General features: G+C 59.5%; 58 protein-coding genes and 4 tRNA genes (1 of these 62 running past the window's edge). 27 read left to right on the forward strand and 35 right to left on the reverse strand.

The window, feature by feature from the left end; all coding sequences use genetic code 11:
- Window positions 1–77: 77 nt before the first annotated feature.
- Both BZ163_RS15050 and yegS read right to left on the reverse strand, forming a co-directional pair.
- Window positions 78–1,001, reverse strand: a complete 924-nt coding sequence (locus BZ163_RS15050; RefSeq protein WP_128871561.1) for a chemotaxis protein CheV — start codon at window positions 999–1,001, stop codon at window positions 78–80.
- A gap of 94 nt (window positions 1,002–1,095) precedes the next feature.
- Window positions 1,096–2,016: a lipid kinase YegS gene (gene yegS / locus BZ163_RS15055; RefSeq protein WP_128871562.1), complete on the reverse strand. Its 921-nt coding sequence runs from the start codon at window positions 2,014–2,016 to the stop codon at window positions 1,096–1,098.
- Between the two features lie 226 nt (window positions 2,017–2,242).
- Here yegS and BZ163_RS15060 point away from each other — a divergent pair, with 226 nt between their 5' ends.
- Entirely contained in the window at window positions 2,243–2,554 is a 312-nt protein-coding gene (locus tag BZ163_RS15060) for a hypothetical protein (protein ID WP_128871616.1), read from the forward strand.
- A 93-nt stretch (window positions 2,555–2,647) separates the two neighbouring features.
- Here the strand turns inward: BZ163_RS15060 and glp are convergent, their stop codons facing one another.
- Window positions 2,648–3,874: a gephyrin-like molybdotransferase Glp gene (glp, locus tag BZ163_RS15065; RefSeq protein WP_128871563.1), complete on the reverse strand. Its 1,227-nt coding sequence runs from the start codon at window positions 3,872–3,874 to the stop codon at window positions 2,648–2,650.
- Window positions 3,858–4,397, reverse strand: a complete 540-nt coding sequence (gene moaB / locus BZ163_RS15070) for a molybdenum cofactor biosynthesis protein B (protein WP_128871564.1) — start codon at window positions 4,395–4,397, stop codon at window positions 3,858–3,860. Before moaB ends, glp begins: the two co-directional genes overlap by 17 nt.
- Window positions 4,398–4,478: 81 nt before the next feature.
- Here moaB and mobA point away from each other — a divergent pair, with 81 nt between their 5' ends.
- The gene (gene mobA, locus BZ163_RS15075; protein WP_128871565.1) at window positions 4,479–5,081 is read left to right on the forward strand and encodes a molybdenum cofactor guanylyltransferase MobA; all 603 of its coding nucleotides are present in this window, start codon (window positions 4,479–4,481) and stop codon (window positions 5,079–5,081) included.
- A gap of 77 nt (window positions 5,082–5,158) precedes the next feature.
- Window positions 5,159–5,380 carry a YgdI/YgdR family lipoprotein gene (locus tag BZ163_RS15080; protein WP_128871566.1) on the forward strand — a complete coding sequence of 74 codons (222 nt, stop codon included), beginning with the start codon at window positions 5,159–5,161 and terminating at the stop codon, window positions 5,378–5,380.
- An 82-nt stretch (window positions 5,381–5,462) separates the two neighbouring features.
- On the opposite strand, the gene BZ163_RS15085 is transcribed toward BZ163_RS15080, so the two are convergent.
- From BZ163_RS15085 to BZ163_RS15095, 3 genes are all read right to left on the reverse strand, one after another.
- Window positions 5,463–6,353, reverse strand: a complete 891-nt coding sequence (locus BZ163_RS15085; RefSeq protein ID WP_128871567.1) for a pseudouridine synthase — start codon at window positions 6,351–6,353, stop codon at window positions 5,463–5,465.
- Window positions 6,354–6,424: 71 nt separating this feature from the next.
- A complete protein-coding gene (locus BZ163_RS15090) occupies window positions 6,425–6,745 on the reverse strand; it encodes a transcriptional regulator (RefSeq protein WP_128871617.1) in 321 nt (106 codons plus the stop codon).
- 162 nt (window positions 6,746–6,907) lie between these two features.
- The gene (locus tag BZ163_RS15095; protein ID WP_128871568.1) at window positions 6,908–7,144 is read right to left on the reverse strand and encodes a glutaredoxin family protein; all 237 of its coding nucleotides are present in this window, start codon (window positions 7,142–7,144) and stop codon (window positions 6,908–6,910) included.
- A 208-nt stretch (window positions 7,145–7,352) separates the two neighbouring features.
- Here BZ163_RS15095 and BZ163_RS15100 point away from each other — a divergent pair, with 208 nt between their 5' ends.
- Window positions 7,353–9,065 (forward strand): monovalent cation:proton antiporter-2 (CPA2) family protein, encoded by a 1,713-nt coding sequence (locus BZ163_RS15100; RefSeq protein WP_128871569.1) that lies wholly within the window; start codon window positions 7,353–7,355, stop codon window positions 9,063–9,065.
- A 1-nt stretch (window position 9,066) separates the two neighbouring features.
- Here the strand turns inward: BZ163_RS15100 and BZ163_RS15105 are convergent, their stop codons facing one another.
- Complete coding sequence (locus tag BZ163_RS15105; protein WP_128871570.1) at window positions 9,067–10,275, reverse strand: ammonium transporter; 1,209 nt, start codon at window positions 10,273–10,275, stop codon at window positions 9,067–9,069.
- Between the two features lie 304 nt (window positions 10,276–10,579).
- On the opposite strand from BZ163_RS15105, the gene BZ163_RS15110 reads away from it, so the two are divergent.
- From BZ163_RS15110 to BZ163_RS15140, 7 genes are all read left to right on the forward strand, one after another.
- Window positions 10,580–10,894 (forward strand): YqjD family protein, encoded by a 315-nt coding sequence (locus BZ163_RS15110; protein ID WP_128871571.1) that lies wholly within the window; start codon window positions 10,580–10,582, stop codon window positions 10,892–10,894.
- A gap of 2 nt (window positions 10,895–10,896) precedes the next feature.
- Complete coding sequence (locus BZ163_RS15115) at window positions 10,897–11,286, forward strand: phage holin family protein (protein WP_064676499.1); 390 nt, start codon at window positions 10,897–10,899, stop codon at window positions 11,284–11,286.
- On the forward strand, window positions 11,283–11,624 hold the full coding sequence (locus BZ163_RS15120; RefSeq protein ID WP_128871572.1) for a hypothetical protein: 342 nt from the start codon (window positions 11,283–11,285) through the stop codon (window positions 11,622–11,624). Before BZ163_RS15115 ends, BZ163_RS15120 begins: the two co-directional genes overlap by 4 nt.
- 187 nt (window positions 11,625–11,811) lie before the next feature.
- Window positions 11,812–13,140 carry a deoxyguanosinetriphosphate triphosphohydrolase gene (locus BZ163_RS15125; protein WP_128871573.1) on the forward strand — a complete coding sequence of 443 codons (1,329 nt, stop codon included), beginning with the start codon at window positions 11,812–11,814 and terminating at the stop codon, window positions 13,138–13,140.
- Between the two features lie 182 nt (window positions 13,141–13,322).
- Complete coding sequence (locus BZ163_RS15130) at window positions 13,323–13,715, forward strand: response regulator (protein WP_128871574.1); 393 nt, start codon at window positions 13,323–13,325, stop codon at window positions 13,713–13,715.
- 254 nt (window positions 13,716–13,969) lie between these two features.
- On the forward strand, window positions 13,970–14,596 hold the full coding sequence (locus tag BZ163_RS15135) for a response regulator transcription factor (RefSeq protein WP_128871575.1): 627 nt from the start codon (window positions 13,970–13,972) through the stop codon (window positions 14,594–14,596).
- A gap of 8 nt (window positions 14,597–14,604) precedes the next feature.
- Window positions 14,605–18,252 (forward strand): transporter substrate-binding domain-containing protein, encoded by a 3,648-nt coding sequence (locus tag BZ163_RS15140; protein WP_128871576.1) that lies wholly within the window; start codon window positions 14,605–14,607, stop codon window positions 18,250–18,252.
- Window positions 18,253–18,262: 10 nt separating this feature from the next.
- Here BZ163_RS15140 and BZ163_RS15145 read toward each other — a convergent pair whose 3' ends face one another.
- Together BZ163_RS15145 and BZ163_RS15150 are read right to left on the reverse strand one after the other, a co-directional pair.
- Entirely contained in the window at window positions 18,263–18,745 is a 483-nt protein-coding gene (locus tag BZ163_RS15145; RefSeq protein WP_128871577.1) for a GAF domain-containing protein, read from the reverse strand.
- Window positions 18,742–19,632, reverse strand: a complete 891-nt coding sequence (locus tag BZ163_RS15150; RefSeq protein WP_128871578.1) for an ATP-binding protein — start codon at window positions 19,630–19,632, stop codon at window positions 18,742–18,744. Before BZ163_RS15150 ends, BZ163_RS15145 begins: the two co-directional genes overlap by 4 nt.
- Window positions 19,633–19,797: 165 nt before the next feature.
- Between BZ163_RS15150 and BZ163_RS15155 the strand changes: the two genes are divergently transcribed.
- Complete coding sequence (locus BZ163_RS15155) at window positions 19,798–22,119, forward strand: response regulator (RefSeq protein ID WP_128871579.1); 2,322 nt, start codon at window positions 19,798–19,800, stop codon at window positions 22,117–22,119.
- Here BZ163_RS15155 and BZ163_RS15160 read toward each other — a convergent pair.
- From BZ163_RS15160 to msrB, 3 genes are all read right to left on the reverse strand, one after another.
- A complete protein-coding gene (locus BZ163_RS15160) occupies window positions 22,103–22,564 on the reverse strand; it encodes a MarR family winged helix-turn-helix transcriptional regulator (protein ID WP_128871580.1) in 462 nt (153 codons plus the stop codon). The two genes, BZ163_RS15155 and BZ163_RS15160, sit on opposite strands and share 17 nt — an antisense overlap.
- On the reverse strand, window positions 22,561–23,046 hold the full coding sequence (locus BZ163_RS15165) for a glutathione peroxidase (protein WP_128871581.1): 486 nt from the start codon (window positions 23,044–23,046) through the stop codon (window positions 22,561–22,563). The genes BZ163_RS15160 and BZ163_RS15165 overlap by 4 nt, the downstream gene beginning before the upstream one ends.
- Before the next feature lie 226 nt (window positions 23,047–23,272).
- Window positions 23,273–23,668: a peptide-methionine (R)-S-oxide reductase MsrB gene (msrB, locus tag BZ163_RS15170; protein ID WP_128871582.1), complete on the reverse strand. Its 396-nt coding sequence runs from the start codon at window positions 23,666–23,668 to the stop codon at window positions 23,273–23,275.
- Between the two features lie 226 nt (window positions 23,669–23,894).
- On the opposite strand from msrB, the gene BZ163_RS15175 reads away from it, so the two are divergent.
- Both BZ163_RS15175 and htpX read left to right on the forward strand, forming a co-directional pair.
- Window positions 23,895–25,106: a pyridoxal phosphate-dependent aminotransferase gene (locus tag BZ163_RS15175; protein WP_128871583.1), complete on the forward strand. Its 1,212-nt coding sequence runs from the start codon at window positions 23,895–23,897 to the stop codon at window positions 25,104–25,106.
- Between the two features lie 316 nt (window positions 25,107–25,422).
- The gene (gene htpX, locus BZ163_RS15180; protein WP_128871584.1) at window positions 25,423–26,310 is read left to right on the forward strand and encodes a protease HtpX; all 888 of its coding nucleotides are present in this window, start codon (window positions 25,423–25,425) and stop codon (window positions 26,308–26,310) included.
- Between the two features lie 172 nt (window positions 26,311–26,482).
- Here the strand turns inward: htpX and BZ163_RS15185 are convergent, their stop codons facing one another.
- Complete coding sequence (locus BZ163_RS15185) at window positions 26,483–27,139, reverse strand: thiopurine S-methyltransferase (protein WP_128871618.1); 657 nt, start codon at window positions 27,137–27,139, stop codon at window positions 26,483–26,485.
- A gap of 103 nt (window positions 27,140–27,242) precedes the next feature.
- Here BZ163_RS15185 and BZ163_RS15190 point away from each other — a divergent pair, with 103 nt between their 5' ends.
- Window positions 27,243–28,010 (forward strand): class III extradiol ring-cleavage dioxygenase, encoded by a 768-nt coding sequence (locus BZ163_RS15190; protein WP_128871585.1) that lies wholly within the window; start codon window positions 27,243–27,245, stop codon window positions 28,008–28,010.
- Window positions 28,011–28,042: 32 nt separating this feature from the next.
- Here the strand turns inward: BZ163_RS15190 and BZ163_RS15195 are convergent, their stop codons facing one another.
- A complete protein-coding gene (locus BZ163_RS15195) occupies window positions 28,043–28,756 on the reverse strand; it encodes a UTRA domain-containing protein (protein WP_128871586.1) in 714 nt (237 codons plus the stop codon).
- Between the two features lie 361 nt (window positions 28,757–29,117).
- On the opposite strand from BZ163_RS15195, the gene BZ163_RS15200 reads away from it, so the two are divergent.
- The 6 genes from BZ163_RS15200 (at window position 29,118) to BZ163_RS15225 (ending at window position 34,496) form a co-directional block, all read left to right on the forward strand.
- Window positions 29,118–30,185 (forward strand): ABC transporter substrate-binding protein, encoded by a 1,068-nt coding sequence (locus BZ163_RS15200; protein WP_128871587.1) that lies wholly within the window; start codon window positions 29,118–29,120, stop codon window positions 30,183–30,185.
- Window positions 30,186–30,313: 128 nt separating this feature from the next.
- Window positions 30,314–31,120: an alkaline phosphatase family protein gene (locus BZ163_RS15205; protein WP_128871588.1), complete on the forward strand. Its 807-nt coding sequence runs from the start codon at window positions 30,314–30,316 to the stop codon at window positions 31,118–31,120.
- 5 nt (window positions 31,121–31,125) lie between these two features.
- Window positions 31,126–31,962 carry an ABC transporter permease subunit gene (locus BZ163_RS15210; RefSeq protein WP_168187370.1) on the forward strand — a complete coding sequence of 279 codons (837 nt, stop codon included), beginning with the start codon at window positions 31,126–31,128 and terminating at the stop codon, window positions 31,960–31,962.
- The gene (locus tag BZ163_RS15215) at window positions 31,949–32,749 is read left to right on the forward strand and encodes an ABC transporter permease (protein ID WP_128871590.1); all 801 of its coding nucleotides are present in this window, start codon (window positions 31,949–31,951) and stop codon (window positions 32,747–32,749) included. Before BZ163_RS15210 ends, BZ163_RS15215 begins: the two co-directional genes overlap by 14 nt.
- Window positions 32,746–33,735, forward strand: coding sequence for an ABC transporter ATP-binding protein (locus tag BZ163_RS15220; RefSeq protein ID WP_128871591.1), 990 nt, complete (start codon window positions 32,746–32,748; stop codon window positions 33,733–33,735). Before BZ163_RS15215 ends, BZ163_RS15220 begins: the two co-directional genes overlap by 4 nt.
- Window positions 33,736–33,842: 107 nt before the next feature.
- Complete coding sequence (locus BZ163_RS15225) at window positions 33,843–34,496, forward strand: HAD family phosphatase (RefSeq protein WP_128871592.1); 654 nt, start codon at window positions 33,843–33,845, stop codon at window positions 34,494–34,496.
- A 120-nt stretch (window positions 34,497–34,616) separates the two neighbouring features.
- On the opposite strand, the gene BZ163_RS15230 is transcribed toward BZ163_RS15225, so the two are convergent.
- Window positions 34,617–35,579 (reverse strand): zinc-binding dehydrogenase, encoded by a 963-nt coding sequence (locus BZ163_RS15230; RefSeq protein ID WP_128871593.1) that lies wholly within the window; start codon window positions 35,577–35,579, stop codon window positions 34,617–34,619.
- A gap of 138 nt (window positions 35,580–35,717) precedes the next feature.
- Between BZ163_RS15230 and BZ163_RS15235 the strand changes: the two genes are divergently transcribed.
- Complete coding sequence (locus tag BZ163_RS15235) at window positions 35,718–37,799, forward strand: carboxy terminal-processing peptidase (RefSeq protein ID WP_168187369.1); 2,082 nt, start codon at window positions 35,718–35,720, stop codon at window positions 37,797–37,799.
- Window positions 37,800–38,156: 357 nt separating this feature from the next.
- Here BZ163_RS15235 and BZ163_RS15240 read toward each other — a convergent pair whose 3' ends face one another.
- The 10 genes from BZ163_RS15240 to BZ163_RS15285 all read right to left on the reverse strand — a co-directional run bounded on the left by BZ163_RS15240 (window position 38,157) and on the right by BZ163_RS15285 (window position 42,554).
- A complete protein-coding gene (locus BZ163_RS15240) occupies window positions 38,157–38,483 on the reverse strand; it encodes a hypothetical protein (protein WP_128871595.1) in 327 nt (108 codons plus the stop codon).
- A 481-nt stretch (window positions 38,484–38,964) separates the two neighbouring features.
- The gene (locus BZ163_RS15245; RefSeq protein WP_128871596.1) at window positions 38,965–39,372 is read right to left on the reverse strand and encodes a sel1 repeat family protein; all 408 of its coding nucleotides are present in this window, start codon (window positions 39,370–39,372) and stop codon (window positions 38,965–38,967) included.
- The gene (locus BZ163_RS15250) at window positions 39,373–39,744 is read right to left on the reverse strand and encodes a hypothetical protein (RefSeq protein ID WP_003223109.1); all 372 of its coding nucleotides are present in this window, start codon (window positions 39,742–39,744) and stop codon (window positions 39,373–39,375) included. It lies immediately after the preceding gene.
- Window positions 39,741–40,082, reverse strand: coding sequence for a helix-turn-helix domain-containing protein (locus BZ163_RS15255; protein WP_128871597.1), 342 nt, complete (start codon window positions 40,080–40,082; stop codon window positions 39,741–39,743). Before BZ163_RS15255 ends, BZ163_RS15250 begins: the two co-directional genes overlap by 4 nt.
- 113 nt (window positions 40,083–40,195) lie before the next feature.
- The gene (locus BZ163_RS15260) at window positions 40,196–40,651 is read right to left on the reverse strand and encodes a YkvA family protein (RefSeq protein ID WP_128871598.1); all 456 of its coding nucleotides are present in this window, start codon (window positions 40,649–40,651) and stop codon (window positions 40,196–40,198) included.
- 293 nt (window positions 40,652–40,944) lie between these two features.
- Window positions 40,945–41,661 carry an FKBP-type peptidyl-prolyl cis-trans isomerase gene (locus BZ163_RS15265; RefSeq protein WP_128871599.1) on the reverse strand — a complete coding sequence of 239 codons (717 nt, stop codon included), beginning with the start codon at window positions 41,659–41,661 and terminating at the stop codon, window positions 40,945–40,947.
- 365 nt (window positions 41,662–42,026) lie between these two features.
- Window positions 42,027–42,103: transfer RNA gene (locus tag BZ163_RS15270), tRNA-Asp, on the reverse strand.
- 15 nt (window positions 42,104–42,118) lie between these two features.
- Window positions 42,119–42,194, reverse strand: a tRNA-Val gene (locus BZ163_RS15275).
- A 188-nt stretch (window positions 42,195–42,382) separates the two neighbouring features.
- Window positions 42,383–42,459: transfer RNA gene (locus BZ163_RS15280), tRNA-Asp, on the reverse strand.
- Between the two features lie 19 nt (window positions 42,460–42,478).
- Window positions 42,479–42,554: transfer RNA gene (locus BZ163_RS15285), tRNA-Val, on the reverse strand.
- 161 nt (window positions 42,555–42,715) lie between these two features.
- On the opposite strand from BZ163_RS15285, the gene rdgC reads away from it, so the two are divergent.
- The 3 genes from rdgC to sugE all read left to right on the forward strand — a co-directional run bounded on the left by rdgC (window position 42,716) and on the right by sugE (window position 45,171).
- A complete protein-coding gene (rdgC, locus tag BZ163_RS15290) occupies window positions 42,716–43,636 on the forward strand; it encodes a recombination-associated protein RdgC (protein WP_128871600.1) in 921 nt (306 codons plus the stop codon).
- 135 nt (window positions 43,637–43,771) lie between these two features.
- Complete coding sequence (locus tag BZ163_RS15295; RefSeq protein WP_128871601.1) at window positions 43,772–44,737, forward strand: bile acid:sodium symporter family protein; 966 nt, start codon at window positions 43,772–43,774, stop codon at window positions 44,735–44,737.
- A gap of 119 nt (window positions 44,738–44,856) precedes the next feature.
- Complete coding sequence (gene sugE, locus BZ163_RS15300; RefSeq protein WP_027922462.1) at window positions 44,857–45,171, forward strand: quaternary ammonium compound efflux SMR transporter SugE; 315 nt, start codon at window positions 44,857–44,859, stop codon at window positions 45,169–45,171.
- A gap of 84 nt (window positions 45,172–45,255) precedes the next feature.
- Here the strand turns inward: sugE and BZ163_RS15305 are convergent, their stop codons facing one another.
- The 8 genes from BZ163_RS15305 to BZ163_RS15340 form a co-directional block, all read right to left on the reverse strand.
- A complete protein-coding gene (locus BZ163_RS15305) occupies window positions 45,256–46,086 on the reverse strand; it encodes a TenA family transcriptional regulator (protein WP_371916807.1) in 831 nt (276 codons plus the stop codon).
- 9 nt (window positions 46,087–46,095) lie between these two features.
- Complete coding sequence (locus BZ163_RS15310; RefSeq protein ID WP_128871603.1) at window positions 46,096–48,555, reverse strand: EAL domain-containing protein; 2,460 nt, start codon at window positions 48,553–48,555, stop codon at window positions 46,096–46,098.
- 180 nt (window positions 48,556–48,735) lie between these two features.
- The gene (locus BZ163_RS15315) at window positions 48,736–50,553 is read right to left on the reverse strand and encodes an ABC transporter ATP-binding protein (protein ID WP_128871604.1); all 1,818 of its coding nucleotides are present in this window, start codon (window positions 50,551–50,553) and stop codon (window positions 48,736–48,738) included.
- Window positions 50,546–51,184 (reverse strand): DsbA family protein, encoded by a 639-nt coding sequence (locus BZ163_RS15320; protein ID WP_128871605.1) that lies wholly within the window; start codon window positions 51,182–51,184, stop codon window positions 50,546–50,548. Before BZ163_RS15320 ends, BZ163_RS15315 begins: the two co-directional genes overlap by 8 nt.
- Before the next feature lie 3 nt (window positions 51,185–51,187).
- The gene (locus tag BZ163_RS15325) at window positions 51,188–52,129 is read right to left on the reverse strand and encodes a rhodanese-related sulfurtransferase (RefSeq protein ID WP_128871606.1); all 942 of its coding nucleotides are present in this window, start codon (window positions 52,127–52,129) and stop codon (window positions 51,188–51,190) included.
- The gene (locus BZ163_RS15330) at window positions 52,126–52,311 is read right to left on the reverse strand and encodes a hypothetical protein (protein WP_128871607.1); all 186 of its coding nucleotides are present in this window, start codon (window positions 52,309–52,311) and stop codon (window positions 52,126–52,128) included. Before BZ163_RS15330 ends, BZ163_RS15325 begins: the two co-directional genes overlap by 4 nt.
- A 25-nt stretch (window positions 52,312–52,336) precedes the next feature.
- Window positions 52,337–52,636, reverse strand: a complete 300-nt coding sequence (locus BZ163_RS15335; protein ID WP_128871608.1) for a BolA family transcriptional regulator — start codon at window positions 52,634–52,636, stop codon at window positions 52,337–52,339.
- Between the two features lie 12 nt (window positions 52,637–52,648).
- Window positions 52,649–53,170, reverse strand: coding sequence for a DUF2059 domain-containing protein (locus BZ163_RS15340; protein WP_064676461.1), 522 nt, complete (start codon window positions 53,168–53,170; stop codon window positions 52,649–52,651).
- A gap of 191 nt (window positions 53,171–53,361) precedes the next feature.
- Between BZ163_RS15340 and BZ163_RS15345 the strand changes: the two genes are divergently transcribed.
- Window positions 53,362–54,756, forward strand: coding sequence for a class II fumarate hydratase (locus tag BZ163_RS15345; RefSeq protein ID WP_128871609.1), 1,395 nt, complete (start codon window positions 53,362–53,364; stop codon window positions 54,754–54,756).
- Between the two features lie 130 nt (window positions 54,757–54,886).
- Here the strand turns inward: BZ163_RS15345 and BZ163_RS15350 are convergent, their stop codons facing one another.
- Entirely contained in the window at window positions 54,887–55,846 is a 960-nt protein-coding gene (locus tag BZ163_RS15350; RefSeq protein ID WP_128871610.1) for a DMT family transporter, read from the reverse strand.
- 207 nt (window positions 55,847–56,053) lie between these two features.
- Between BZ163_RS15350 and BZ163_RS15355 the strand changes: the two genes are divergently transcribed.
- On the forward strand, window positions 56,054–56,192 hold the 5' portion of the coding sequence (locus BZ163_RS15355; protein ID WP_128871611.1) for a DUF6316 family protein. Its footprint extends 56 nt past the window's final position; 139 of the gene's 195 nt are visible here — the first part of the coding sequence; the start codon lies at window positions 56,054–56,056; the stop codon falls past the right edge of the window.

Consider the following 56,192-nt stretch of genomic DNA (forward strand, 5'->3'; position numbering starts at 1 on the left):
CGCGATGGACTTAAGAACAACACGTTCATCCCGGATGAATGCGTTATCGTTCACGTCCATCGCGAGCAAGCTCGCTCCTACACGAGCATCAGGCGCTGGCGCACTACATCGACCAGTTTGTCCGGCTGGAATTTGGAGAGGAAATTGTCGCAGCCGACTTTCTTGACCATCGAGTCGTTGAAACTGCCGGACAAGGAGGTGTGCAGCACCACATAAAGGCCACGCAGGCGCGGGTCGTTACGGATTTCAGTGGTCAGGCGGTAACCGTCCATTTCCGGCATTTCCGCATCGGTGAAGACCATCAGCAGTTTGTCGGTCATGTTCACGCCCGTATCGGCCCAGCCCTTGAGCAGGTTCAATGCCTTCAGGCCATCGCTGGCCACGTGCATCTTCACGCCCAGTTGCCCCAGGGTTTCGCGCAACTGCGCGATCGCCACGCTGGAGTCATCCACCAGCAGCACTTCACGCCCGCGGGCGTGTTCCAGTACTGGATCGTCGAGTTTTTCGCGGGACACCTTGGCGTTGTACGGCACGATTTCGGCGAGGACTTTTTCGACGTCGATGATTTCCACCAACTGATCGTCGACCTTGCTGATGGCGGTCAGGTAGTGCTGGCGACCGGCGCTGGTCGGCGGCGGCAGGATGGCTTCCCAGTTCATGTTGACGATGCGGTCCACGCCACCGACCAGGAACGCCTGCACCGAACGGTTGTACTCGGTGACGATGATAGTGCTGGCAGGGCCAGGCACCAGTGCACGCATGCCGATGGCCTGGGACAGGTCGATCACCGGCAGGGTCTTGCCACGCAGATTGACCACGCCGCAGACAAACGGATGGCGCTGGGGCATCAGGGTCAGTTTCGGCAGCTGCAGCACTTCCTGAACCTTGAACACGTTAATCGCGAACAGTTGCCGTCCGGCCAGTCGAAACATGAGAATTTCCAGGCGATTCTCACCCACCAGTTGCGTGCGTTGGTCTACCGTGTCGAGAATGCCGGCCATCAAGGACTCCTGGGCTTGCTCTGATGTATTTACTAAAGGGGGTATCGGCTGCTTTTATCGGACCTTGACCCCCAGGCATAGCGGCCTTTAACGATCAAGCCTGTTGACCCTCAATCGTTGGAGTGCTGCCCAGCAGCGGCGAGTTTTCCGGCAGGTGCACGCGCAGTGCCGCCGCCCGCGCAGAGAACCGCAGACTGTCGCCTTCCATAGGTTCGCCATCCAGGTTGATATAAAGACCTTCCGCGACCTTGATCTCGACCCATGGCAAACGGGCGCGCACAAACATGTTGTCGATGCCGAAACCGTCAGCCAACAGTGTTTTCAAGGTGCCCACCAGTTCCTGCGGCGCAGGCAAGATGCTGATATCCAGCAAGCCATCGTCCGCCAGTGCGTCCGGGCACAACACATGCCCGCCGCCGGCCTGTCGGCCATTGCCGATCCCCAGTGCCAGCAGCTCGCCACTCCATTGGAAATCGGGGCCCTGCAACTCGCCGTAGGCCGCATGCAACTCACTGAAGCGAGATAACCCGGTGAATAGATACGCCGCGCCGCCAAGGATTTTTTTCAGATCCTCCGAGGTGTTGGCCGTCACCTGGCTGCCAAAGCCGCCCGTGGCCATATTCAGGAATACCTGTCCGCCCACTTCGCCCAGATCGATGGCGCTCGGCGCGACGTCCAGTAGATCCAGTGCCTGATCCGGCTCCAGAGGCACACCGGCGGCGCGGGCAAAATCATTGGCCGTCCCCAGGGGCATCAATACCAGGCTGGCCTGCGTCGGTTGTGCGGCCATGGCCTCGGCAATATCGCGCAAGGTGCCATCACCGCCGCCAGCGATGATGTGCCCATAGCCCGCGGTCAATGCCTCCTCTACCAGCCGTTGTGCGTCCCCGGCTTCCCAGGTCAGTCGAACGGCCAGTTCCCAACCCTGTTGGCGCTTGCCCTCGACGGCGGCGCGCACCGACTCGTTGAGCGCCTGCTTGCCATGCAGAATCAATAGCGCCCTGCGTTCGCTCATTGTGCTCACTCCCATGAATTGAATTCCGTACCGGAAATATGGACCTCACCGGCCTTCAGAAAAGTCGATGGAAATTGAATTAATTCCAATCGAGCCGCCTGAGCCCTGCAAAAAGGAATTTTCTTACAAAACGTTAGGAATTGGCTCAATTGACCAGACTGCCGAGATTGGTCCAACGTGGCGACTGCATTTAACAGTCATCAGCAGAAACAAACAGGGAAGTGCCATGCAAAACCATGACATCAGGCTACCGCTCATTCCGGTCACACCACTGGCAGAAAAACGCTCCAGTCATCAGGCTGAATTGAAAAACAGCGCAGCACCCACCGGCGCAGTCGCCATGGATCCTCGGGTCACTGAACTGGAGACACACCTCAGATACATGCGCAGAGACATGGATGAAATGCGTGACCACGTCAAATCCATCAAGCACCGGCTGGTTTATTCAGCTGGCGGAACAGCCGTGGTCCTGGGGCTTCTGGTGTGGATCGGCAATAGCCGTTTCGACCAGCTCGTGACGCTTCTTGTGGGTCGATAAGGAGTCGCCATGAACGCAAAAGCCGCCGGGGTCGAGGTCAGCCCGCAAAAATGCGGCGGACGTGGCAGGGGGCTATCCCACATGGATGGCGGGTTAGCCCAGGACCTCACTCAACGGGATAAAGCTGACCCAGTCGCCCTCGACCAGCGTGCGATCTTCCAGCACTTCAACCAGACCATCCGCCCAGGCGGCGCTGCGCAGCACCCCGGAACTCTGATTCCTGTAGATGATGGCCCGCCCGTTCTCCAGCCGTCCGCGCAAATACTCGCGCCGATTGCCGGCTTTGGGCCAGGCAAATCCTGCCGGAACCTGAAACTTCAGGGGCTCGACCTCCTTCACCCCCAGGCGACGCATCAGATAGGGCCTTGCCAACAAGGCAAAGGTCACCAGGGTCGACGCCGGGTTGCCGGGCAAGCCGATCACCGGGACGCCGCGAAAATGCCCGAAGGTCAAGGGTTTGCCTGGCTTGATGGCCAGCTTCCACAAGGTCAGCTCGCCCTCTTCCCGCAACGCGATCCCGAGAAAATCGGCTTCACCTACCGAGACGCCGCCCGTCGAGAGGATCAGGTCGACATCCTTCAATTCACCCAGGCAGATGCGGGTAGTCGCCAGATCATCCGCAAGAATACCGGCGTCTATCACTTCACAGCCCAGGCGCCGCAACCAACTGCAGAGCAACACGCGATTGCTGTTGTAAATCTGCCCCGGTCCCAGCGCCTGACCCGGTTCAAGCAACTCATCCCCGGTCGACAGGACCGCAACGCGAACCTTGCGAATCACTTCCAGCTCTGCGCAACCCAGCGATGCCGCCAGCCCCTGCTCGATCGGTCCCAGGCGCGTGCCGGCAGGCAGGATCAGTTCACCGACGGTGGTTTCCTGGCCTTGGGGACGGATGTTTTGCCCCGGGACCATGGGTTCGATGAAACGCACTCGCTCATCCGCCTGGACTTCGGCGTTTTCCTGCATCTCGACGCAATCGGCACCCGCAGGAACCGGCGCACCGGTGAAGATTCGTGCACAAGTGCCTGGTTCCAAGGGATCCGGAGCCTTGCCTGCAAAAATCTTCTGACTGACCATCAACGGCTCGCCCGTCCAGTCAGCCACGCGCAAGGCATAACCGTCCATGGCACTGTTGGGCCATGGCGGCAGGTCAAGCGTCGACACCAGGTCATCGGCGAGTACGCGGCCCTCGACCTGCGCCAACGGCAAGCGTTCACGCTCGATAATCGGCGAGGCTTCAGCCATTTCGAGCAAGCGGGCCAGGGCCACTTCGACCGCCATCAGACTGCCGGTCTTGCCTGGCTTACCCACGGGATTCACAGGGTGCCGCCTGTTTCAAATGAGGCACGAAATTGCACGGACGGTGCCGCGAATCCAGCTGCTCGGCGAGAATGCCGTCCCAACCGGTGCGTACGGCATTGGTCGAACCGGGCAAGCAGCAGACCAGCGTGCCATTGGCCAGGCCGGCCAGGGCCCGGGACTGCACGGTCGAGGTGCCGATATCGGCCACCGATATCTGACGGAACAGTTCACCAAAGCCGTCGACCTGCTTGTCCAGCAGGCAGCTCACGGCTTCAGGAGTGCTGTCGCGGCCAGTAAAACCGGTGCCCCCGGTGATCAGCACGACCTGCACGACATCGTCGGCAATCCAGTTGGCGACTTGCGCGCGAATTTTGTAGAGATCATCTTTGAGCAACACCCGGTCCGCCAGGTTGTGACCGGCGGCACTCAAGCGGTCGACGAAGACCTGGCCTGACGTATCGGTTTCGAGGGTACGGGTATCGCTGACCGTCAGCACCGCGATGTTGAGCGGCGCAAAAGGTACATCAGCCTTGGCTTTCATAGGCTCATCCAGTTGTAGGAGAAACAGCCCGGTGTTATATCACAGCCCCTCATTTTTTCGCCGCCCCCATGGAGACCTGCCGTGACTTCGCCAATGGATTTGCCGCCCTGCTCCATTCTGCTCCTGGCGGGTGGGCGAGGCCAACGCATGGGCGGTCAGGATAAAGGGTTGCTGCAATGGCACGGCGAACCCCTGATTGCTCACCTGCACCGCAAGACCCGCGCCTTGAGCGATGACCTGATCATCTCCTGCAACAGGAACCCGGAGCAGTACGCGCCCTACGCCGACCGGCTGGTCCATGACGACGAAGGGGATTTTCCAGGGCCTTTGGCCGGTATCCGGGCAGGCCTGAAGGCCGCCAGGCATGCGCAACTGATGATATTGCCCTGTGATGTGCCCCGTATCGATGCCGCGTTGTTGCAGGGCATGCGCGAAACCGCCAGCCAGCATCCGGACAAACCCTTGATGCTGCGCCAGGGCGAACATTGGGAGCCCTTGCTGTGCATCATCCCCGTGGCACTTTCCAACGCTTTTGAACGTGCCTGGCACGAGGGTGAACGCAGCCCGGGCCGCCTCATGCGCAAGCTGGGGGCCCATGCCCTGCAATGCCCCGACCATGACCCTCGCCTGGCCAACCTCAATACCCCGGAACTGTTAAGTACCCATAACACTGTGCCAGACTGACATGACCCACGGAACTTGCACTCGTTGTATACGTCTCAAGCTCAGTAACCAAAAGAATTCAAATCGGAGACACACTCATGACTCAACGGACCCTCGCCACTTTCATGCTCGCACTGGGCCTCGCGACCCTTGCCGGTTGCGCCTCGCCGACAGTGATCACCTTGAATGACGGTCGCGAAATACAGGCCGTCGACGCTCCTAAATACGATGACGAATCGGGTTTCTACGAATTCGAACAACTGGATGGCAAGCATAACCGCGTCAACAAGGACCAGGTGCGTACCGTCAAGGAGTTGTAATCCTTGCGCTGACGACCGGATACAAAAAGCCCGCTATATGCGGGCTTTTTCGTGGCCATTTTTCGTCCCCGGGAAACGGTGCTCACCACTGCAGCGTGATCGCGCTTTCGAAGTTTCTGTCCTGGCCATTCACCGGATCGACAAACCGCAGCCCCTGGGCAAGCAGCTTCAAAGGATTGGCATAGTCATCCACGACGTCCTTGAGCACCTGAGGATAGAACGGGTCGTTGCAGATACTCGCGCCCAGGGCGGTCATGTGCACGCGCAATTGATGCTTCTTGCCCGTCACCGGGTAAAGGGCATACCGCCACAGATCACCGTTCTTCTCCCGGACCTCGACGGCCGTCTCGGTATTGCTGACGCCCGGACCTTCCTGCATGCGGAAGAACGGCTCGCCATCGATAAGCCGACTCTTGTGCACCAGGGGAAAAGAGAGATCAGGCCGTGCCCTGGCAATCGCCTCGTAGCGCTTTTCGATCTGCCGCGCAGGAAACAACGACTGATATGCCGAGCGGCTGCGAGGGTTGGCGGAAAACAGCACCAGCCCCGCCGTGTGCCGGTCAATGCGGTGCAATGGCACCAGGTGCGGGTTATCCAGGCGGCGGATCAATCGTCGCAGCAGGGTCTGCTCCACGTATTCCCCGGCCGGCGTCACTGGCAGGAAATGCGGTTTGTCCGCCACCACCAGGTGTTCGTCCGCGTACAGGATCGACTCGACCACCGGGATCGGCTTTTCGTCCGGCACTTCTCGAAAGTAGTGAATCCGCAGACCTTCCTTGTAAGGCAGATCAAGGGCAATCGGTGCGCCATGCCCGTCGAGGACGCGCCCACGGGCGATCCTGTCCAGCCATTGTTCACGGCCTATGGCGCTGAAGTGCTCACACAGGCAATCGAGCACGGTCTGCCACGGACCCGGCGGCAAGTAGAGCGTACTGGCCTGGGCGTGTGCTGCAGAAAAAGATGAAGTGGACATACGAACGTTTCGACCCTCGATACAGGGCGGCATTATCCAACAGCAGCCGGATCGAACCTAGAAGAGAATCCTCAAGCCGGTAGGGATCGGGTCTGCGCCGCCGCGTCGGTGAACTCCTTGAGCCAGCGCAGCACGTCGACCGCCTCCCAGCGCCCTGGATCATAAAGGGCATACAACAAGCCCTGATAACCCACGACATCCAGCTGCCTGTGATAACCCGCGCGCTGGAACAAGGCTTCGATTTCGGCGAAACAGGTGTTGAAATGCAGCTTGTTGAAGGGGGTTTTTCCTTCGGTGACCAGGCCATCCAGACGCAATTCGAGGACGGCCTCGCGCACCACGTCCGCCGACATCCGGTTCACGCTGTTCTTCAATTGTTCGACTTTGACCAAGTTCATCCCTCTCACTTCTGGGATCGCCTGCCCAATCTCGCAGAAGGGCGCGTGGCAGGCAACCGGAATAGCTGTATGAACATACAGTATCCGATTAACCTGCTTTTCGCCAATGGAAGAAACGAGAACGGCGACGGGTGGGTCGGCACCGATAGCGTCCGGTCAACGCAAGAACGCCACCACCTGATCGGCACTGAACGGCCAGCCCAGCTCCGCGCCGGTATCGACCCGCCGCAATACCGGAATACGCAAACTGTAGGCTTCGAACCAGGTTTCGTCCGCAGCGATATCCACCAGCTCCACCAGCAGGCCACGCTCGACAAATTCCATCAGCATGGCTTCGGCCACTTCACACAGATGGCACCCAACGGTGCCGAACAGCTGACATTCAGGAGGCATGACGACAAGACCCGACTAAGTAGGCGTTCATTCTAGGCCGGCGATCAAAAGCCGTCGAGCCAATGAACCGCGCGCCTGAGCAACGGTGAATTACAGAAAATGTCGGCAAACGCTGACTCAAATCATTCGTGCAGAATGACACTTGCGCGATGCTCGCGGCTTTTTTGCTTCTACGCTTGAGTAGCCAGACCTATTGCCGGAGAGTTTTGTGTTCGCCAACCTGTTGATCATATTCACCGCCTCCCTGGTGGTGATTGCACTGTTCCAGCGCCTGCGCTTGCCGCCGGTGCTCGGCTACCTGTGCGTGGGGCTGATGATCGGGCCGTCCGCATTCAATTGGGTCAATGAAGGCGAAGATTTGCCGGACCTCGCCGAACTGGGGGTGGTTTTCCTGCTGTTCTCCCTGGGGCTGGAGTTTTCCCTGACGAAAATGCTCGCGTTGCGCCGAGTGGTGTTTGGCCTCGGCAGCCTGCAGGTACTGGGCACCGCAATGCTACTGGGTGGTTTGCTGATGGTGCTCGGCATCTCGACCCTGCCTGCGCTGTTGCTCGGTGCCGGCTTGTCGTTGTCCTCCACCGCCATCGTCAGCAAGGAGCTGGGCAGTCTCGGCGAGATTTTCAGCAGCCACGGCCAGAATGCCATCGCCGTGCTGCTGTTCCAGGATGTGGTGGCGGTGTTGCTGCTGACGATGGTGCCCGTGTTCGCCGGCAACAGCGATCAGGCCTGGTACTGGGCGCTGCCACTGACGCTGGGCAAGACCGTGGTGCTGTTCGTCGGTCTGCTGCTGGCCAGTCGCTGGGTACTGCCGCGGCTGTTCCATGAAGTGGCGGCAGCCCGCTCCGCTGAGCTGTTCGTGCTGCTGGCGCTGGTCATCGTGCTGCTGACGGCATGGTTGACTCACCTGCTCGGCCTCTCCCCGGCCCTGGGTGCATTCCTGGCCGGCATGCTGTTGGGAGAAAGCCACTACCGGCACCAGATCGAAGCCGACATCCGCCCCTTCCGCGACATTCTGCTCGGCCTGTTCTTTGTCAGTATCGGCATGCTGATCGATTTGCAGTTGTTCGCCAGCCACGGCCTGCTGATCCTCGGCCTGACCCTGGGGTTGTTGCTGATCAAAGGCAGCGTCGTTGCGCTCCTGGTCAAATGGCGCGGCAGCGATGGCGAAACGGCCTGGCGCAGCGGCCTGGCATTGGCCCAGGGCGGCGAGTTCTGCTTTGCGCTGATGGCGCAGATGCAGCAGAACACCCTGATGCCCGCCGATTTTGGCGGCCTGCTGCTGGCGGCAACTTTCTGTTCGATGCTCGTCACGCCGCTGTTATTGCGCGCCGCGCCTCACCTGGCGACACGCCTGCACCGCAAACCCAATGAAGAAGCGAAACTCGAGGAAATCAGCGCGCTCACCGCCGACTTGCATGGCCATGCAGTGATCTGTGGCTATGGTCGTGTCGGCCAGTCGATCGGACGCGCACTGCGCAATGTGCAGCAACCCTATATCGCACTGGATATAGATCCGGTGCGTGTCCAGGAAGCCGCCGTGGGTGAATCCTGTGTGCATTATGGCGACTCACGCCGCGGTGAACTGCTGATCGCGACAGGGCTGGAGCGCGCCAGGCTGTTGGTGATCGCCGTGGATCAGACCGACATCGCTTTACTGATCCTCAAGGAAGCGCGGCGACTCAACGCGACCGTGCCGATCCTGGTACGCACGCGCGACGACAGCCAACTGGCCGAGTTGAAAGCATCCGGCGCCAGCGAAGTGGTGCCGGAACTGCTGGAATCGAGCCTGATGCTCGCCTCCCACGCGCTGATCATGCTGGGGTTGCCCGCGCATCAGGTGCAGGAGCGGGCCGACCAGATCCGGCACGACCGCTATCGCCTGTTGCACGGTATTTATCCCGGCGCAGACGATGACGTGCATTGATTCAGTCCTGGCTGACAGCGCCGATCTTGTGCACCGACAGGTCCGCGCCGTAATACTCTTCTTCCTGACTCAGGCGCAGACCATGGAAGGCCTTGATCACGCCATACACGGTAAAACCACCGACCAGCGCCACCATCACACCCAGCGCAGTCCCGATCAATTGGCTGATCAGGCTGACCCCGCCCAGACCGCCCAACGTGACCTGGCCGAAAATGCCGCAGGCGATTCCGCCCCAGACGCCGCACAGGCCATGCAACGGCCACACCCCCAGGACATCGTCGATCTTCCATTTGCCCTGGGCGGCGGTAAAGCACCCGACAAACAGCGCACCGGCAACGGCACCGGTCACCAGCGCACCCACCGGGTGCATCAGATCGGAGCCGGCGCAGATCGCCACCAGCCCGGCCAGCGGGCCGTTATGCAGAAAGCCCGGGTCATTGCGCCCGACGATCAACGCCGCCACGGTGCCGCCGACCATGGCCATCAGCGAATTCACCGCCACCAGGCCGCTGAGACCTAGCAGGGTTTGCGCACTCATCACGTTGAAACCGAACCAGCCGACGATCAGGATCCACGAACCCAATGCCAGGAAAGGAATGCTGGAGGGGGCGAACGCGACCAGTTTTCCATCGCGGTAACGACCGTTGCGTGGCCCGAGCAACAACACCGCCGCCAGTGCCAGCCAGCCGCCCATGGCGTGGACCACCACCGAGCCTGCGAAATCATGGAAGCTGGCGCCGAAGCGTGCCAGCAACCAGGCTTGCAAGCCGAAGTTGCCGTTCCAGATCATGCCTTCGAAAAACGGATAAATGAACGCCACGATCCAGGCCGTCGCGCACAACTGCGGGACAAACCGGGCTCGCTCGGCGATCCCGCCGGAAATGATCGCCGGGATCGCCGCGGCAAACGTCAGCAGAAAGAAAAACTTCACCAATCCGTAGCCATGATCGGCATTGATCACCGCCGCCGGTTGCATGAAGCTGACCCCATAGGAAATCCAATAGCCTATAAAGAAATAGGCCAGGGTCGAAATCGCGAAGTCGCTGAGGATTTTCGCCAGGGCGTTGACCTGATTCTTCTGTCGGACCGTGCCGACTTCCAGGAAGGCAAAACCGGCGTGCATGGCCAGCACCATGACCGCGCCGCCGAGAATGAACAACGTGTTGGAGCTATGGATCAGACTGTCCACAGCGCTTTGCAGATTTTCCATGGATTGGCAGACCTGAAGGCTAAAAAAGCACCAAAGCAGTTCGCACAGACAATTCATGCACCAAGTTGCAACGCTCCCGGACCGGTACAGGGATCCGCTGAGCCACTTTGGCGCACAAGGTTGGAGCCTTTGCGCGAGTTTTCTTTATTTGAGATAAGGTTTCGCTCGAATCATGCCCGGCAACAGCGCAACAACGCAGGCGGACGCACCACGACATAGCAAAAGTTGTACCAGTCATTTGTACTGAACCTTCACGCAAGGCTCATACTCGAACGCAACAGACGCCACTTACGGAGATCCACCCATGGCCAGCATCAAGGCAAAGACTGCTCAAGAAATTCTGATGAATGACTTTCAAACACTGGTCAGCGACACCGAGCGGTTGCTGGAACACACGGCGACGCTGGCCGGCGATCAGGCCGATGAATTGCGCTCGCAAATCCACGACAGCCTGCTGCGTGCCCGGGAAACCTTGAAACTGACCGAAGATTCCCTGCGCGAACGCGGCAAGGCCGCCGTCACCGCGACTGAAGACTATGTTCAGGCCAACCCATGGCAATCGGTCGGGATAGCGGCGGGCGTAGGCTTCCTGATTGGCCTGCTGGCCACTCGGCGCTGATTATGGCGATCGGCGAATCCGGCTCGTCCGCGACGGGCCCAAGCTCCTCACCGCGGCGCCTGGGTGCCGCTTTTCTTGGGCTGCTGCACAGCCATGTCGAACTGTTCGGCATCGAACTGCAGGAACAGAAGGCCCGCACCGTCAGCCTGTTGCTGTTCGCCGGCCTCGCGCTGGTGTTTGCCTTGCTGTTGCTGGTGGGCTTGTCGACGCTGGTGTTGATCCTGTTCTGGGACACCTATCGCCTGCCGGCCATCATCGGGCTATGCGTGTTCTATACCCTCGCGGCCATATTCTGCGGGATGCGGTTGAGAGCGGCGATTTTCGATGAGTCCTCGCCCTTTCACGGCACGCTGGAAGAATTGGCCAATGATCGGGAGCGCCTGCTGCCATGAGTCTGCCTGCATTGCCTAATAACAACTCGCGCACGGAAATGCGCAAGGCATTGATCCGCCTGCGCATGGAAATGCATCGCCAGGAAATCCGCCACGAATCCGCGCAACTGCTGCAACCCCTGCAGCGTGTGCGCGGGATGACGCAAAACCTGCAGGGGAGCTTCGGCATCAAACACGCCCCGCTCTGGGGCATGGCCGCCGTGACCTTGCTGGGTTTTCTCACCGGCAAAGGCGCCAGGAGTGGCGGCACCAGCAGCCTGACCCGCCTGGTTCGATTGGGGACCACATTGGGTCCGTTGATCAAGCTGGTCATGCAAGGCAACTCGCGCAACCAATAGGCCACGCTCTGGCTGCATGCTGGTAACGTCACCGGGACGAACCTCTTTATCGAGGGGTCCATCCCGGCTTGCCTACCCGGTCGCCGGCACGCCGTGCGTCTACAGGCGCGTGCGTGTTTTGCCCCTTGCAGGCCATGGCGCGAACCCGGAAGCTAGGGACTCAGTCACCAGACGGAGAGCACCAGCCTTGGATTGGCAAACTTTGCTTACTCGCGAACGCCTCGGAAAGCCATTGCACAGCCCGGAAGAACTCGGCCGCAGCCCTTTCCACAAAGACCACGACCGCATCATTTTTTCGGGAGCGTTTCGCCGCCTCGGGCGCAAGACGCAGGTTCATCCAGTCTCCAGTAACGATCACATCCACACGCGCCTGACCCACTCGCTGGAAGTCAGTTGCGTCGGCCGCTCGCTGGGCATGCGCGTCGGTGAAACCATCCGCAATGCCCTGCCCGACTGGTGCGACCCGAGTGACCTGGGGATGGTCGTGCAATCGGCCTGCCTGGCCCACGACATCGGCAACCCGCCCTTCGGCCACTCCGGCGAAGACGCCATCAGGCACTGGTTCCAGCAAGCCGCTGGCCGTGGCTGGCTGGATGCCATGAGCGAAGTCGAACGCGATGACTTCCTCAATTTCGAAGGCAATGCCCAAGGCTTCCGGGTACTCACGCAGCTGGAATATCACCAGTTCGACGGCGGCACCCGGCTGACCTACGCCACCCTGGGGACTTATCTGAAGTATCCATGGACGGCAAAACACGCGGACTCACTGGGCTACAAGAAGCACAAGTTCGGCTGCTACCAGAGTGAGTTGCCGCTGCTGGAGCAGATCGCCCAAAAACTCGGCCTGCCGCAACTCGAGGAACAGCGCTGGGCGCGTCACCCGCTGGTGTACCTGATGGAAGCCGCCGACGACATCTGCTACGCGCTCATCGACCTGGAAGATGGCCTGGAGATGGAGCTGCTGGAATATGCCGAAGTCGAATCGCTGCTGCTGGATCTGGTGGGTGACGATTTGCCGGAGACCTATCGCCAGCTCGGTCCGCAGGACTCGCGCCGGCGTAAACTGGCGATCCTGCGCGGCAAAGCCATCGAACATCTGACCAACGCCGCGGCCCGCGCCTTTGTCGAGCAACAGGACGCATTGCTGGCGGGCCTGCTGCCCGGCGATCTGGTGGAGCACATGCATGGCCCCGCCAAGCGATGCGTGTTGAATGCGAAGGACATGGCGCGCAAAAAGATCTTCCAGGACAAGCGCAAGACCCTGCACGAGATCGGCGCCTATACCACCCTGGAAATCCTGCTCAATGCCTTCTGCGGCGCGGCACTGGAGCAGCATGACGGTCGTACGCCCTCCTTCAAGAGCCGGCGCATCCTCGATTTGTTGGGCAACAATGCGCCCGATCCCTACGGTCCCTTGCACACTTCGTTTCTGCGCATGATCGATTTCATCGCGGGCATGACCGACAGCTATGCCAGTGACATGGCATTGGAAATGACCGGTCGCTCCCACCATTGACAGGAACCGGTCGATCGGCCATTTCGACCCCCGAATGGCCGATCGACGCTGGAAAATCCAAGTACGTTCAACGCTCGCTGAATCCCCCTACAGCTTGAGGTAAATGTACTGATCGTCTGTCCGGCATTTTCGCTCAATAATCACACTCCGTTGTACTCGACAGATGAAGCGTGAGTAATCCTATGTCCGAAGACAATCTGCGCATCCTGCTGGTAGAAGATCACCCCTTTCAGCTCAGGGCGACCCAGTGCCTGCTCGAGAGTTACGGCTTCACTCAATTGACCCCCGCCGACAGTGCCGAAGGCGCGATGCAACATATGATCAGGGCGGCGCACCCCTTCGATATTCTTTTGTGCGACCAATGCCTGCCCGATCTTCCCGGCCTCGAGTTGATCGAGTACGCCAGTCATCGGGGGATGATCAGGCAAGCCATATTGCTAAGCAGCCTGACATCCGCTGAACTGGACGAATTAAAGCAAGTGGCCAAGGCGTATCGGCTGCCATTATTGGGTTGTCTGGCCAAGCCATTGAAACAATCCGAATTTCTAAACTTGTTGACCTTGACCTCACTATAAACAACGTTGAAATTCAGACACTAAAACCCCGAGCAAAATACAATTCAATACTTGCGAAATAGCAGTTCAAACACCTCATCTAAACGCCCGACGCCGACACTGTCTTCACAAAAAATCCAGTTAACACGTAGTCCTAATCTTTTTCCGCTGTAGGAATATTCCTATATTGCTGCAGCAGGTCCGTCAGTTCATGCGTCACCTCAACTATCTGAGCTAAGGTGCGTGCTTTATTCGCGCTCGTATGGGATTTGATTATGAACTCCGTTTTTATCGTCGACGATCACCCCGTCATCCGCCTTGCCCTCCGAATGTTGCTCGAACATGCAGATTTCAATGTCGTCGGCGAATCGGATAATGGGGTCGATGCCATGCAGATGATTCGCGAATGCATGCCTGACCTGGTCATTCTCGATATCAGCATTCCCAAACTGGACGGACTGGAAGTTCTCGCCCGCATCAACCAAATGTGTACGCCGATAAAAACACTGGTACTAACAGCGCAATGCCCGAAACTTTTCGGTACTCGCTGCATGAAATCCGGCGCCTGCGGATATGTGTGCAAACAGGAAGAGCTCAGTGAACTGGTCAGTGCCATCAAAGCGGTATTTTCAGGTTACAACTATTATCCGAGCGAGGCCCTGAGTCCTGTTCGTGGCGATGACGCACGTTGTGCCGATCTGGAGTTGTTCAAGGCAGTCAACGATCGCGAACTGATGGTATTGCAACTTTTCGCCCAAGGCCGCAGCAACAAGGAAATTGCCAAAGGCATGTTTCTGAGCAACAAGACGGTCAGCACCTATAAAAAACGACTCATGCAAAAACTCAAGGCCGAATCCCTGGTTGAACTCATCGAGATGGCAAAACGTAACGCGTTAGTGTGAGAAGCAGAATGCTCAGCCGCATAAAGGACTATCTGATACTCATGGCCGCCGGTTTGAGCCTGAGCACCGCGGTGCCCGCTGCACAGACCTCCAGCAACAGTCTCACCCTGCTCAGTCGTTCATCGGCCGGACACCTGGAAGTGCAACTGGATCAATCCCAACGCCAATGGATCAAAAACAAGGGTGAACTGATTCTCGGCACTTCAGCCCCGGATTATCCGCCCTTCGATCTGACCGTCAGCGGTCACGAGTATGAAGGTTACACCGCCGACTATGCCGGGCTCCTGGGCACGTCCACCGGTTTGCCCATCAAGGTCCGGCGCTTCGAGTCCCGAGGGGCGGCGATCGAGGCACTCGAAAACGGCGAGGTCGACCTGCTCGGCACCGCCAACGGGTTCGAAGCTCACAATGCCCTGGACATCGTGCTGTCCGAACCCTACGCCGTGGATCAACCGGTGCTGGTGACCCGGGAAGACGAAAGCAGGTCCCTGAGCGACGGTCTCGTCGGCCTGCGGTTGAGCATGGTGTATCACTATTTGCCACTGGAGGAAGTCAGGGCCGTCTATCCCAAGGCGATCATCACGTCCTACCCTTCCTACCAGAATGCGATCAATGCTGTGGCTTTCGACCAGGCTGACGTCTTCCTCGGCGATACTATTTCAACCCACTACATGATCAACAAGGGCTACCTGAACAACGTCCGCATGGCCAATTTCGGCAGACACGAAGCCCAGGGTTTCAGCTTTGCCGTGAACAGGAACAACCCCGAACTGCTCGGGATTATCAATGCGATGCTGATGGCGGTCCCCACCGGCGAGCGAGACAGCATTGCCAAGCGCTGGAGCGCTGGCAGCGACATTCTGCTCACCGATCAAAAACTGCAGCTCAGTGACCACGAAGAACGCTGGCTGGCGCAACACCCGGTCGTGCGGGTGGTGGTCAATGAAGCGTTTGCGCCGCTGACGTTTTTCGACAACGACGGCAACTTTCGAGGCATTACCGCAGACCTGCTCGAACTGATCAGGCTGCGTACCGGTTTGCGCTTCGATATTCGGCGCAGCCGCAGCGATGGCGAGATGGTCGAGCAGGTCAACACCGGGCAAGCCGACCTGATCGCCGCCCTGCTCCCCAGCGCCCAACGTGAAGCGAGCCTGAGCTTCACCCGGCCATACCTGCAGAACTCCTTCATTCTGCTGACCCGCAAATCCGCCGGCAGCCCGACAAGCCTTGCCCAATTGCAGAACCAACGCCTGGCCATCGCTCAGGGCAATCCAATGGCGGATGACTTGCGCCGCGAGTTCCCGCAGATCAAGCTGATTGAAACCCCGGACACCTTCAGCGCCGCGGAAATGCTGGCCGAAGGCAAGGCACAGGGTGCGGTGAGCTCACTGGTGGTTGCCAACTACTTCCTGTCATCGCAGGTTTTCGAACACACCCTGCGCATCAGCAGCACCCTCGGAACCCGGCAGGCCGCATTTTCCCTGGCGACCGGCCGGGACGCCCGCGAGCTGAACGCCATTCTCGACAAGGCGCTGCAAAGCATCACACCGGAAGAACTGGGCATCATCAACAGTCGCTGGCGTGGTTATTCGGCGACCTCGCAACATCCCTGGCGCAACTATCACCGCCTGTTTTTTCAGATCGTCATCGGCGCCGGCGTGCTGTTGCTGATTTCCGTTGCCTGGAACGCTTATATGCGTCGCCAGATAAAACAGCGTCAGGCGGCCGAGCGTGCGTTGAACGATCAATTCGAATTCATGCGCTCGCTGGTCAACGGCACACCGCATCCCATCTATGTGCGCGATCGGCAAGGGCTGTTGCAAAGCTGCAACGACAGTTACCTGGAAACCTTCTGCGTGAAACGTGAAGAGGTCATCGGCAAAAGCGTCCTGCAGGGCACCCTGAGCAATGCCTTCGAAGCGCGCGAATTTCAAGCCGATTACCAGCGCGTCGTGGCCGAGGGCATACCGCTGATTCTCGACCGGCCGCTGCACATTGGAGGCCGCAGACTGACGATCTACCACTGGATTATCCCCTACCGCGATTCCAGCGGTGAAGTGCGGGGCATCATTGGCGGCTGGATCGACATCAGCGAGCGGCGGCAACTGTTCGATGAGTTGCGCTGCGCGAAAGAACGGGCCGATGAAGCCAACCGGGCCAAAAGCACGTTCCTGGCGACCATGAGCCATGAGATCCGCACGCCGATGAACGCGGTCATCGGCATGCTCGAACTGACGCTCAAGCGTATCGATGACCAGCATCCGGACCGTCCGGCCATCGATGTGGCGTACAACTCGGCAAAAGACTTGCTCGAGCTGATCGGAGACATTCTCGATATCGCGCGGATCGAGTCCGGCCGCCTGAGCCTGAGCCCGGAACGCGTCAACCCGCGTGAGATCGTGACCTCGGTGATACGGATTTTCGAAGGGCTGGCGCGTCAGAAAAATCTTGAACTGCTGTTGGAATTTCACCCCGACAATCCGCGGCTCGATATCGTATTGGACCCGTTGCGCTTCAAGCAGGTGTTGTCCAACCTGATCAGCAACGCCATCAAGTTCACAGAGCTTGGCCAGGTCAGGATCAGCGTTGTCCTGCAACCCACCGACGAGCCGGAACGCATCCGGATGTTGTTACACGTTCAGGACAGTGGCATCGGCATCAGCGAACAGGATCGGCAACGGTTATTCGAACCTTTCGCTCAAGCCGATCATTGTGAACAGTCAAGCAGGGGGGGCGCAGGGCTGGGCCTGGTGATCAGTCGCAGTCTGTGCGAAATGATGGGCGGCAGCCTGCAATTGAGCAGCCAGCCGGGTATCGGCACTCAGGTCCAGGTTTCGCTGTGCCTGGCAACGCTGCCATACGAGCAGCTTCCCGAGGCTGTTGAAGCGCCCATCCATGCCACAAGGTCACCCCTGAACGTTCTGGTGGTGGACGATCACCCGGCCAATCGCTTGCTCATGTGCCAGCAGCTTGAGTTTCTGGGGCATCGATTCAGCGTCGCAGCGGATGGCGAGGCAGGATTCGAGGCGTGGCAAGCGCTGACGTTCGATCTGGTGATTGTCGATTGCAACATGCCGATCATGAATGGCTACGAATTGGCCCGCGCCATTCGCCGACAGGAACCACAAACGCCACGCCCTCCCTGCACCATTCTGGGGTTCACTGCCAACGCACAGCCGGAAGAAATACAGCGCTGCAAACAAGCCGGCATGGACGACTGCCTGTTCAAACCCCTGACGCTGTCAGCGTTGAGCCAATGGGTTGAAGGTATCGAGCCCATCGTGCGCGATCCGGCCTTCAGCCTGAAAGGGCTGCACCAGTTGACGGGGGGTAACCCGGTTCTGGAACAGCGACTGTTGGTCGAACTGTTCAACAGCAACCGGTCGGACCGACAAGCGCTGCTGGCATTGACCCCATCCGGGGAGCGGCAGTCATTCCTCGATATGGCCCACAAAATCAAGGGCGCGGCCCGCATTGTCCAGGCCGCCCGCTTGATCGACAGCTGTGAGGCGCTGGAGAGCGCCTGCCATGAAGTGTTCCATCGCGCCAACGTCACCGAATGCAGCAAAGCCGTAGGGAGCGCCATGCTCGAATTGGAGCAGGCGCTGCAACAGCAACTTCGACAAAACGACGACAGCAAAATGAAAGAGGCTTAACCCTGCATGATCAGCAGTCAGTCAGGCGCAGGAAAATCGCCGCCAGGTGTTCGATACCGGCTTGATCTTCAGCGGTAAACCGCGCGAGCTTCGGGCTGTCGAGGTCCAATACGCCGATCAATCGGCCGTTTTTGACCAGCGGCACGACCAGCTCGCTGTTGGACGCGCTGTCGCAGACGATATGCCCCGGGAACGCGTGTACGTCTTCGACCAATTGGGTGTGCAAGGTCGCCGCCGCAGTCCCGCACACACCGCGACCGAACGGAATTCGCACGCAGGCGATCTGGCCTTGAAACGGACCCAGTACCAGCTCTTCATTGCGATTGAGGTAAAAACCGGCCCAGTTCAAATCATCGAGCTGGTTGTACAGGAATGCCGAAAACTGCGCGGCGTTGGCAATGAAATCCCGCTCATCCGCCAGCAACGACTCCAGCTGTGCCCACAGCATGCCGTAGCCTTCGAGGCCCTGGCCGCTCTTTTGCAAATCGATCATGCCTTGCGCTCCAACAGCTTGAGCCCGACCCAATAGCGGGCAAATTGATAGGCGCATCGTCCGTTGCGATTGCCCCGCCCCGTCGCCCAGCGCACGGCGAGGATGTCCAGTTCTGCATCACGCTGCCACTTGAGGCCGGCCTTGTCGGCCAGTTGACCGATCCAGTGCTCGACGACGTTGAGGAAGTGTTCCTGGGTAAACGGATAGAACGACAGCCACAGGCCAAAACGGTCCGACAGGGCAATCTTGTCTTCCACCGCCTCGCTGGGATGGAGTTCGCCGTCGACCCTTTTCCAGTTTTCGTTATCGCTTTCCTTTTCCGGAACCAGGTGCCGACGATTGGAGGTCGCGTAGAGTAAAACGTTATCCGGCGCCTGTTCGAGAGAACCGTCGAGCACGCTCTTGAGCACGCGATAGTCGCCTTCGCCCGACTCGAACGACAGGTCATCGCAGAACAGCACGAAGCGCTGGGGCAATTTGCCAATCTGTTCGACTACGCGTGGCAAGTCCGCCAGGTGATCGCGTTCGATCTCGATCAGCCGCAACCCCGCCTGGGCGTGTTCGGCCAGCAAGGCGCGCACCAGGGACGATTTGCCTGTACCGCGCGAGCCCCAGAGCAAGGCGTGGTTGGCCGGCATGCCGTCGAGGAACTGTTGGGTATTGCGCCCCAACTGTTCCACTTGCCGATCGACGCCGATCAAGTCGGACAAACGCATGTCGAGACTGACTTGCAGCGGCAACAGAAAACCGCTGCGCCCTTCGCGATGCCAGCGTGCGGCCAGGCAGTGCGTCCAGTCGATGGCTTGCCGGGGGGTGGGCAGCAGCGGTTCGATACGGGCCAGCACGGCATCGGCGCGTTCAAGAAAAGCATTCAATCGGGAATCCACGTCTTCTCCTCGGGCACGTTCACGGTAATGATGCGTTACAGCAATCCAACACAGCGTACGATGACCTTTTCAGCCCTTGAACAAGGGGCGTGCGGGGACATCGGGATCCATGCATGATCGACTATGCTTGAGCAGCGAAGGGAAACGGAAGTGGTTCAACACCCCATGGATATCAAGTTCACTAACCGCCTGTCCTATAAACAAGCCCGGCTGACCGTACTGGTCGGCTTCATTCTGGGTACGCTGCTCAGCTTGCTGCAAATAAGCATCGATTATGCCAGCGAAGATGCCTCCATCAACCGCGAAATCCTGTCATTGCTGGAAATCAGTCATAACCCCGCTTCGCGCATCGCCTACAACATCGACGCCGAACTCGCCCAGGAACTGACCCTGGGCCTGTTGCGCTCGCCCGCCATCATCGGCGCGCAATTGACCGACAACAACGGTACGGTGTTGGCCAAAGTCAAGCGCCCTGGCTCGCAAAGCGGTTATCGGGTGATCAGCGACTTCCTGTTTGGCGCCAACCGGCACTTCGAAGACCGCCTGTACCTGGACCATTTACCGTCCGAATCCCTTGGCACCCTGCGCCTGGACGTCGACACCTATGCCTTCGGCAGCCGGTTCCTGAGTCGGGCCGAAGTGACCCTGCTCAACGGCTTCACCCGGAGCCTGCTGCTGACCGGCATCCTGCTTGCCCTGTTCTATGTGATGCTGACCAAACCCTTGGCACGGGTCATTCGTGAACTCAGCGGCCGCGATCCGCGCAGTGTCGAACCGACGTGGCTGGAATGCCCTGCCGGTCATGAAAACGATGAGATCGGCGTGCTGGTCAAAGTTGCGAATCAGCAATTCGAAAACATCGCCACCGAAATCCAGCAGCGACGCAATGCCGAAAACCGTCTGACCGACTACCTCGCACAACTGGAAAACATCGTTTCGGCCCGGACCGCGGAACTCAAAGCCATCAACGCCCGGCTCAGCCAGTCCAACCAGGAACTGGACGTCGCCCGCCGCACCGCCCTGGACATGGCCGAAGCGCGCTCGGCGTTCCTGGCCAACATGAGCCACGAAATCCGTACCCCACTCAACGGACTGCTGGGGATGATCGCGCTCTCACTGGATGGCCCGCTCAATGCCGAGCAACAGCAACAGCTATCCATCGCCCATGACTCGGGAAAAGTGCTGGTGGAATTGCTCAACGACATTCTCGACCTGTCGAAATTCGACGCGGGTCAGCTTGAACTCGAGCACATCCCGTTCGATCTCGGTTCGCTGATCGAAGACACTGCCAGCCTGCTGTCGCAGAACGCAGCACCGAGCGTCGAACTGACCTGTCTGATCGATCCGCACTTTCCGGCGCTGGTGCTCGGCGACCCGACCCGGGTCCGGCAGATCGTCAGCAACCTGTTGTCCAACGCCCTCAAGTTCACCCGCTTCGGCCGGGTCGATGTGCGCCTGTCCACGTTCGGGGACGGCGTCAGGATCGAGGTCTGCGATACCGGTATCGGCATCGCCCAGGACGCCCAGCTCAGGATCTTTCAGCCCTTCACCCAGGCGGGTGCCGGTATTACCCGGCAATTCGGCGGTACCGGCCTGGGCCTGGCACTGACCTACAACCTCTGCGAAGCCATGCAAGGACGTCTCGCCATCAGCTCCGAACCCGGCTTCGGCAGCCAGTTCTGCGCGGACCTGCCGTTGCCGGGCCACACCCGCGCCCTGGTGCCGGCAAAATTGCCGGGCAAGGTCATCGCGATCACCGCCGCCAGCAGCGGTCTGGCGGAACTGCTCAAGAGCCTGTTGCCGGGTTGGGGCCTGGAATATCAGCAACGTTCGATCGACGACTTGTTGATCGGGCTGGACCCCGATGTGGTGATCACCGACTGCCCCGAATGCCTGTTCGGCCTGCGCCCCACCTACACGGCGCCGATTTTGCTGGTGACCGCCTACGGCAGTTTCATGCCCAGCGAAGAAGCCGCCGCCCTGGCGCCCTTGCAGCAACAGGCGCGGCCTCTGGCGCGGAATGCGCTGTACCAGACTCTGCGGCGGGTGCTGCAGCCGGATCTCAACACGATCAACGATGCCCGGCTCGATAATCGCTCACCCATGCGACGCGGACGGGTGTTGTTGGTGGAGGACAATCCGGTCAATCAGCTGGTGGCCAAGGGCATGCTTGGCAAACTCGGCTGCGAGGTGATCGTCGCCGCTCACGGCGGCGAGGCCCTGGATCAACTTGAGCACAGCGAGTTCGATCTGGTGCTGATGGACTGCAACATGCCGGTGATGGACGGTTACGAAGCCAGCCGGCAAATCCGTCGCAGCGGGCGCTGGCCACAGTTGCCCATTGTCGCCCTGACCGCCAATGCGATGTCCGAAGAACGCGAACGCTGCCGTGCAGCGGGCATGAGCGACTACCTGGCCAAACCGTTCCGCCGCGAAGAGCTGGCCGCCTTGCTGGATTTGTGGATGCCGACTACGACAACGCCTTGATCTGGCCCAGGAGATGATCGAGCCCCTCGCGCAGATCATGCAGCCGATCCAGATCGACACCGCTGTCGCACAACAGGCGCGCCTTGAGCGGCCCCACCCGGGCGCGCAACGCCTTGCCGCTGGGTGACAGGCTCAGGTGCACTTCACGCTCATCCCGCGCCGAACGCTGACGCTGCACCAGCTGCAACTGCTCAAGCCGCTTGAGCAGCGGCGTCAACGTGCCGGAATCCAGCGCCAGGCGTTCGCCCAACGCCTTCACCGTCGGCTGCTCCGGGGTCGCTTCCTGCCACTCCCACAACACCAGCATCGCCAGGTATTGCGGGTAGGTCAGGCCGAGCTGATCAAGCATCGGCTTATAGGCGCGGATGACCGCCCGGGAAGCGGCATACAGCTTGAAGCAGAGTTGGCTGTCGAGCTTCAGGGAATCGACGGACAAGGTATTCATTTGAGCAGGGCTTCGATCTCGCGGCTCAGGTCCTGCGGCTTGGTCGCCGGCGCGAAGCGCTTGACCAACTGCCCGTCCTTGCCGATCAGGAACTTGGTGAAGTTCCACTTGATACCCTGGGAACCCAGTACGCCCGGTGCACGCTTTTTCAATTGCACGAACAGCGGATGGGCATCAGCGCCGTTGACTTCGATCTTTTTGAACAGCGGGAAGCTGACGCCGTAGTTCAACTCGCAAAACTCGGTAATTGCCCCTTCGTTACCTGGCTCCTGATGGCCGAACTGGTTGCAGGGAAAGCCGAGTACCACCAGGCCTTGGTCCTTGTAGGTCTGCCACAGTTCTTCCAGCCCTTTGTACTGCGGAGTGAAGCCGCATTTGCTCGCGGTGTTGACCACCAAAACGGCTTTGCCGGCGTAATCCGCCAGGGTCTTTTGCTCGCCCTTGATGGTGGTGCAGGGAATGCTCAGCAGGTTGTCGCTCATGATTTCGGACTCTGAGGTAAGGCTGGTGGGATAAACATAGCGAGCAATTGAATTGTGTGCAATTTAATAAATCGATCTTACGTCGTGCAACACGAACTGTAGGAGCTGGCTTGTCGGATCGCCGCACCGCAGCGAAGGCGGCCTCGAGCCTTGCATCGACAACGCAGACGCCTTCGCCGGCAAGCCGGCTCCTACAGGGGCTCGCTGAACCGATCAAAAATCCAAGTTAGGAGCGTGGCACCAGGTCCAGGCACACCGAGTTGATGCAATACCGCAACCCGGTCGGCGGCGGACCATCCGGGAACACATGCCCCAGGTGCGCATCGCATTTGGCGCAAACTACCTCGGTGCGAATCATCCCATGGCTGACATCACGGATCTCGACCATGGCGCTGTCGCCGATCGGCGCGTAGAAACTCGGCCAGCCGCAGCCGGAGTCGAATTTGGTCTTGGAGTCGAACAGCGGCTCATTGCAGCAGATGCAGTGGTAGACACCGTCGACCTTGCTGTCGTTGTATTTGCCGGAAAACGGACGTTCGGTGCCCTTCAGGCGGCAAACGTTGTACTGCTCCGGATCGAGCATCGCCTTCCATTCTTCCAGGGTTTTATCCAACTTTTCCATTGTCACACCTCAGCAGCTGAAAAAGCCCGATCTGTACCTTTTCCACGGATCGGGCGGCACGTATGATTGCGCCTCGTCAAACGCCAGTCTGGCAGCCAGACCACGCGCATTCAAACGGATTTATGGGTGGCGCATCATAAGGCGTCAGGCCTGTGTGATTACGCAGGATTCCCAGTACGGTCGTGCAAACGCCGCCTGGATCGTTCATTTTCGGGAACACATCGCCATGCAGGTCAGCAAATCGAACAAGCTCGCCAACGTCTGCTACGACATTCGCGGCCCAGTGCTCAAGCACGCCAAACGCCTGGAAGAGGAAGGCCATCGCATCCTCAAGCTGAACATCGGCAACCCGGCACCCTTTGGTTTCGAAGCGCCGGATGAAATCCTCCAGGACGTGATCCGCAACCTGCCGACCGCCCAGGGTTATAGCGACTCCAAAGGCCTGTTCAGTGCGCGCAAGGCCGTCATGCAGTACTACCAGCAAAAGCAGGTGGAAGGCGTCGGCATCGAAGACATCTACCTGGGCAACGGCGTGTCCGAGCTGATCGTGATGTCGATGCAGGCCCTGCTCAACAATGGCGACGAAGTACTGGTGCCGGCCCCTGACTACCCGCTGTGGACCGCCGCGGTGAGCCTGTCGGGGGGCAACCCGGTGCATTACCTGTGCGACGAGCAGGCCAACTGGTGGCCGGACCTGGCCGACATCAAGGCCAAGATCACCCCGAATACCAAGGCGCTGGTGATCATCAACCCGAACAATCCGACGGGTGCGGTGTATTCGAAAGAAGTCCTGCTGGGCATGCTGGAACTGGCCCGCCAGCACAACCTGGTGGTGTTCTCCGACGAAATCTACGACAAGATCCTGTACGACGATGCCGTGCACATCTGCACCGCTTCGCTCGCGCCGGACCTGCTGTGCCTGACCTTCAACGGCCTGTCCAAGTCCTACCGCGTAGCCGGGTTCCGTTCCGGCTGGGTCGCCATTTCCGGCCCGAAACACCACGCCCATAGCTACATTGAAGGCATCGACATGCTGGCCAACATGCGCCTGTGCGCCAACGTGCCGAGCCAGCATGCGATCCAGACCGCCCTCGGCGGTTATCAGAGCATCAATGACCTGGTGTTGCCGCAAGGTCGCCTGCTGGAGCAGCGCAACCGTACCTGGGAATTGCTCAACGACATTCCGGGCGTGAGCTGCGTCAAGCCGATGGGCGCCCTGTATGCCTTCCCGCGCATCGATCCGAAAGTCTGCCCGATCCACAACGACGAAAAGTTCGTGCTCGACCTGCTGCTCTCCGAAAAGCTGCTGGTGGTGCAAGGCACGGCCTTCAACTGGCCATGGCCGGACCATTTCCGAGTCGTGACCCTGCCGCGGCTGGATGACCTGGACATGGCCATCGGACGTATCGGCAATTTCCTCAAGTCTTACCGCCAGTAAGCACAGGTCACCGTGCGACGCGTACTGAAGTCGCAGGGTGATTGATTCAGCAACATATCTTTGCGCCCTGTCTTGCATCACGCCTTCCACGGCTGACGGAGGACAGGTTACTGGCTCGCGTCTAACAACTACAGGGCCTGCGAGGTCAATTGGCTGACGAACACTTCCCGCCATCAGCGTCGGAAATGTCCTTCAACCAGCTAGACTCTTGCTGTAGGACACAGTTTGAAATAGTCACCCGGTTGAATAGCCCGGTGCAGCACCTTATATACCCCGCAGTACGCTACATATTTAGCATGAGGAGATTTCTACAACCATGATGCGCATCCTGCTGTTTTTGGCCACTAACCTGGCGGTCGTGCTGATTGCCAGCATCACCCTGAGCCTTTTCGGCTTCAACGGGTTCATGGCGGCCAACGGGGTTGATCTCAACCTCAATCAGCTGCTGATCTTCTGTGCGGTCTTTGGTTTCGCCGGTTCCCTGTTCTCGCTGTTCATCTCCAAGTGGATGGCGAAGATGAGCACCAGCACCCAGATCATCACCCAGCCGCGCACACGTCACGAGCAATGGCTGCTGCAAACCGTTGAGCAACTGTCCCGGGAAGCCGGGATCAAGATGCCGGAAGTCGGGATTTTCCCGGCCTACGAGGCGAACGCCTTCGCCACCGGCTGGAACAAGAACGACGCGCTGGTCGCGGTCAGCCAGGGCTTGCTCGAGCGATTTTCGCCGGATGAAGTCAAAGCCGTGCTGGCCCACGAAATCGGCCACGTGGCCAATGGCGACATGGTCACCCTGGCGCTGATCCAAGGCGTGGTGAACACCTTCGTGATGTTCTTTGCACGGATCATCGGCAACTTCGTCGACAAGGTGATCTTCAAGAACGAAGAAGGCCAAGGCATTGCCTACTACGTGGCGACCATCTTTGCCGAACTGGTCCTGGGCATCCTGGCCAGCTCCATCGTCATGTGGTTTTCGCGCAAACGGGAATTTCGTGCCGACGAAGCCGGTGCACGCCTGGCCGGCACCAATGCCATGATCGGGGCCCTGCAACGCCTGCGGGCGGAACAGGGGCTGCCGGTACACATGCCGGACACCCTGAATGCCTTCGGCATCAACGGTGGCATCAAGCAAGGGTTTGCCCGCATGTTCATGAGCCACCCGCCGCTGGAAGACCGCATCGACGCACTGCGTCGTCGGGGCTGATAGCTTCCGCAGTAAAAGAAAAGGCCCGCAGTGAATGCGGGCCTTTTTTTGTCTGGGGATTATTGCGGTGTTCTTCAGGCCCCCTTCGCGAGCAAGCCCGCTCCCACAGGGGAATGCATTTCAAATGTGGGAGCGAGCTTGCTCGCGAAGAGGCCAGCACAAACAACAGCAATTACCGAGTAGAAACCCGGTAAACCCGCTCTTCAAGCCGCGTCACACCGCTCTCGATAAACTTCCAGCTCTCACCCAGAACGTCTTGATCCTCGAGAATCTTCAATTCCCACGACGTCCCGAACAGTTTTTGCACTTCATCATCCAGCACGGCAAATGGCGGCCCGTCCATTTGCGCCTGGTCGTAATCCAGGGTAATCAGCAGCCCCAGCGAATCCTTCGGCAGAATCCGCTTCAGATGCTCGGCGTATTGCTCGCGCATTGTCGGCGGCAAGGCAATCAATGCAGCGCGGTCGTACAACGCACTGCAATCAGCGACATCGCCGGCCGTCAACGCGAAGAAATCACCACACCAGATCTCGATCGAGCCCGCCCGATAGACAGTGAAAGGGCCTTGGTCGCTGACGTCCGGATCAAATTGATGCTCGTGGAAAAAGTCTTCCACCGCTTTTTCCGACAATTCGACGCCCAACACCTCGTGACCGCATTTTGCCAGCCACAGCAGATCCAGGCTTTTCCCGCATAACGGCACCAGTACGCGCGAGCCCTCTTCCAGGCCCAGTTGCGGCCAGTACCGTTGCAGATATGGATTCACTTCCGGCAGATGAAAGCCGATCTGATTCGACGTCCACCGCTTGTGCCAAAACTCCGGCTGCATAATTAATCCCGAAAATTCGATCAATAGACGCTAAAACTTATATTAGATTTAGATCAATGATCTGACTGAAGATGATGCCATCTTACCCCTCAGGAGCTCATTCATGTTCCCCAGCCTGTACATATCCCATGGCTCGCCCATGTTGGCACTCGAACCGGGTGCCAGCGGGCCCGCCCTGGCACGCCTGGCCGCCGAATTGCCGAAACCCGGGGCCATCATCATTGTATCCGCGCATTGGGAAAGCAATGAGCTGCTGGTCAGCGGCAACGCACAACCCGACACCTGGCATGACTTCGGCGGATTTCCACAGGCCTTGTTCGAGGTGCAGTATCCGGCACCCGGTGACCCACAGCTGGCGACAGAGGTGGTCGAATTGCTGAAGAGCGATGGCCTGCCTGCACGCATCGACCCCAAGCGGCCGTTCGACCACGGGGTTTGGGTGCCGCTGTCATTGATGTATCCACAAGCCGATATCCCTGTGGTGCAAGTCTCGCTACCGACCCGCGGCGGCCCGGCCCTGCAGACCCGCGTCGGCCATGCCCTGGCCAGCCTGCGCGAACACGGCGTGCTGCTGATCGGGTCCGGCAGCATCACCCACAACCTGCGCGAACTGGACTGGCACGCTGGCCCGGAAAGCGTCGAACCCTGGGCCAGGGAATTTCGCGACTGGATGGTAGAGAAACTTGAGGCGCAGGATGAAGTCGCGTTGCATGATTATCGTCGGCAAGCGCCGAACGCCGCGCGCAACCATCCAAGTGATGAACATTTGTTGCCGTTGTTCTTTGCCCGCGGCGCCGGCGGCACATTCAGCGTGAGCCACGAGGGATTCACCCTGGGTGCCCTGGGCATGGACATTTATCGCTTTGGATGACGCCAGGCACGTGCAGCTTGCGGCGGCCAGGCTCAGACCACATCAACCCCGACATGAATTGCATCATGCCGCCAGAACTCCAGGTCACAATCGATCAGCCGTTGATGCTGATCGTAGTTGACCCGGGCAATCCGCAGCCCCGGACTGCCCACCGACACCCGTAGAGCCGCCGCTGCATCCACCGACAGCGCCGTCGGCACAATCTCGAAACGCACCCGCCCATAATGCAAATCGTAATGCCGGGCATACAGCTCGGTCATCGACTGATTCAAATCAAATTGCAGAATCCCCGGGAAAAACTGCGGATTCAAATAGTGCTCGACATACAAAACCAGCCGCTCATCAATGCGCCGCGCCCGGCAAATCTGGATCACGCTCGACAATGCCGGCAATTGCAACCAGGCACAGACCGCCGCCGATGCAGGTTGCAATCGTGCCGAAATCACCTCGGTGGACGGTACTCGCCCCTGGGCGCTGACCATCGCATGGAAATGACTGCGCTGCATCAGGTTGTACGCCAGGCGCGGTGGCGATACGAACCAGCCACGGCGCTCTTCCCGATAAATCTGGCCCTGGGCCTCCAGCTGTAACAACGCCTCACGCACGGTGATCCGTGTGGTACCGAACAACTCACTGAGCTTGCGCTCGGCCGGCAACTTGCTCCCGGCCGCCAACAGGCCATGGTCCAACTGTTCCTGCAGGACCTGCCCGATCGCTGTCACCGCCTTGGTTGTCTCGATGCGCATCAACGTTACCTATCTGGACTAGACCAGCACTGTTTCGAGGCCGAACCGCGCTTGAAATCGGTGCCATCAACTCTCTGCAAGCCTAGGCACTGCACATGACTGGCAGATGACAATTTTACCCAACGGTTGCTCCAGGCATTTGCACCTGCACCTGCAATTACATAGCCAAGTCCTTTCATATCAGGTCTTTAGCCATGGTCTACGCTTATCTCCAATCCTGAGATATCCAGAGCACGACACTCAGGCTGGCCAGCGCTCGACATCAAAATGTCATCCAGGCCGCCTAGATTGGCTCAGGTATTGCTGACCTAGACCAACACAACCGCAATCGCAGCGTTGAAAACGCCCAAAGGAGCTTCGGATGAACAAGCTTTTCCTGGCATCACTGTTAGGCTCGACCATTGCCATCTGCACTGCCGCCATGGCCGCTGATACCGACCTGAAAACCCTGGAAGCCGCGGCGAAAGCGGAAGGTGAAGTCAACAGTGTCGGCATGCCCGATAACTGGGCGAACTGGAAAGGCACCTGGGACGACCTGGCCAAGAACTATGGCCTCAAACATATCGACACCGACATGAGTTCGGCCCAGGAACTCGCCAAGTTCAAAGCCGAAAAAGACAACGCCACTGCCGACATCGGCGACGTCGGTGCCGCATTCGGTCCGATCGCGGTCAAGCAGGAAGTGTCGCAACCCTACAAGCCAAGCACCTGGGAGCAGATCCCGGCCTGGGCGAAGGATAAGGATGGCCACTGGGCCCTGGCCTACACCGGCACCATTGCCTTCATCATCAACAACAAGCTGCTGCACGGTTCCGAAGCACCGACCAAATGGGCTGACCTCAAGACCGGCAAATACAAGGTGACCATCGGTGACGTGAGCACTGCCGCCCAGGCCGCCAACGGCGTACTGGCCGCTGCCATTGCCAACGGCGGCGACGAGAAAAACCTGCAGCCGGCCCTGTTGATGTTTGCCGAGATCGCCAGGCAAGGTCGCTTGTCGATGACCGACCCGGTCATCGCCACCATGGAGAAGGGTGAAGTCGAAGTCGGCGTGGTCTGGGATTTCAACGGCCTGAGCTACAAGGCCAAGATGGCCAATCCTGATGACTACACGGTGCTGATTCCATCCGACGGCTCGGTGATCTCGGGTTACACCACCATCATCAACAAGTACGCCAAGCACCCGAACGCCGCCAAGCTGGCGCGCGAATACATCTTCAGCGATGCCGGCCAGATCAACCTGGCGCGCGGCAATGCCCGTCCGATCCGCGCCGAACATATAACACTGCCGGATGAGGTCAAGGCCAAGCTGTTGCCGAACGAGCAGTACAAGGGCGTGACGCCGATCAAGGATGCGGATGCGTGGGAGAAGACTTCCAAGGCCTTGCCGCAGATGTGGAACGAAGAAGTCATCGTCGAAATGAAGTGATACTGGATCTGTAGGAGCCGGCTTGCTGGCGATTCAGACACCTCGGTTTCTCTCTGGGCACCGTGGTGATCCAATCGCCAGCAAGCCGGCTCCTACAGGTTTGAGAGAACCCACGGAGTTCCGCCCCTATGAAGCACAACGTCATCCTTGTCGTGCTCGACGGCCTCAACTACGAGGTCGCCCGTCACGCCATGGGGCACCTGCAGGCTTACGTTGGCGCAGGACGCGCGGCGCTCTACAAACTGGAGTGCGAACTGCCGGCCCTGTCCCGACCGCTTTATGAATGCATCCTGACCGGCGTGACGCCGATCGACAGCGGCATCGTCCATAACAACGTCTCGCGCCTGTCCAATCAACGCAGCATCTATCACTACGCCACCGACGCCGGCCTTGTCACTGCCGCTGCGGCCTATCACTGGGTCAGCGAGCTGTATAACCGCTCGCCATTCGTCGCGGCCCGGGATCGCCATACCGACGATCCGGACCTGCCGATCCAGCACGGCCATTTCTACTGGAGCGATCATTACCCGGACTCGCACCTGTTCGCCGACGCAGAAAACCTGCGCCTGCGCCATGCGCCGAATTTTCTCCTGGTTCACCCCATGAACATCGACGACGCCGGGCACAAGCACGGCCTCGACACCCCGCAATACCGCAACAGCGCCCGCTCGGCGGACATCATCCTCGCCGACTACCTGCAAGGTTGGCTCGATGCCGGGTATCAGGTCATGGTGACCGCCGACCACGGCATGAACAATGACCGTTCCCACAACGGCCTGCTGCCCGAGGAACGCGAAGTACCGCTGTTCGTGCTCGGCGATGCCTTCAGTTGCGATGCCAACGCCGCCCCGCAACAGACTGAAATCTGCGGCACCGTCTGCGAACTGCTCGGCGTGGCTCACGACAAACCTGTCTGCCGGGAGCTGCTCAAGTGAACGCAATGACGCGTGGCAAATGGCTGGCGGTCCTGTGCCTGGTGCCTTTCATGCTGTTCTTCATCGTGTTCCAGATCGCCCCGCTGGCGTGGGTCATGATCAATAGCCTGGAATCGGAAGAGTTCGGCTGGGGCCTGGCCAACTTCAGCAAAATCCTCAACTCGAAGTTCTATCTGCAGGCGATCCAGTACAGCCTGGAGATCAGTTTCTGGTCCAGCGTGTTCGGGATCATCATCGCCATACTCGGTGCCTACTCCCTGCGCCGCGTCGACTCGAAACTGCGTAATTTCGTCAACGCCTTCGCCAACATGACCAGCAACTTTTCCGGCGTCCCCCTGGCTTTCGCGTTCATCATCCTGCTGGGTTTCAACGGCAGCTTCACCCTCATGCTCAAGCAGGCCGGGATCATTCAGGATTTCAACCTGTACTCGAAAACCGGGCTGATCATTCTCTACACCTACTTCCAGATTCCGCTCGGCGTCTTGCTGCTCTACCCGGCTTTCGACGCCTTGCGCGAAGACTGGCGTGAGTCCGCCGAATTGCTCGGCGCCAACGGCTGGCAGTACTGGCGGCACATCGGCTTGCCCGTGCTGACACCGGCGCTGCTGGGCACTTTCGTGATCCTGCTGGCCAACGCCCTTGGCGCCTACGCCACGGTCTACGCGCTGACCACCGGCAACTTCAACGTGCTGACGATCCGCATCGCAGCCATGGTTTCCGGTGATATTTCCCTGGATCCGAACCTGGCCAGCGCCCTGGCCGTAGTGCTGGTGGCGTTGATGACCCTGGTGACCATCGTGCATCAGCTGCTGTTGAAGAGGAGCTACCATGTCTCGCGCTGAACCGGGCGCTGCCGGTATCTACCACCGGGTGGTGGTGTACCTGCTGTTCGCCGTTCTGTTGCTGCCACTGCTCGGGACGCTGATCTACTCGATCTCCAGCAGCTGGTCGGCCACCATTTTGCCCAGCGGCTTTACCTTCAAGTGGTACGTGCAACTGTGGAGCGACCCACGCTTTCTTCATGCCTTCGGACAATCGTTGCTGGTGTGTGTGGGTGCATTGATTCTGTCGGTGGTGCTGATTCTGCCCTTGCTGTTTGTGGTGCATTACCACTTCCCGAAACTCGATGCGCTGATGAACATCCTGATCCTGTTGCCTTTTGCGGTGCCGCCGGTGGTGTCATCGGTGGGCCTGTTGCAGCTCTACGGTTCGGGACCGTTGGCGATGGTCGGGACGCCGTGGATCCTGATCGGTTGCTATTTCACCGTGGCGCTGCCGTTCATGTACCGGGCAATCACCAACAACCTGCAGGCGATCAACCTGCGTGACCTGATGGACGCCGCCCAACTGCTCGGGGCCAGTACCTTTCAAGCGGCGTTCCTGGTGGTGCTGCCAAACCTGCGCAAGGGCTTGATGGTGGCGTTGCTGCTGTCGTTCTCGTTCCTGTTCGGCGAGTTCGTGTTTGCCAACATCCTCGTCGGCACCCGCTACGAAACCCTGCAGGTCTACCTCAACAACATGCGCAACAGCAGCGGCCACTTCACCAGTGCGCTGGTAATTTCCTACTTCTTCTTTGTGCTGGTTCTGACCTGGGCGGCCAATATCTTGAACAAGGACAAAAGTGAATGAGCTACGTCAGCGTCCAACACCTTCAAAAGAGCTATTTGGGCACCACGGTATTCAGCGACATCAACTGTGAAATCAGCAAGGGTGAATTCGTCACCCTCCTCGGTCCGTCCGGTTGCGGCAAGTCCACGCTGCTGCGCTGCATCGCCGGGCTGACCCCGGTGGACGGCGGCAAGATCCTGCTCGATGATCACGACCTCGTTCCGCTGAGCCCGCAGAAACGCGGGATAGGCATGGTGTTCCAGAGCTACGCACTGTTCCCCAACATGACGGTGCAACAGAACGTCGCCTTCGGTCTGCGCATGCAGAAGGTCAACGCCGACGACAGCCAGAAGCGCGTCGCCGAAGTGCTGAAACTGGTGGAGCTGAACGAATTTGCCGCCCGCTATCCGCATCAGCTGTCCGGTGGCCAATGCCAGCGAGTCGCCCTGGCCCGCTCTCTGGTGACCCGTCCACGCTTGTTGCTGCTCGACGAACCGCTGTCGGCCCTCGATGCGCGAATTCGCAAGCACCTGCGCGAACAGATCCGTCAGATCCAGCGCGAACTCGGCCTGACCACCATCTTCGTCACACACGATCAGGAGGAAGCGCTGACCATGTCCGACCGCATTTTCCTGATGAATCAGGGAAAGATCGTACAGAGCGGCGATGCCGAGACGCTTTACACGGCGCCCGTCGATGTCTTTGCCGCCGGCTTCATCGGCAACTACAACCTGCTGGACGCCGACAGCGCCACAAAATTGTTGCAGCGACCCATTACCCACCGCATCGCGATTCGACCAGAAGCCATCGAGCTGAGCCTCAATGGCGAACTCGACGCGCAGGTCCGCAGCCACAGCCTGTTGGGCAATGTGATTCGCTACCGTATCGAAGCCCGGGGCGTGGAGTTGGTGGTGGATGTGCTGAATCGCTCGGCGGCCGACCTGCATCCCGATGGTCAGCGCCTGGCGCTATCCATCGATCCGACGGCCCTGTGTGAGGTGGCTTGAAAGCAGCTGCAAGCTTCAAGCTTCAAGTTGTAGACTGCTGACCCTAAATCCACTTCTTGCAGCTTGAAGCTTATCGCTTGAAGCTGTTCCCGGAGAGAACCGCACTAATGGCCCTGGCAATTTTTGATCTGGACGAAACCCTGATCCATGGCGACTGCGCCACCCTCTGGAGCGAGCAAATGGGCCGCCTGGGCTGGGTCGATCCCGAATCGTTCATGCGTCGCAATAATGAACTGATGGACGCCTACAGCCACGGCAAGCTGCACATGGAGGAATACATGACCTTCAGCCTGGAGCCGATGATCGGGCGCGCGCCGCAAGAGGTCGAACACCTGGTGGGGCCCTGGGTGGAAGACTTCATCGAGCCGATCATCTTCAGCGACGCCACCAAGGCCATTGCCGCCCACCGCAAGGCCGGCGACCGGATTCTGGTGATCTCCGCTTCAGGTACGCACCTGGTCGGGCCCATTGCCGAACGACTGGGTATCGACGAAATACTCGCCATCGAGCTGGAAGTGACGCACGGGGTATATAGCGGCAAGACCCTCGGCACCCTGACCTACCGCGAAGGCAAGATCACGCGTTTGCTGGAATGGCTGGATGCCGAGGAGGAAAACCTGGAAGGCGCGAGTTTCTACTCGGACTCACGCAACGATCTGCCGCTGCTGTTAAAGGTGGACTTCCCACACGTGGTGAATCCGGATCCGGTGTTGCTCGAACACGCCGAAAAAGCCGGCTGGCCGATCCATACATGGAAGTGACCGCGCCCCCCTGTGGGAGCGGGCTTGCTCGCGAAAACGGACTAACATTCAACGAATATGTTGACTGAGACGCCGCTCGTCGCGAGACAAGCCCGCTCCCACAGGTTCAAATGCAGCGCCTCAGGTGAGGCTTTCGTCGATCACCAACACCAACTTCCCCGCCACCTTATTGGTAGCCAGCTCCGCGAACGCCGCTTCGGCATCCTTGATCGCAAATGTCCTGGCCAACTGCGCACTCAAACGCCCTTCGGCAAACAACGGCCAGACCTGCTGGCTCAGATCAATGAACAAGTCCGCTTTGAACTGATCGTCGCGACTGCGCAGGGTCGAACCCAATAATTGCACGCGCTTGCCCAATACCTGCGCCAGATCCAGCTTGGCCTCCCGCCCCCCCATCAGCCCAATCAATACCCAACGGCCATCCAGGGCCGATACCTTCAGATTCAGCTCGGCGTAGTTGCCCCCGACCGGATCCAGGATCACGTCGAACGGCCCCAGATCCCTCAAGCTGTCCAGATCGCCGTTACGCACCACGCCGCCCTGCGCGCCCAGCGCTTCGCAGTAAGCCAGGCGCTCGGCGGAACCGACGCTGACCCAGCACGGGTTGCCAAACGCCTTGCACAGCTGGATGGCCGCTGAACCGATCCCACTCGCCCCGGCGTGCAGAAGAACTTTCTCACCGGGTTTGAGCGCAGCCAATTGAAACAAATTCAGCCAAACGGTCGCGTACACTTCGGGTAGCGCTGCCGCCTCGGCCAGTGACATTCCGTCGGGAACCGGCAATACATGCCGTCCGTCGACAACCACCTCTTCGGCCATCCCGCCCCCGGCCAGCAAGGCGCAGACCCGATCACCGACCTGCCAGGAGGAGCCCGGACCGACCTCGCCGATGACCCCCGAACACTCAAGACCCAGCACCTGACTGGCTCCCGGCGGTGGTGGGTAAAGACCCGCTTTCTGCAACAAATCGGCGCGATTGAGACCCGCTGCCGCCACTCGGATACGGACTTGTCCTACATCACACGTAGGACTGGGCTCTTCCACCCACTCCACTCGACCTTCCACGCCTTGCAATGCTTTCACAGTGCCTCCATAGTGAGTCTGGACTGAGCCCGTAGCTGTAGCGCCGGGCTTTTTGCATTATGCGACCGGCCTTTACGGAACCGGCGACTTCAAAGACGGCCTAATATGCGTTATCAATTGTCCCCGCGTCGAATCAGCATGAAGCATTTGTTCCCCAGCACCGCCCTAGCCCTGTTTATCGGTATCGGCCTGATGCCGATGTCGAGCAATACATTCGCAGCCAATAGCTGGGACAAGCTTCAGCCTGACCGTGACGAAGTGATCGCCAGTCTGAACGTCGTCGAATTGCTCAAGCGCCACCACTACAGCAAGCCGCCGCTCGATGATGCGCGCTCGGTCATCATCTATGACAGCTACCTCAAGCTGCTGGATCCGTCGCGCAGCTATTTCATCGCCAGCGACATTGCCGAGTTCGACAAGTGGAAAACCCAGTTCGACGACTTCCTGAAAAGCGGCGACCTTAACGCCGGGTTCACCATCTACAAGCGCTACCTGGACCGCGTCAAGGCGCGTCTGGACTTTGCCCTGGTCGAGTTGAACAAAGGCGTCGACAAGATCGATTTCACCACCAAGGAAACCTTGCTGATCGATCGCAAGGATGCCCCTTGGCTCAAATCCACCGCGGACCTCGACGAACTGTGGCGCAAACGCGTCAAGGATGAAGTCCTGCGGATGAAGATCGCCGGCAAGGACTCCAAGCAGATCCAGGAAACCCTGACCAAGCGCTACAAGAACCAGTTGGCGCGCCTGGACCAGACCCGTGCCGAAGACATCTTCCAGGCGTACATCAATACCTTCGCCATGTCCTACGACCCGCACACCAACTATCTGTCGCCGGATAACGCGGAGAACTTCGACATCAACATGAGCCTGTCCCTCGAGGGCATCGGCGCCGTGTTGCAGAGCGATAACGACCAGGTGAAAGTCGTGCGCCTGGTGCCGGCAGGCCCGGCCGACAAGACCAAAATGGTTGCTCCGGCGGACAAGATCATTGGTGTTGCCCAGGGCAACAAGGAAATGGTCGACGTGGTCGGCTGGCGCCTGGACGAAGTGGTCAAGCTGATCCGTGGTCCGAAAGGCACCGTGGTGCGCCTGGAAGTGATCCCGGCCAGCAATGCGCCGAACGACCAGACCACCAAGATTGTCCCGATCACCCGCGAAGCGGTGAAGCTTGAAGACCAGGCAGTGAAGAAGTCGGTCCTCAATCTCAAGCAGGATGGCAAGGACTACAAGCTCGGCGTCATCGAGATCCCGGCCTTCTACCTCGACTTCAAGGCTTTCCGTGCCGGTGATCCGGACTACAAGAGCACCACTCGCGACGTCAAGAAACTGCTGACCGAGTTGCAGAAAGACAAAGTCGACGGCGTGGTCATCGACCTGCGCAACAATGGCGGCGGTTCCCTGCAGGAAGCCACCGAGCTGACCAGCCTGTTCATCGACAAAGGGCCGACCGTGCTTGTGCGTAATGCCGATGGCCGGGTCGACGTACTTGAAGATGAAAATCCGGGCGCGTTCTACAAAGGCCCGATGGCGCTGCTGGTCAACCGGCTGTCGGCCTCGGCTTCGGAGATTTTTGCCGGTGCCATGCAGGACTACCACCGCGCGTTGATCATCGGCGGCCAGACCTTCGGCAAAGGCACCGTGCAGACCATTCAGCCGCTGAACCATGGCGAACTGAAACTGACCCTGGCCAAGTTCTACCGGGTATCCGGCCAGAGCACCCAGCATCAGGGCGTACTGCCGGACATCGACTACCCGTCGATCATCGACACCAAGGAAATCGGCGAAAGCGCCCTGCCGGAAGCCATGCCGTGGGACACGATCCGAGCGGCAATCAAGCCTGCGCTCGACCCGTTCAAACCGTACATCAGCCAGCTCCAGTCCGAGCATGACGTGCGCACGGCCAAGGACGCGGAGTTTGTGTTCATCCGCGACAAGCTGGCCCTGGCACAGAAACTGATGGCGGAAAAAACCGTCAGCCTCAATGAAGCCGACCGTCGTGCCCAGCACGCCGATATCGAAGCCAAGCAACTGGCGATGGAGAATCTGCGTCGCAAGGCCAAGGGCGAAGAGCCGCTCAAAGAGCTGAAGAAAGAAGATGAAGACCTGATCGCAGCCGAGCCGGACAAGACCAAGCCGGAAGACGATGCCTACCTGAGCGAGACTGGGCGGATTCTGCTGGATTACCTGAAGCTCAACACGGCAGTGGCCAAGCACTGAGATGATGGCAACTTAATGCTGACGCTCCCCGGAGCGTCTTCATCAAGTCGTGAAGAAAGGACCGAGTGCAATTTGCACCCGGTCCTTTTTTTATTGCCAGAGATCGCCATGACCACAACCGAATAGCTGAATCCTTGAGTTCAATACGGACTCAAAGTGGTTTGCACCGATTGTTCCAACCTATCATTGCTGATGGGGTAGCGTTGAATGAACGGACGCCTTCGCGGGCAAGTCGGAAAGCCGCACCGCCGCTCCCACAGGTTTTGTGTCGATCACAAAATCTACAAACGACTCCAAACTTGTGGGAGCGTGGCTTGCCCGCGAAGACAATAGATCAGACACCTGAAACTTCTGAGGCTAATCCGTCGCTAACTGAGCCCGCAATCGCCTTCCAACCACATCCAGCACATCACACCCATCGCGTAATGGAATGGCACAGAGCAAGGCAAAGTCGCTGAGGATGAAGGATTCACACTCGATAGAACCGCGCATTGACAGGTTCTCCAGCACTTGGGTTACCGCACGGATTCGGTAGTTGGCCGCGTCATACAAAACATCAAGTGGCGCGCGGGTATCGACGAACAACGTGGGCATGTCGTCGCAGTTACTGGTGAGCGCCATGAAGCGGTTTTCGGGGTGGGGAGTTGATTTTTCGTAGGGTGGATCCGGTGTAATTGCTGTCATCGTATGATTCCTAACGTATGGAATGGAGCCGCCAGAAATCACTTCCACGCGATAGGTGGCGGCTGTACGCAGGTGTGGAAGACCGGGACGTTAGGCACCCGGCGCACTCGAAAGCGCCCCGCGCACAGCCACCATAAAACACAGACGATAAAAAACGCCGAACTGGTGGCGCTGTGCGCCTAACGATAGAAGGGCTTCCACGCCCTGTCACTGAGTTTGCAGTGACCACCAAAGACTATCGATGGACTTAGCTCCGCACCAGTTCATGCAAATCGCTACGACTTGAAGGAAATCTCCGATGAGCCTGTCCGGAATTGGTGCGCAAGACATTGAGGGGAATCAATCAGAAAAGAAGTCAGAAAAAGATGATATTGATGTAGGGCAATTCTTTAATTCGCCACCATAAAAATGAGCGGCCATAAACGCAATCGTTGCGGAAGGCATCCCTTACGCAACGTATGTTTGCCAGATACGCAGGTGGTTAATCGGCACAACCGCGAGACGCCAACGCTTTAAGCTTGATCTCGGCCAACGGATGCCCCGCCTTGGCAGCCATCTCCCAGAACCGCGCCGCCTCAACCGGATCCGGCGCCTTGCTCGCTGTCCCCGCCAGGCTGATCACGCCCACCTGGTACGCCGCCTTGCCATCCCCCGCCAGCGCCGCCAGGCGCAGCAAGCGCACGCCTTCCTCACGTGCCCCAAGGCCAACGCCGCGAAAGGTCAGGATGTGCCCATAGAAGCTCTGGGCGCCAACGTCACCCAGGTTGGCCATGCGTGCGAACTGGCCCTCGAGCCAGCTCCAGCCACGGGGTTGGCGGACGAACCATGACCAGTGAAACAAGCGGCGCGCCAGCCAATAGCCGGCCCGCGCCTTGAGTCGAAGGAACACTCAGGCTTCCGCCGACTCGGGGTATTCGTACTCGAACACTCGCACCACTTCCGAGGCATGCCAGGAGGCCGCAGCAACACCATCGGAGGGCCCGGAAAAACGCCCCAGGCGTTCGACACATTCGAAGAAGCCGGTGCGCGGCAGGCGACTGGCGCCCTGGCTGATCACCAGCGAACTGCGCAAGGGCTGTTCGGCCTTGGCGTCCAGCGCGGCCAGATGCTCAAGGGCAGCGGTCAGGGTTTGCATGGCCGGCGTCGGCAGCTGCAGACGCTCCAGCAATGCGCGATAAGTCAGAAGGTGCCGCTGACGACGGGCCTGATCCAGCTCGCCGAGTAATCCATCCCAATGTTGACGACTGATGCGTACGCTCACGATTCATCCCTCCACCCTGGCACCGTCAATTCCCAGGCCAGGCTGCGGCGAATCGCAGCGTCGGGTTGACGCTCGCCACTTTCGATCAAGGCCAGATAAGACGGGCTGATGCCTACCGTGCGGGCCAGCGCCTCAATGGCGATGCCCTTCCCTTCGCGCAAACTGCGTAGTTGATCCAGCCCCGGAAGAACCGGGTCGGGTGATGCCGCCTGTCGCTCCGGGGCGACTCGCGGCGGTTGCTGGTTGATGCCCGCTGCTTTCAGTAGAGCCTGATACTGAGCCCACGGCAGAACCGCATACTCGGGCTCGCCTTCGCGTGTGATTATCTGAATATCCATGACTTCCCCGTAGGACAACGACACTTAGCGAGTCGGCACTTTTCCCTAGAAGTGTAATCCTAACAGCGGCCAAGGTCGCGAGGGGTTTGAATATAAGGACGTCCTGAAGGGGTTCAGTGTTTTTTCGGGTGCTGCAGCCTGAGTTGCTCCGGGGTATCGGGCAGGCGCTCGACAATGGCGAGCTTCTCCGGCAACTGGCGTTTGCGCCAGGCGCGGAAGGCGTTGAGTTCGTCGTCGAGGACTTTCATCAGCCAGGCTAGCACGGCGATGTCATCGAGCATGCCGAACATCGGGATGAAATCCGGGATCGCATCCACCGGGCTGAGGAAGTACATCAAGCCTGCGACCACCGATATCAGCGCTTTCGGGCTGATGGCACGGTACTCACCTCGCCAATAGGCCAGGCACAGCGCCTGCAACAGGCGCAGGTCATCTTTGAGCTTGCCCAGCCGGTTGCCCTGGCTGGCACCTTTGCTGGCAACCGCGAACAGCAAGGTCGGCAAACGTCCACGCGCGAGCAGTCGTCCGGCAAGTGGCAGAAAACGAGCGAAACTCCAGGGTGCTTTCATGATTCCTCCCACTGAAATGTTATCCACACAAATTGTGGATAACCTTGTGAACAGAGCTGCATTTCGCGTCTGAAGGCCCCGTTTCATAAGGGCTGAGCTCAGATCGGGCGTTTTTTACTCACATAAAAAAACCCAATATTTCATTGACTTGGCGCTCTGGCGCGGATAGCACGGGCGTCCTCAATGGCTATGACTCCAGCGTTCAGCATCCGTTCGCTTTGTTTACCCTTGCTGAGCGCCAGATGCAACAACGCCCCGCATAAGCGAGGCGTTGTTGTAAAAGCAGACGCCGATTACTTGGCAGCGTCGTCCTGTTTTGCCGGATCCTTGATCGCCAGCAGTTCCAGGTCGAATACCAGCACCGAGTTGGCTGGAATCGCCGGGCTCGGGCTCTGGGCGCCGTAGGCCAGCTCGCTAGGAATGTACAGTTTGTACTTCTCGCCAACGTGCATCAGTTGCAAGCCTTCGACCCAGCCCGGGATCACACCGCTGACCGGCAGATCGATCGGGCTGCCGCGCTCGACGGAGCTGTCGAAAACGGTGCCGTTGGTCAGGGTACCGGTGTAGTGGACAGTCACGACATCAGTCGCCTTCGGCTGTGCGCCATCGGCTTTCTTGACCACTTCGTACTGCAGGCCCGAAGCCGTGGTGGTGACACCCGCTTTCTTGGCGTTGTCTTCGAGGAATTTCTTGCCGGCGGTTGCCGACTCTTCGCTCATCTTGGCCATACGTTCTTCAGCACGCTTTTGCAGTGCTGCGAAGGCTTCGACCAGCTCTTCGTCTTTCAGCTTCTGTTCTTTCTTGCCAACGGCATCTTCGATGCCCTGGGCAACGGCTTTGGAGTCCAGATCATCCATGCCTTCCTGAGCCAGGCTCTTGCCCATGTTCAGGCCAATCCCGTAGGAAGCTTTTTGCGCCGGGGTTTTGAGCTCTACGCTGGTCTGCGAATCACAACCCGCTAGTACCAGGCCAACCAGGGCCACCGCCGCCGCCAACCGATGCTGTTTCATGCTATTTCCTTGTTCATGCGCCTAAAGGGCAATCGAATAAAGCCGCGAGCTTATCAGGCGGCCACGACCAATGGCTACCGGCATGAGAGCAGGAAATGACTGATAAGTTCAGGTGTTTCAACGCATTTCTGGAATCGGAGGATGAAGAGTCTGTCATCTTCGCCCGTAGGAGCGAGCTTGCTCGCGAAGAACGTTAACGATAACGCGTTTTTCCTGAATCAACGCGCCGCCCTTGAGACCATCGCGAGCAAGCTCGCTCCTACAGGGGGAAAAGCGCAAAAGCCAATCTCCAGACAGCAAAAAGCCCGCACTAGGCGGGCTTTCCGTGTGGTGACCTGGCGTTCAGCATTCCAGATCACCGAATATGGCGCAGCGGACGGGACTCGAACCCGCGACCCCCGGCGTGACAGGCCGGTATTCTAACCGACTGAACTACCGCTGCGCGTAGCGTTGAAAGTGGTGGGTGATGACGGGATCGAACCGCCGACATTCTGCTTGTAAGGCAGACGCTCTCCCAGCTGAGCTAATCACCCTTTACCTTCGTTGCGGGGCACATTATGCCACGGTTTTTCATAAAGTGTTGATTTAATTGATAAATAATTCAAAAAAATCTGAAAACCCGTGAAACGATGCATCCTGCAGGAACTTCAGGCAGAAAAAAACCCGCGTGAGCGGGCTTTTCCGTGGTGACCTGGCGTTCAGCGTTCCAGGTTACCGAATATGGCGCAGCGGACGGGACTCGAACCCGCGACCCCCGGCGTGACAGGCCGGTATTCTAACCGACTGAACTACCGCTGCGCGTAACACTGAATGCGAATGGTGGGTGATGACGGGATCGAACCGCCGACATTCTGCTTGTAAGGCAGACGCTCTCCCAGCTGAGCTAATCACCCTTCACGTTCGGTGTGGCGCGCATTCTACGGAGCACCCCCACCTCTGGCAAGCACTTTTTTAAATAATTTTTGCAGGCCTTCCAAAGGCTTAGCTAAGGGTTGGCCTATGGCGCCGCGAAGAGAATAATGCCCCCCTTTGTATATAAGGAGAGACTCACCCCATGTGGTTCAAAAACCTGCTTCTCTATCGCCTGACCCAAGATCTGCCTGTTGATGCCGAGGCGTTGGAAGCTGCACTAGCCACCAAACTGGCGCGTCCATGTGCAAGCCAGGAGTTGACCACCTACGGTTTCGTCGCGCCGTTCGGCAAGGGCGAAGATGCACCGCTGGTGCACGTCAGCGGTGACTTCCTGCTGATCAGCGCCCGCAAGGAAGAACGCATTCTGCCAGGCAGCGTCGTGCGCGACGCGGTAAAGGAAAAGGTCGAAGAGATCGAAGCCGAGCAAATGCGCAAGGTCTACAAGAAGGAACGCGACCAGATCAAGGATGAAATCATCCAGGCCTTCCTGCCGCGCGCCTTTATTCGTCGTTCGTCGACCTTTGCCGCCATCGCGCCGAAACAGGGCCTGATCCTGGTCAACTCGGCCAGCCCGAAACGTGCCGAAGACCTGCTGTCCACCCTGCGTGAAGTGATCGGTACGCTGCCGGTGCGCCCACTGACCGTGAAGATGTCCCCGACGGCAACCATGACGGAGTGGGTCACCACCCAGAAAGCCGCGGACGACTTCTTCGTGCTGGACGAGTGTGAACTGCGTGATACCCATGAAGACGGTGGCATCGTCCGTTGCAAGCGCCAGGACCTGACCAGCGACGAAATCCAGCTGCACCTGAGCACTGGCAAAGTGGTCACTCAGTTGTCCCTGGCCTGGCAAGACAAGCTGTCGTTCGTCCTCGACGACAAGATGGTGGTCAAGCGCCTGAAGTTCGAAGACCTGCTGCAAGACCAGGCGGAACAGGACGGTGGCGAAGAAGCCCTGGGCCAACTGGATGCCAGCTTCACCCTGATGATGCTGACCTTCGGCGACTTCCTGCCGGCGCTGGTTGAAGCGCTGGGCGGGGAAGAGACTCCGCAGGGGATCTAAAGGCAACGCGGCACCCCATGTAGGAGCTGGCTTGCCAGCGAAGAGGCCCTCAAGTCATGCGCAAGGCATGCCGACGCTTTCGCTGGCAAGCCAGCTCCTACAGAACCGTGTACATCACATACTAAGGATCAGGCCATGCGCGCACTGGCTGCATTGAGTCGTTTTGTCGGCAACACCTTCGCTTACTGGGTACTGATATTCGCCGTCGTGGCCTTCCTGCAACCGACGTGGTTCATCGGCCTCAAAGGCGCAATCGTCCCGCTGCTGGGGCTGGTGATGTTCGGCATGGGCCTGACCCTCAAACTCGAAGACTTCGCCGAAGTCGCTCGCCATCCGTGGCGCGTGGCCTTGGGCGTGGTTGCCCATTTCGTGATCATGCCCGGCGTGGCGTGGTTGCTCTGCCAGGTGTTCCACTTGCCGCCGGAAATCGCGGTCGGGGTGATTCTGGTCGGTTGCTGCCCGAGCGGTACCTCGTCGAACGTGATGACCTGGCTGGCCCGCGGGGATCTGGCGCTGTCGGTGGCCATCGCCGCCGTCACCACCCTCCTCGCGCCACTGCTGACGCCGGCACTGATCTGGCTGCTGGCCTCGGCGTGGTTGCCGGTGTCGTTCATGGAGCTGTTCTGGTCGATCCTGCAAGTGGTGCTGCTGCCGATCGTACTCGGCGTGGTCGCCCAGCGTGTACTCGGTGATCGGGTGCGCCACGCGGTGGAGGTGTTGCCGCTGGTGTCGGTGGTCAGCATCGTGATCATCGTCACCGCGGTGGTCGCCGCCAGCCAGGCGAAAATCGCCGAGTCCGGTCTGTTGATCATGGCCGTGGTGATGCTGCACAACAGCTTCGGCTACCTGCTGGGCTACTTCACCGGGCGCCTGTTCAAGTTGCCCCTGGCCCAGCGTAAATCCCTGGCGCTGGAGGTCGGCATGCAAAACTCCGGGCTGGGTGCCGCCCTGGCCAGCGCGCACTTCTCGCCACTGGCGGCGGTACCCAGCGCGCTGTTCAGCGTCTGGCACAACATTTCCGGGGCGCTGCTCTCGACCTGGTTCCGCCGGATGAGCGAGAAAGAAGATCGGGAAACGGCGGCTCGGCAAGTAATTGACTGATCCATGAACTTGATCCCCGGGTTAATAATGGGCACTATCCTGCGCAACGCGAGGACGACCTCGCGGCTCGATCGAGTCATTAATCTGGGGACGACCCCGTCAATCGATGGAGGTCTCTCATGTCCTGGATCATTCTGTTTTTCGCCGGTCTGTTCGAAGTCGGCTGGGCCGTCGGCCTGAAGTACACCGATGGATTCAGCCGCCCTCTCCCCACCGCGTTGACCGTTGCCGCCATGGCCATCAGCCTCGGCTTGCTGGGTCTTGCCATGAAGGAACTGCCGCTGGGCACGGCCTATGCGATCTGGACGGGAGTGGGTGCAGTCGGGACAGTGATCGCCGGGATCATTCTGTTCGGCGAATCCATGGCGCTGTTCCGGCTGGCCAGTGTGGCGCTGATCATTGCCGGGCTGGTGGGACTGAAAGTCAGCGCCTAGTCATGTGCAGCTGTCACTAAAAAGCCCCGCTCCCCTGTCGATACGGACAGGAGAGCGGGCTTTTTCAATGCAGCGAAAAACGGATCAGCTTTCCGCCAGCGCCATCCGCTCACGCATCACCGGAGCCCGCTCTGCATGCTCGAGCTGCATGCAGCGCTCCAGGAACAGGAACATGTAGTCATAGCTCTTGCAGACAGCCTGACGCAGTTCCGCTTGCAGGGACTTGCCCGGGTTCATGCCCGCCAGCGTGCAGATGATTTCCAGCGCTTCCCACGGATGGGCATCGTCATACTGGGCATGCATCTTCAGCCACTTCATGGCCCGCTTGCGCTCTTCCTCGGGGAACGATGCCGCGTAGACGCCACTGGAACACACCAGCGCCGACCACTCCCCTGTCGCGCCTTCAATGGCATAGTTGGTGGCCGCAATGGCAACGATCAGCGAATCCGAGGAACTGGTGTGCCAACACCAGTGGCTCAACGCATGCAGTTCCGGGGCAACCGTTTGCGCTTGCAGATCTTCCAGGCTGACACCGTGGGCACGGCTCCAGTGCACCCAGTAATCAGCGTGATTGAGTTCCACACGAATATTGCGCATCAGCCAGCGACGCGCCATGTCTTCGCCTGGATGGCGGGCAAAGCGAGTCTTGGTCAGGTTCTGTGCCATGTATAAAGCGAACTGTTCGACCACCGGCCAGCCACCAATCAGGTAGTGGCGCATGGTCTTTGCACTGAGTTTGTTATCACGCAGACGCTGGTACAGTTCGTGTTCGACAACCCGGCGCTTGCTCTCGCTGCAATCCTGGATCAGGCGCTGAGCCCAGGCGGGATAACTTGCAGCTTCCATGAGTGGTCCGGTTCTGATGAATGTGTCGATCACTGTCGAGCTCCTTTTGATTGTGATTGTAAGGACCATCGAGAGATTTCAGCGGAACGTGCCAGGCGCCATGAATAACAAGGGCCGAGGCCGGGCAGGACGACTTTGCAGACTGTCGCAGGTAAACGGATGCGGGCGTTCAATCACATACCCTTGAGCGTAATCCACCCCGATCTCCAGCAATGCCTGCTCGATCTGGGGTGTCTCTACAAACTCGGCAATCGTGCGCTTACCCATGACATGACCGATGTGATTGATCACTTCGACCATGGCGCGGTTAATCGGGTCGTCCAGCATATCCTTTACGAAACTCCCGTCGATCTTCAGGAAGTCTACAGGCAAATGTTTCAAGTATGCGAATGAAGACATTCCGGCACAAAAATCATCCAGCGAAAATTGGCAACCTAACCCTTTGAGTTCATTGATAAATTTTATTGCACTCGACAGATTTGAAATGGCGCTCGTTTCCGTGATTTCAAAACAAATCATTTCAGGCGGGATCGCGTACGTAACAAATTGTTCGCGCAGAAAGTTGAGGAACGCGTCATCGCCGATGGTGGTGCCTGACAGATTGATCGCACACATCGCCAACGGACAACTGCGCTTTTCGGCCATGCATTGGGCAATGATCTTGAACACGTTCTCCACGACCCAGCGGTCAAGAGACGTCATCAGGCCGTAGCGTTCGGCGGCCGGAATAAAACTGTCGGGCAATATCATCCGCCCGGCTTCGTCATGCAGGCGCAACAGGATTTCGATATGCCCGCCGCCCGGATCTGTAGGACCAAGGGGCGCGATTTCCTGGGCGTATAAACAGAAGCGGTTATCTTCCAGCGCCATGTGCAAACGTTGCACCCAGGCCATCTCGCCAAAGCGCAGGGACAATTCCGAATCGTCGGCATGATAGACCTGCACCCGATTGCGCCCCTTTTCCTTGGCCATGTAGCAGGCCATGTCCGCTGCACGTAGCGAGGCTTCGAGGGTGGTCGGGCTCTGCGTGACATGCACCAGGCCGATACTCACCGTGGTCACGAAGGGTCGGCCTTTCCAGACGAAATGCAGGTTCTGTACGGTCTGGCGCAACACCTCGGCAATTTTCTCCGCGGCTTGCGGGGCACAGTTTTCCAGCAGGATGCCAAACTCGTCGCCACCCAGCCGGGCCAGGGTATCGCCCTCGCGCAGGCCCGATTGCAACAACGCACAGATATGCCGCAGCAACTCGTCCCCGGCCGCGTGACCGCAGGTATCGTTGACCAGTTTGAACTGGTCCAGGTCAAGGAACATCAGCGCATGGCGCCCCGACTGCCGCGTCAGGTTGTGCAGCGCCTGCTCCAGGCGATACTCGAACTCGCGGCGGTTGGCCAGCCCGGTCAGGGCATCGTGAGTCGCCTGCCAGGACAGGTTGGCAATGTATTGCCGCTCCTGGGTCATGTCGTGCAGGACCAGCACGGTGCCACTGACCTTGCCGGCATTGCGGATCGGCGCACCGACCAGCGTGACCGAGACCGTGCTGCCGTCCAGGCGTTGAATCAATTTGGAATGTTCGCTGCCACCGCTGAGCTGTCCGCTCAAAATGTGCTCGATCAAGGTAAAACCGTCAGCCTGGGCGTTCTCATCGAGCAGATTGAACAGCGCTGCCAACGGCAAACCGGTCGCCTGCTCGGCCTTCCAGTGCGTCATCGCCTCGGCGGCCGGGTTCATGTAGGCGATCGCGCCTTCGACGTCCGTGGTGATCACGCCATCGCCAATCGATTGCAGGGTGATCTGCGCACGGTCTTTCTCCAGCTGCAGAGCGTCGGCGAACGCATGGCGCTGCTTGAGCAGCTTGTGGGTGCGCATCAGCGCCAGGACGATCAAGCCCAGGGCAGTGGCGAGATTGATCACCAACAACAGCCGCAGAATCATCCGCGAGCCTTCGCCCAAGGCATCACTGAAGGCCTTCGCCGCCGGTGTCACGCCATCGTTGATGGCGAATATCTGCTCCTTCCAGCGCTTGATGTCGGCCTCCGTGGCCTGATTGGCGGTGATGCTCCGGTGCATCTGCTGCGCAACATCATCGAGTCGCACCAGGTAGGCGTCCCCCACTCGCCAGAGTTCTATGGCTTTTTCCAGGTAGCTGAAGTGCCGGAAGTTGAGGTACAGCCAGATCACGCTGGACACGTCATCCGGGTGGTTGCCACCCTTGAGAATCGCCACTCGCGCCGCTTCGATGTCCGGTGGCTGATGATCCAGCGCCAGACGCAACTCGTGCCCTCCCTCAGGCACGGCAATGGCGCCCTCGTATTTGCGAAAAATCGCCTGGTCACGGCTGTCGGCGTAGAGATTGAGGTAATAGATGGCGTCTTTCTGGCCCTTGGACCACAGGCTTTCACCGGCCACGTAGCCGCGAACCGCGGAAAGCGTGTACAGGCTGACGCCCCCCAGCAGCGCCTGAAACAGCACGACGGCAATAAAAGGCCAGACGATGCCCAACAACCGGGGCGTTCCGAGAGTCCGTGTCTGATTCATGGGGTCCCTTGCATTAGCACTGCCCGTTCGTCGTCCGGACGAAATCGCTACAGCCAGACTAGGATGGGTTCTCATTCTAGGCAAGCGGCAGCGCAAGGGCAGCATAGTACGAGCACGCCAGGGACGAGTTGCAGAGAGCTATGCCGACGGCGGGAGGATCCCCGGTTGCCCGGCACTGATCTAATGTTGCTGCAAATGTCCATACAGCTTGGCGTACAAACCACCATCGGCAATCAATTGCTGATGGTCGCCATCCTCGGCAATTCGCCCGCCATCGAACACCAGCACCCGGTCGGCCTGTTTCACGGCCGACAACCGGTGGGCAATGATCAAGGTGGTGCGATTGCTCAGGAACCGCGCCATGGCCTGGTGCAGGTTGTATTCGGTGGCCGCGTCCAGGGCCGAAGTGGCCTCGTCGAGGATTACCACCTTGGGCTCGGCCAGCACCATCCGCGCAATCGCCAGGCGTTGGCGCTGTCCGCCGGACAAGCGCACGCCGGAACGGCCGACGATACTGTCCAGGCCATTGGGCAAGTCACGCACCGTGGCGTGCAACTGCGCAATGTCCAGCGCCTGCCAGCATGCCTCATCACTGCGTTCGCGGCCCATGGTCAGGTTGGCGCGCACGGTGTCGTTGAACAGCGCCGGGTGCTGCAGGACCACGGCGACGTTTTCCCGCACGGTTTCCAGGCCGATCTCCTGCTGGGTCGAACCGCCGAAGCGGATGGTCCCGGCAAGCGGCGTGTACAGCCCCAGCAGCAGCTGGACCAGGGTGCTTTTGCCGCCGCCGCTGGCACCGACAATCGCGACCTTTTCGCCGGGGGCGATCGACAGATTCATCTGATCCAGCACCAGCTCGTCGCCGTAGCCGAAACTCAAGCCCTGGACTTCGATGCCGACGGTTTCGCGGCCGTTGAACGGGTCGACGCCGCCCGGGTATTCAGGCTCGTCGGCCCGGGCCAGCAACTCGTTGATCCGCGACAGCGCACCACCGGCAGCGTAGTAGGCGTATTGCAGGTTCAGCAGTTGTTCCACCGGACCGATCATGAACCACAGGTAGCTGAACACCGCCAGCATCTGCCCGATGGACAGGTCGGAAAACAGCACGGTGAGCATGGCGGCGGCACGAAAAATATCGATGCCGAACTGGAACAGCAAGCCGCTGGCACGGTTCGACGCATCGGTCTTCCACTGCGAGCTCACCGCGTAGTCGCGCACTTCACGAGCCCGTTGGCCGAGGCGCCCGAGGAAAAAACCCTGGCGGTTACCGGCGCGCACTTCCTGGATCGAATCGAGGGTTTCGGTCAGGGCCTGGGTGAAACGCGAGGTGCTGTCGTTCTCGAGTTTCTTCAGGTGCTTGACCCGCTTGCCCAACTGCACCGTGGCGTAGATCACCAGCGGGTTGAACAGCAGGATCAGCAGCGCCAGTTTCCAGTGCATCCACATCAGGATGCCCGCGGTGCCGACCAGGGTCAGCATGGCCACGAGGAAACGGCTGAGGGTTTCGCCGACGAATTTATCGAGGGTATCGAGGTCGGTAACCAGGTGCGTGGTCACCGTGCCGCTGCCCAGACTTTCGTATTCACCCAGCGAGATGCGCTTGAGTCGCTCGATCAGGCGTACACGAATGCGGTACACGATGTCCTTGGCCAGCGCCGCGAACAACTTCGCCTGCACCACGTTGAACAGCAGCGCAGCGCACCGCAGGCCCAAGGTCACCAATAGCATCAGGCCGATGTAGCCCGCGGCTTTCTGCCAGACGTCAGGCAGCGCGTGGTTCATGACTTTCAGCGCGGTGTCGCCGTGGCCCAACAACACTTCGTCCACCAGCAACGGCAGCAGCAAGGGGATCGGCACGCTGCACAGGGTCGCCAGGACGGCCACGCCGTTGGCGATCCACAGGGCTTTTTTATGCTGAAGGGCCAGCCGCCGGATTTCCGCCCAGCTCAGACGATCGACGCGCTTGGGTACCGGCGCGTCATCGGGCAGGTCATGCACAGGCCGCGCGCTCCAGCCAGCGGCCGAGCAACGGGGACAACACACTCAGCGGCTGATAGCCATTGGTCAACAGCGCCAACTGACCATCACGCTCGGCCAGCAAGGTCGGGAAACCGGCGATGCCCAGGTCCTGGACCCAGGTGAAGTCGGCTGCGGTTGCGGCATGCTGATCCGCACGGTCGAACGCGGCGGCGAACTCGATGCGCGGCAGACCGGCCTGCTCCGCCAGTTCCACCAGCACGCTGGCATGGGTGACATCGCGCCCTTGCGCATAAAACGCGTGCTGTATCAGCCCGAGCAGTTTCCACGCGCAATCCGGCGCCAGGCTACGTGCCGTCACCAGTGCCCGACACGCAGGCTCGGTGTCGTACACAAAGCCCTCGGGCAACGCGCCCTCCTGCTTGAATGGCTGGCCGGTGGCTTCGGTCACCGCCTGCCAGTGTTCCAGGATATAGCGTCGGGTCGTCGGCTCCAGCGCCGAGCCACTGCCGGTGCGCAAACCGCCGACCACCAGATGCACCTCGACCCCCGCTGCGTGCGCCTGCTCGACCAGCGCGTTGGCCACCGGGGCAAAACCCCAGCACCAGGAACACATCGGGTCCATCACATAGAGCAGGCGTTGCGCAGACATGGTTCAGGCCTCGGAAGGGGTTTGCTTGTAGTTGTAGCCGATCGGGTGAGGCAGGTTGCGCGCCTTGGCCAGTTCGATCTGCTTTTGCCGGTCGATGGCACTGCGACGGGTCTTCTCGCTCAGCTTATCCCAGCAATGCGGGCAGCTGATGCCGGCCACGTAATGCTCGGATGCACGGTCGTCGACGCTGATCGGTGTGCGACAGGCATGACATTGATCGTAGTCGCCTTCGCTGAGGTCGTGGCGCACGGTCACGCGGTTGTCGAACACGAAGCAGTCGCCCTGCCATTTGGTCTCTTCCTGCGGCACCTCTTCGAGGTACTTCAGGATGCCGCCCTTGAGGTGATAGACCTCATCAAAGCCTTGGCTGAGCATAAAGCTCGACGCCTTCTCGCAGCGAATGCCGCCGGTGCAGAACATCGCGACTTTCTTGTGCACGGCCGGGTCGAAATGGGCTTTGATGTAGTCGGGGAATTCGCGAAAACTGGTGGTCTTCGGGTCGATGGCACCTTCAAAGGTACCAATCGCGACTTCGTAGTCGTTGCGGGTGTCGATCAACAGCACTTCGGGATCGCTGATCAGTGCGTTCCAGTTCTCTGGATCGACGTAGGTGCCGACCTTTTTGTTCGGGTCTACGCCTTCGACGCCGAGGGTGACGATTTCTTTCTTCAGTTTGACTTTGGTGCGATAGAACGGCTGGTCGTCGCAGTACGACTCTTTGTGGTCGATGTCGTCCATGCGCGGGTCGTTCTTGAGCCAGGCCATCAGGCCATCGATGCCTTCGCGGCTGCCGGACACGGTGCCATTGATGCCTTCTTCGGCGATCAGCAGCGTGCCTTTGATGCCGTTGTCGACCATCGCTTGCAGCAGTGGCTCGCGCAGGGCGACGTAATCTTCCAGGGTGACGAACTTATACAGTGCCGCCACGACAATCTGTGGTGTCATGGGTGATTCTCCAGGTGGCTACCCTCGTAAGGGGTGAACCGGATGCGAAAAAAAAACGCGCCGGGTGAGCGGCGCGTTGCGGATTCTAGCAAAAATAACGCCATCGCTGTAGGAGCAGGCTTGCCGGCGAACCAGACGCTGCGGTGCAACTGCTGTACCGCATAATCGTTCTTCGCCGGCAAGCCTGGCTCCTACAGGGAGGGTGTATCAGGATTTGCTGCCGCCAGCACAGGTTGGCGAAGCCGGAGCCGCGTCGATCTGTGCCCATTCCTCGGGCGTGTAGGTATGCAGCGCCAACGCATGGAACTCGCCCATCAGCTCGCCGAGCGTGCCGTAGACCTTCTGGTGGCGCTTGACGCGATTGAGCCCGTCGAACTGCGCGCTGACCACCACCGCCTTGAAGTGGGTCTGTAACCCACGGCTGTGCATGTGGCTTTCATCCAGCACTTGCAGGTGCTCGGGCTGTAACAGGCCCAGCGTCGATTCGATGCGTTGTTGCATGGTCATACCGAACTCCGCTTACGGCTTTTTCTTGGCTGGAGCGGCGCCTTTAGGCTCCAGCTCGGCTGTCATGTCAGCCAGCAGCTTGTTGACGACAGGCACTGCGCTTTCCAGTTTGGCCTGGGTCATCTGGGCCGATTGCTGGGTCAGCTGCGGCATTTTTTCCAGGACTTTCTTGCCCAGTGGCGACTTGTAGAACGCAACCAGGTCCTTGAGCTCGGATTCGCTGAAGTTGGTGGTGTAGAGCTTGACCATGTCCGGCTTCAGCTTGTTCCAGCCAATGGCTTGGTCCAGAGCGGCGTTGGCTTTGGCCTGGTAGGTTTCCAGCAGGGCTTTTTTCGACTCGGGGGCTTTGGTCTGTTCAAAGCGCTGGGCGAACATTTGCTGCACTTGCATGTACACCGGAGTGCCCAATTTGTCAGCGTGCGCCAGCGTCAGGAAAGCCTCGGCACTGGCGTTGTGGCTGGCGGTATCGGCAAAAACAGGGCCGCTGGCGCAAACCAGTGCAACCGCGGTACAGATGGCACGAAGACGAGTCATCGAGTTTCCTTTTCTAGCAGGCGAGGTAAAACCCCAAGGGCGACCATTCTGCGCCTAAAAAACCGTGTGGCTCAACCCCAAGCCTTGTCGGGCCTGATTTAGAGGGGGTGAACGGTCAAATTCCAGACTGATGGAACCACGGCCGGCGATCAGGGCCTAAACTCGCTATCAGACCAACAGGAGTGTGCATGATGAGCCGTATCGAAACCGACAGCCTTGGCCAGGTTGAAGTCCCGGATGAAGCCTACTGGGGCGCTCAGACGCAACGCTCGCTGATCAATTTCGCCATCGGCGACGAACGCATGCCGCTGGCGGTGCTGCATGCGCTGGCGCTGATCAAGAAAGCCGCGGCGCGGGTCAATGACCGCAACGGTGACCTGCCCGCCGACATCGCCCGGCTGATCGAACAGGCCGCCGACGAAGTGCTCGACGGCAGCCACGACGACCAGTTCCCACTGGTGGTCTGGCAAACCGGCAGCGGCACCCAGAGCAACATGAACGTCAATGAAGTGATCGCCGGTCGCGCCAATGAACTGGCCGGCAACCCGCGCGGCGGCAAGACCCCGGTGCACCCCAACGATCACGTCAATCGCTCCCAGAGCTCCAACGACTGCTTCCCCACCGCGATGCATATCGCCGCGGCCCAGGCCGTGCAGCAGCATTTGCTGCCGGCGATCAGTGAACTGTCCGGTGGGTTGGCCGAGTTATCCGCCCGGCACATGAAGCTGGTCAAGACCGGCCGCACCCACATGATGGACGCCACCCCCATTACCTTCGGCCAGGAGTTGTCGGCGTTCATCGCGCAACTGGATTACGCGGAGCGGGCGATCCGCAGCGCGCTGCCGGCGGTCTGCGAACTGGCCCAGGGCGGCACCGCGGTCGGCACCGGGCTGAACTCACCCCACGGCTTTGGCGAAGCGATCGCCGCCGAACTGGCCGCCCTTTCCGGTCTGCCGTTCGTCACCGCTCCGAACAAATTCGCCGCACTGGCCGGCCATGAGCCACTGACCACCCTGTCCGGTGCGCTGAAAACCCTCGCCGTCACCCTGATGAAAATCGCCAACGACCTGCGCCTGCTGGGTTCCGGACCGCGTGCCGGCTTTGCCGAGGTCAAACTGCCGGCCAACGAACCGGGCAGTTCGATCATGCCCGGCAAGGTCAATCCGACCCAGTGCGAAGCACTGTCGATGCTGGCTTGCCAGGTCATGGGCAACGACGTCGCCATCGGGTTTGCGGCGAGTCAGGGTCACCTGCAACTGAATGTGTTCAAACCGGTGATCATCCACAACCTGCTGCAATCGATCAGGCTGCTGGGCGATGGCTGCAGCAACTTCCAGCAGCATTGCATCGCCGGCCTGGAGCCGGATGCGGCGAAAATGGCCGAACATCTGGAGCGCGGACTGATGCTGGTGACGGCGTTGAACCCGCATATCGGTTATGACAAATCGGCGGAGATAGCCAAGAAGGCTTATGGCGAAGGGCTGACCTTGCGGGAAGCGGCGTTGCAGTTGGGGTATTTGACCGATGAAGAGTTCGATGCCTGGGTGAGGCCGGAGAATATGCTGGAGGCGGGGGCCAAGGGCTGAGCCTTATAGCGCCTTACAGTCAGTCATCGCGGGCAAGCCCGCTCCCACAGGTGTTGCGTCGATCACAAATTCGGTGGACGACACAAAACCTGTGGGAGCGTGGCTTGGCCGCGATGAACGATAACGCGGTCTAACTGGCCGCCATCCGCACCCGCCGAGCCCTTAGCCCCGCCATCAACGACGGCCCCAATGCCACCAGCGCCGACCCCAGCACCACCAGCACCGCCCCGCCGTACCCCAGGCCATTGATCGTCTCGGCATGCACATACTCCGGCCACAACCACGCCGCCACCGCCACCGCCGCAAAGGTCACCAACGGCGTGATCGCCAGGGTGGCACTCACCCGCGAAGCTTCCCAATGCGCCAATGCCTCGGCAAACGCGCCATAGGCGATCAGGGTGTTCATGCAACACGCCAGCAGCAGCCAGCCTTGCAACGGGCTGAGTTGCAGCGCCTCCAGCGGATGCACCCAGGGTGTCAGCAACAACCCGCAAAACAGGTAGATCACCATCATCACCTGGAACGAATTCCACACCGTCAGCAATTGCTTCTGCCCTAGTGCATAAAAGGTCCAGACGGTGGAGGCCGACAGCACCAACAGAACGCCGGCCGTATAGTCGGTCAGGGACGTGAACAACTCGACCAGCCGCTGGTTGAAAAACAACCCGAAGCCGACCAGCAGCACCAGCAGGCCAATCCCCTGCCCCAGGCTGAACCGCTCCTTGAACACAAACAGGCTGGCAATCAGCAGCATGATCGGCCCCGTCTGCACCACCAGTTGCGCGGTGCCGGGGCTGAGCAGGTTCAGCCCCATCAGGTACAGCACGTAGTTGCCCACCAGACCGAGCACCGCCATCAATACCAGCCACCCACCGCGCGGGCCGAGGACTTTGCGACTGGGCAGGCGCCTGGTTGCCGCCAGGAAAATGAACAGGCACCCGCCCGACACCATCAGCCGAAACCAGGTCACCGTCACCGGATCCATCACCAGCAGCACTTGCTTGAGCTTGATCGGCAGGATTCCCCACAGCAACGCGGTCAACAAGGCCAGGAACAGACCATAAACCCAGCGACCCGATGAAATGTGCATGCGTACCCCGAAGCCCTTTGGCGAGAACCGTCATTCTAGGCACAGAGTCGCCCGGCACACAGGGACAGTTGGCCACTGGCCGCAAATGAAACTGTACAGGTCGCACCCTTTCAAGGGGCGATAGGCCGTCGATCGGTTGGCGATGCAGGCCAAGGGGTTCGTGCATAAGCTCATTGGATCCACCAACGCCCCCTACAGGAGATCGCCATGTACGGCATGCGCGCCCAGGACAACGCCCCCGCCACCCACTTTCGCAGTGACCGGATGTGCCGTGTGAACGGGGAGTTGTACTTCAGCACCCGGGAAAACACCCTGGAGGGGCCGTTTGAAAACCTGGAGAAGGCCG

Source organism: Pseudomonas sp. VI4.1 (assembly GCF_002029345.1).
In the GTDB taxonomy this organism is placed as follows: Bacteria; Pseudomonadota; Gammaproteobacteria; order Pseudomonadales; family Pseudomonadaceae; genus Aquipseudomonas.

Coding starts and splice junctions, on each gene's coding strand:
- BZ163_RS15050 (WP_128871561.1), bottom strand. CDS start 1,001: ATGGCCGGCATTCTCGACACGGTAGACCAACGCACGCAACTGGTGGGT.
- yegS (WP_128871562.1), bottom strand. CDS start 2,016: ATGAGCGAACGCAGGGCGCTATTGATTCTGCATGGCAAGCAGGCGCTC.
- BZ163_RS15060 (WP_128871616.1), top strand. CDS start 2,243: ATGCAAAACCATGACATCAGGCTACCGCTCATTCCGGTCACACCACTG.
- moaB (WP_128871564.1), bottom strand. CDS start 4,397: ATGAAAGCCAAGGCTGATGTACCTTTTGCGCCGCTCAACATCGCGGTG.
- BZ163_RS15080 (WP_128871566.1), top strand. CDS start 5,159: ATGACTCAACGGACCCTCGCCACTTTCATGCTCGCACTGGGCCTCGCG.
- BZ163_RS15085 (WP_128871567.1), bottom strand. CDS start 6,353: ATGTCCACTTCATCTTTTTCTGCAGCACACGCCCAGGCCAGTACGCTC.
- BZ163_RS15095 (WP_128871568.1), bottom strand. CDS start 7,144: ATGCCTCCTGAATGTCAGCTGTTCGGCACCGTTGGGTGCCATCTGTGT.
- BZ163_RS15105 (WP_128871570.1), bottom strand. CDS start 10,275: ATGGAAAATCTGCAAAGCGCTGTGGACAGTCTGATCCATAGCTCCAAC.
- BZ163_RS15110 (WP_128871571.1), top strand. CDS start 10,580: ATGGCCAGCATCAAGGCAAAGACTGCTCAAGAAATTCTGATGAATGAC.
- BZ163_RS15115 (WP_064676499.1), top strand. CDS start 10,897: ATGGCGATCGGCGAATCCGGCTCGTCCGCGACGGGCCCAAGCTCCTCA.
- BZ163_RS15120 (WP_128871572.1), top strand. CDS start 11,283: ATGAGTCTGCCTGCATTGCCTAATAACAACTCGCGCACGGAAATGCGC.
- BZ163_RS15130 (WP_128871574.1), top strand. CDS start 13,323: ATGTCCGAAGACAATCTGCGCATCCTGCTGGTAGAAGATCACCCCTTT.
- BZ163_RS15135 (WP_128871575.1), top strand. CDS start 13,970: ATGAACTCCGTTTTTATCGTCGACGATCACCCCGTCATCCGCCTTGCC.
- BZ163_RS15140 (WP_128871576.1), top strand. CDS start 14,605: ATGCTCAGCCGCATAAAGGACTATCTGATACTCATGGCCGCCGGTTTG.
- BZ163_RS15145 (WP_128871577.1), bottom strand. CDS start 18,745: ATGATCGATTTGCAAAAGAGCGGCCAGGGCCTCGAAGGCTACGGCATG.
- BZ163_RS15155 (WP_128871579.1), top strand. CDS start 19,798: ATGGATATCAAGTTCACTAACCGCCTGTCCTATAAACAAGCCCGGCTG.
- BZ163_RS15160 (WP_128871580.1), bottom strand. CDS start 22,564: ATGAATACCTTGTCCGTCGATTCCCTGAAGCTCGACAGCCAACTCTGC.
- BZ163_RS15165 (WP_128871581.1), bottom strand. CDS start 23,046: ATGAGCGACAACCTGCTGAGCATTCCCTGCACCACCATCAAGGGCGAG.
- msrB (WP_128871582.1), bottom strand. CDS start 23,668: ATGGAAAAGTTGGATAAAACCCTGGAAGAATGGAAGGCGATGCTCGAT.
- BZ163_RS15175 (WP_128871583.1), top strand. CDS start 23,895: ATGCAGGTCAGCAAATCGAACAAGCTCGCCAACGTCTGCTACGACATT.
- htpX (WP_128871584.1), top strand. CDS start 25,423: ATGATGCGCATCCTGCTGTTTTTGGCCACTAACCTGGCGGTCGTGCTG.
- BZ163_RS15185 (WP_128871618.1), bottom strand. CDS start 27,139: ATGCAGCCGGAGTTTTGGCACAAGCGGTGGACGTCGAATCAGATCGGC.
- BZ163_RS15190 (WP_128871585.1), top strand. CDS start 27,243: ATGTTCCCCAGCCTGTACATATCCCATGGCTCGCCCATGTTGGCACTC.
- BZ163_RS15195 (WP_128871586.1), bottom strand. CDS start 28,756: ATGCGCATCGAGACAACCAAGGCGGTGACAGCGATCGGGCAGGTCCTG.
- BZ163_RS15200 (WP_128871587.1), top strand. CDS start 29,118: ATGAACAAGCTTTTCCTGGCATCACTGTTAGGCTCGACCATTGCCATC.
- BZ163_RS15205 (WP_128871588.1), top strand. CDS start 30,314: ATGAAGCACAACGTCATCCTTGTCGTGCTCGACGGCCTCAACTACGAG.
- BZ163_RS15210 (WP_168187370.1), top strand. CDS start 31,126: ATGACGCGTGGCAAATGGCTGGCGGTCCTGTGCCTGGTGCCTTTCATG.
- BZ163_RS15215 (WP_128871590.1), top strand. CDS start 31,949: ATGTCTCGCGCTGAACCGGGCGCTGCCGGTATCTACCACCGGGTGGTG.
- BZ163_RS15220 (WP_128871591.1), top strand. CDS start 32,746: ATGAGCTACGTCAGCGTCCAACACCTTCAAAAGAGCTATTTGGGCACC.
- BZ163_RS15225 (WP_128871592.1), top strand. CDS start 33,843: ATGGCCCTGGCAATTTTTGATCTGGACGAAACCCTGATCCATGGCGAC.
- BZ163_RS15235 (WP_168187369.1), top strand. CDS start 35,718: ATGAAGCATTTGTTCCCCAGCACCGCCCTAGCCCTGTTTATCGGTATC.
- BZ163_RS15240 (WP_128871595.1), bottom strand. CDS start 38,483: ATGACAGCAATTACACCGGATCCACCCTACGAAAAATCAACTCCCCAC.
- BZ163_RS15255 (WP_128871597.1), bottom strand. CDS start 40,082: ATGGATATTCAGATAATCACACGCGAAGGCGAGCCCGAGTATGCGGTT.
- BZ163_RS15260 (WP_128871598.1), bottom strand. CDS start 40,651: ATGAAAGCACCCTGGAGTTTCGCTCGTTTTCTGCCACTTGCCGGACGA.
- BZ163_RS15265 (WP_128871599.1), bottom strand. CDS start 41,661: ATGAAACAGCATCGGTTGGCGGCGGCGGTGGCCCTGGTTGGCCTGGTA.
- rdgC (WP_128871600.1), top strand. CDS start 42,716: ATGTGGTTCAAAAACCTGCTTCTCTATCGCCTGACCCAAGATCTGCCT.
- BZ163_RS15295 (WP_128871601.1), top strand. CDS start 43,772: ATGCGCGCACTGGCTGCATTGAGTCGTTTTGTCGGCAACACCTTCGCT.
- sugE (WP_027922462.1), top strand. CDS start 44,857: ATGTCCTGGATCATTCTGTTTTTCGCCGGTCTGTTCGAAGTCGGCTGG.
- BZ163_RS15305 (WP_371916807.1), bottom strand. CDS start 46,086: ATGGTCCTTACAATCACAATCAAAAGGAGCTCGACAGTGATCGACACA.
- BZ163_RS15310 (WP_128871603.1), bottom strand. CDS start 48,555: ATGAATCAGACACGGACTCTCGGAACGCCCCGGTTGTTGGGCATCGTC.
- BZ163_RS15320 (WP_128871605.1), bottom strand. CDS start 51,184: ATGTCTGCGCAACGCCTGCTCTATGTGATGGACCCGATGTGTTCCTGG.
- BZ163_RS15325 (WP_128871606.1), bottom strand. CDS start 52,129: ATGACACCACAGATTGTCGTGGCGGCACTGTATAAGTTCGTCACCCTG.
- BZ163_RS15335 (WP_128871608.1), bottom strand. CDS start 52,636: ATGACCATGCAACAACGCATCGAATCGACGCTGGGCCTGTTACAGCCC.
- BZ163_RS15340 (WP_064676461.1), bottom strand. CDS start 53,170: ATGACTCGTCTTCGTGCCATCTGTACCGCGGTTGCACTGGTTTGCGCC.
- BZ163_RS15345 (WP_128871609.1), top strand. CDS start 53,362: ATGAGCCGTATCGAAACCGACAGCCTTGGCCAGGTTGAAGTCCCGGAT.
- BZ163_RS15350 (WP_128871610.1), bottom strand. CDS start 55,846: ATGCACATTTCATCGGGTCGCTGGGTTTATGGTCTGTTCCTGGCCTTG.